The following is a 57671-nucleotide window of genomic DNA, read 5'->3' on the forward strand; positions in this document are numbered from 1 at the left end:
TGCTCATGGTCCTCTTCGCGGCGATGGTCTCGTCCACGGTCGTCTCCGTCGCCCTCCCGCAGATCGTGGGCTCGCTCAAGGGGACGCAGTCGCAGTACACCTGGGTCGTCACCGCCACGCTCCTCGCGAGTACCGCCTCGACCCCCGTCTGGGGCAAGCTCGCCGACCTGTTCGACAAGAAGCGGCTGCTCCAGGTCGCCATCGTCATCTTCGCCGCCGCCTCGCTCGCGTGCGGCCTAGTGGAGAACACCGGGCAGCTCATCGCCCTCCGCGCCGTCCAGGGCCTCGGCATGGGCGCCCTCCAGGTGCTCGTGCAGGTCATCATCGGCGCCATGGTCAGCCCCAAGGAGCGCGGCCGCTACAACGGCTACCTCGGCGGCGTCATGGCCGTCTCGACCGTCGGCGGGCCGCTGCTCGGCGGCGCCATCACCGACACCGACTGGCTCGGCTGGGAGTGGTGCTTCTTCCTCGCCGTCCCGATCTGCGTGATCGCCTTCTTCATGCTCTCGCGCACCCTGCACCTGGCCGAGACCAAGAAGCCCGACACCAAGGTCGACTACGTCGGCGCGACCCTCATCGCCGCGGGCGTCAGCCTCCTGCTCCTGTGGGTCACCTTCGTCGGCAACGACTTCGACTGGATCTCCTGGCAGAGCGCCGCGATGGTCGCCGGCTCGGTCGTCCTCCTCGGCGCGGCCACCGTGGTCGAGAGCAAGGTCCGCGAGCCCGTCGTCCCGCTGCACGTCATCAAGCGCCGCGACCCGGCCCTGGCCGTCGTCGCGAGCCTCGCGGTCGGCATGGCCATGTTCGGCGGCGCGGTCTTCCTCGGCCAGTACTTCCAGATCTCGCGCGGCTTCTCGCCGACCGAGGCGGGCCTGCTGACCATCCCGATGATGTTCGGCGTCCTGGTCGCCTCGGCCGTGGCCGGGCGCCTCGTGTCGCAGTCGGGCAAGGTCAAGCCGTACATCCTCACGGGCACGCTGGTCCTCACCGCCGGCTTCGGGATGCTCGCGACCATCGACCACACCACGTCGCTGGTGTTCATGGGCGTCGGCATGTTCCTCGTCGGCACCGGCGTCGGCATGTCCATGCAGAACCTGGTCCTGGTCGTCCAGAACTCGGTGCCGCTGCGCGAGCTCGGCGCGGCCTCGGGCGCGATCACGTTCTTCCGCTCGCTGGGCGGGACGATCGGCGTCTCGGTCCTCGGCGCGGTCCTGGCCAACCAGGTCGCCGACAAGATCGCCTCCGGCCTGGCGGCCCTCGGCATCGACGCGGGCGCGGGCGGCGGCGCCGGCGACCTCGACCTGGAGGCCATGCCCGGCCCGGTCGCCGAGGTCGTGCGGGCCGCCTACGGCGACGCCACCGGCCACCTGTTCATGATCTCGGCCTGCATCGCGGTCGCCGGGTTCCTCGCGGCCCTGTTCCTCAGCCCCGTGGAGCTGCGGGAGACCGTGGACCTGCCCGAGCAGATCGCCCTGGGCGAGGAGACCGTCCTCGGGGCGAAGTAGACCGACGAGAACGGGCCCGGGCGCTATATGCGCCCGGGCCCAGTCTCGTCGCGGTCCGGTCCTCCGCCGGAGCGGTGTCCCGGTCAGGTCCTGCCGTCGATGTCGTCGCGGGTGTCGTCCTCGACGCCCTCGCCGCCCTCGGCCGCGATGTCGTTGTTCTTCCCGCCGCCGAGCAGGCCCCGCAGCCCCGTCGCACCGAGGCCGCCCGCCTGCTCGGCCAGGTCGCCGACGCCGGTGCCGTTCGAGCCCGGGCCGTTCCACAGGCCCGCGACGTCGTCGTAGGCGCCGCGGGTCCCGGGCATGACGTCCTGCGGGCCGCCGACCCGGCCGTAGCCGGGGACGTACGGCTGCGGCAGGTACGTGGAGGAGTCGAAGTCGAACGCCTTGCCGTTGAGGACCGGGAACCGGTCGGCGAGCTTCTCGAACGGCAGGTTGATCGTCTTGAGCTGGTTGGCCATGCCGCCGGCGATCTCGTCGGCCAGTTCCGAGACCTTGCGGACCATGGCGCCGAACGCGTTGTCCGCGTTCTTGATCTTCCCCAGCACCTTCGCGACCTGCGCGAGCCCCTTGGAGACCTTCGTGCCGATCTTCGCCGACGCCTCGAAGGCGCTGGTGATCGTCATCGCGATGCCGGTGCCGATCGACCCGCCGAAGGTCCAGGCCGCGTTGGCGAGGGCCGCCAGGCCGATCATGATCGCGCGTGAGACGAAGTCGCAGATGATCTCGAGGACGATCGCCTTGAGCGTCGAGCAGAGCAGGCCGAGGACCATGTAGCACGAGGACACCGCCTGGGCGGCGGAGCCGGCCGAGGCGATCGTCTCGGCGAACCCGTTCCCGACCTCGCGGTAGGCGTCGGCCGCCTCGCCCTTCCAGTGCTCGATCTCGGCCAGCAGGTCCGGGATCGAACCGGCCGCGCCGTCGAGGCTCCCGGCGATGTTCGACCAGGTCTGGGTGAGCGCGGAGATCGCGTTCGGGTCGCCGGTGAACCACTCCAGGGGCTCGCGCAGGAAGCTCACGTGCTCGATGATGAAGCCCACCCCGGCCATGATGAGCTCTTTGAACGGGTTGAGCGCGAACGCGAGGACGTCCAGTCCGGCCACGACGCCGTCGATGGCGAAGGACATGGGGTCGAAGTCCTCGCTGCCGGCCTTCGAGAGGTCGGTGCCGACGTTGTACAGGCTCTCGACGATGCGGCCGCCGCCGACGACGCTGGGGCCCGAGTTCTCGACGACCAGGGGGTTGTCGCTCATCCGAGTTCCTCCGCGAGTTTGTCGAAATCGTCCGCCGCGGCCTGGTCCACGCCCGCGTAGCAGGCCGACACGCCCTCCAGGGCCGTCTTCAGTGCGTCGTTGAAGGCCTTCGCCGCCGCGAGCGAGTCCTTCGCGTTCGCGGTCACCACGCTCATCACCGGCCAGGCGAGGGGGCTGATGAGCAGCCCGTAGCTCTCGTTGAGGCCGGCGCCCTCGGTCTGCGCGGCCGCGTCCTGGCACTGCTCCAGGACGCCGCCGACGACGTTCGCGAAGTTGGCCCCGTGCTGGGCGACGGTCTCGGGTTCGACTTCCACGTCCGCCATGCTCAGCCTCCGTACCGCTGTCGGGCGTCGCGGTAGACGCTCATCGTCTCGGCGTCGGCGCCGAGGACCCGTTCCATGACCGCGTCCATCTGCTCGCCGGACTGCTCCGCGGCACGCCGGTAGGTGTCGAGGATCAGCGTCCGGAGCGTCTCGGCGTGCAGGTGGCGGACCTCGCGGTCGAGCTGGAGGTCTTCCAGCCCGCCGGAGACGTTGACGGTGACGGTGACCTCGCCCTCGTCGGAGACGGCGGTGGACTTCGCCTCGCTCATGGCCTGCTGGAGGTCTTGGGCCTTGTCACGCATCGCGCTGGTTCGGCGCTGGAAGTCCTGTAGGTATCCTTCCGGGTCGTCGAAGATCGACGGTCGTTGAAGTGGAGTGTCACTCATGCGTCACACTATAGGTGAGGCGTCCAACGCTTCCGCAGATGTTCATCCGGTGTTCGGTGTCACGCTATGCCGCATTCGCGGATCAGTCTGCCCGTCAAGGGGTTCGGTCTCCAGTCGGCGCCCGCGGAACGCCGGCAGCCGGCCTTCGACCAGGTGCGTCCCGAGCGCGGCCGCGAACCCGGTGGCTCGGTAGCGCGCCCGGTCGGCGCCGGTGCGCTGGACGACGCGGGCGTCGAGCCTGCCGTGGACGTACCAGCCGGGGGCGACGTCGACCGTGCCCTGCCAGGTCGCGCGTCGGCCTCCGCCGTCCCCCTCCGGATCGGGCGTCGAGCGCGGGACCGACACTTCGATCCGGTGCGCCCCCTCGGCCAGCGGTATCCACCACCGGCCCCAGTCGAGTCCGACCGCGGCGCCGTCGATCGCGACGGTCGGCGGGGGCATCCACGGGCGCCGCTCCAGCGGGCCGGGCTCGCCCGAGTACTGCATCCACAGCCAGTCGATCGCCGCGTCCGCCTCGATCCGCTGCCAGACGACCTCCCAGGTCAGGTCCAGGAGCAGGCCGCCGGTCCCGGGGTCGACCGGTCCGATGCGGTCGGCGTGGAGGGCCAGGGGCCGTGCCGGGACCGCGCCCGGGACCGGAATCCGGGCCGCCTCGGCCTGGAAGCGCAGGTGCCGTTTGGTGAGCCGCATCGAACCGAGGTGCCGCACGGCCATGACCGCGAACAGCGCGAGGGCGAGGGCGGTGAAGACGCCGTAGCCGACCGTCCGTCCGGTACCGGTGCCGAGCAGGCCCGGGGCGAGCGCCCCCAGGAGGCAGCCGGGCACGGCGAGCAGCAGCAGCGCCCCGGCGAACGCCGCGGGGAGGTACCACACGATGGTCCAGTACCGGACCGTCTCGGCGAACCGCTCGGGCGCGAGCGGCAGGCCCGCGACCGGCGTCCACGCCCGGTCGGGGTGCGCCTCCAGGGCGGTGACGCGCCCGGCGGCGACGTCGGCGGTCCACCATCCCGCGAAGCCCCCCGCCTGCACCGAGACGCGGTGCGCCCCGGGCGGCAGCCGCACCCAGACCGTCCCCACCCCCTGCGCGACGGGCCGCGCGTCGACCAGCAGCACCGGGGTGCCGGGCACGGGGTACCGCAGCACCTCGCCGGGCCCGGGGCCGCGGCCGCGGGCGCTGCCCTCGCCTTCGGCCCGCGCCGCCGAGTGGAGCGCGACCTCCAGGACGCCCTCGCCCGGCCCGATCCGGTCGGGCCGCTTCCCGGTGACCACCGGGTACGGGGACTCGGGGGAGGCCGAGACCTGGGGCTGGAACTCCCGGTTCGCCATGTCCGCTCAACTCCTCGTCGGTGCGGGCCGCTCGCCCGCCGTTCGCGTCAGGCCTGGTACTGCGGCAGGACCGAGAGCAGGCGGGCCAGCTCGTTCTTGTTCACGCCGAACATGCCGACCTTCTTCTGCGCGCCGTTCGGCAGCGCCCGCATGACCTTGGCCTGCGCCGGGTCGAAGTAGATCCGCTCGCCCTTGGGGGCACCGTAGGTGCGCACCTGGAAGCCCAGGGGCGAGAACAGGCCCAGCTCCCCGGTCGCGGTGTCGTAGCTGCAGTAGGGCCTGGAGAGCGTCAGGATGCCCATGACCAGGAAGAGCGGGCCGAGGACGAGGTAGAAGCTGACGGCGCCGACGAGGAGGGCGAGCAGGGCCAGCAGGAGGAAGAGGGCACCGAGGACGATGTACAGCACCGAGAGTCCGGTGGCGAGTCTGACGGTGACGACGTGGGGGTTCTGTTGGGCGTTCACTTGTGTTCCTAGCGGTCAGGGGGGTGATGGGCGCCAGGATAGCGCAGCGGTGCCGCCCCGGTGCCGCCCGCGGTCAGTAGTTCTGCCACTCCGACTCGACCAGTTCGAGGATGATCGGGTGCATCAGGGTCGAGGGCTCCATGGGCGTCTCGGCCCGGTCGGGCGGGAACACCTGGGCCGCTTCGATCAGCTCCGGCGTGAGCGACCGGAACGGCCCCACCGAGGTGTCCAGGCCCAGTTCGGGCGCCTCGCCGTCCGCCCGCACCAGGTGGAAGCCCCAGTCGCCGAAGCTCGGCACCGACACCCAGTACGGGGTCGGCTCGTACCCCGCGGACTCGAGGGTGGCGTTGATCGTCCAGTACGTCTTGGGCGCGAAGTACGGCGAGCCGCTCTGCACCACCATCCGGCCGGTCGCGTTCAGGTGGTCGCCGGCGAGCGTGTAGAACTCCGTCGAGTACAGCTTCGCGGTCTCGGTCGCGTCCGGGTCGGGCATGTCCACGATGATCGCGTCCCACGCGCCGGTCTGCTGCCGCAGCCACGTGAACGCGTCCTCGTTGACCACCTCGACCCGGGGGTCGTTCATCGAGTCCCCGTTGAGCGCCACGAGGTCGTCGAAGCCGCGGGCCAGGTCGGTCACCGCGCCGTCGAGGTCCACGAGCGTCACCGACGCGATGTCGGGGTAGCGCAGGATCTCCCGCACCGCGAGGCCGTCGCCGCCGCCGAGGACCAGGACGTCCTCGTGCGGGCCGTCCATGGCCGGGTGCACCAGCGCCTCGTGGTACCGGTACTCGTCCACCGACGAGAACTGGAGGTCCCCGTTGAGGTACAGGCGCAGGTCCCGCTCCCCGAACGGCGAGGCGTTCTCGGTCATCACGATCTGCTGGTACTGGCTGTCCTCGCTGTAGACGATCGGCGCCGCGTACAGGGCCTGCCGCGCGCTCGCCTCGAACCGGTCCGTGTACAGGAACGCCGCGACCAGGAGCACCGCCGTCCCGGCCGCCACGAGCGTCAGCAGCTGCTTCGCGGTCTTCGAGAGGTCCCCGCGGAACAGGATGCAGATCAGCAGCACGCCCGCCACCGCGTTCACCGCGCCCACGATCAGCGCGCCCTGGATCTGCCCGAAGAACGGCAGCAGCACGAACGGGAACGCCAGGCCGCCGATCAGCCCGCCCAGGTAGTCCGCCGCGTTCAGGTCGGCGACGGCCGCGCCCGCGGCCTGCTCCCGGATGCGCTGGAGCAGCTCCATCAGCAGCGGGATCTCGGCGCCGATGAGCAGCCCGATGGCGGCCGCGACGACCACCAGCGGCAGCGAGTACAGGTCCGTCCACGCGAACGCCGCGTACAGCAGCATCACGCTGAAGCCGCCCAGCAGCGCCAGGGCCAGCTCCACGACCGCGAACGACAGGGCCGGCCAGCGGCGCAGCGGCTTCGCCGCCAGCGCCCCCAGCCCCATCGCGAACACCATGACCGCCAGCACGATCGACGCCTGCTTGGCGGTGTTCCCGACCAGGTAGGCGCCCAGGGTGATGAGCGCCAGCTCGTACACGAGCCCGCACGCCGAGACCGCGAACGCGGTCGCGAGCAGGCCGAAGCGCGCCAGGCGGACCCGGCGCGCCGTCAACGTCTTCTGAGGGGCGGCCTCGGCCGTCAAGACGGGGCCCGCTACGACAGCGCCATCGCGATGACCCCGCCCAGGGCGAGGTGCATCGCGGCGTTGACCCACACGGCCGGCTGGAGCTCGTCGGCGGTGACGATGTCGCCGAGCTTCCCGGGCGTGAGCCAGTCGAGGACGAGGAACGCGATCGCCATCGCGCCCAGCCCGATGACGCCGAACACGAACGTCGAGACGACGCCCTTGAGGATGCCGCCGTCGGAGGCCCAGATCGCGCCGACCACGATCAGGCCCACGCCGAGCACGTTCGAGACCAGCAGGATCGCGGCGTTCTTGTTGCGCTCGGTCCAGATCAGCTCGCCGAGCTTGCCGGGGGTGAGCCAGTCGGTGACCAGGTAGCCGAGCACCATGAGGGCGATGCCGACGACGGTGTACGCGACGGCGCCGATGAGCGCGCCGGTGAAGTCGGCGTCGACGAAGTCTTGGAAGTTCATTGGGCGTGTGCCTTTCGGATTCGCGGGACTGACGCGCTACTTGCCGGAGCCGGGGCCGCCGCCGCGGAACGGCGAGGGCGGGGACGAGGACCATCCCCACAGGAGGAACACCGAGGAGTAGTGGTTGTAGCCGCTGCGGTAGTCGTGCAGCAGGATCTTCGAACCGCCGTTGTAGGGCGAGACGGCGACGATGTGCTTGGAGTACTGGAGGTAGTAGACGCCGCCGGAGGACCGCTCCTGCCTCGCCTCGGCCTCGTCGTCGATCTGGTCGGCCACGGTCGCGGGGGACAGGCTCGAGGTGTAGGCCCGGCCGCCGCCCTCGTCGAGGTTCGAGGCCCGCTGGTAGTGGCTCTGGATCGTCCCGGTGGGGTTGGAGAAGTTGGAGTTCATCAGGAACACGCCGCCGCAGCACAGGGCGACCACCACGGCGATCGCCGTCCAGTGCTTCCAGTTCAGGCCTCGCGAGGCGGGTCTCGGCGGGGGCTGGTGCTCATCGCTCATCGGTCGTCCTCGGTCGTCTTCTCGGGGGATCGGTTCAGCTTACGGATGCGACGCTGCTGGTGGTGGTCACGACCTCGCCGTACTGCGGGTAGGCGTGCACCGTCCGCCACGTCAGCGGCGCGGTCCCGGTGACCTCCAGGGCCGTCACGGCGTCCGGGTCGGCCCCGAACACCCCGACCAGCAGGTCCGGCTCCCCGGTGCGCAGCACGGCCCGGTCCCTCAGGGTACGGACCCGCCGCCGCAGTTCGGGGACGGCGAGGGTCTCGACGGTGCACTCGTAGCGGTGCCGCCAGGCGCCGACGCGCTGGCTGAACGACTCGGGCAGGTCCGGTCCCAGGCTCGACCGGTACGCGAGGGTCTCGGCGATGAGCCCGTCGGGGGTGGCGACCACGGCCTGGTGGCTGGCGCCCAGCAGCCGCAGCGACAGCCTGAGGGGGCCGGCGTCGCGGTCCATCCGGTCCAGGACCGGCATCGACGGCGCGTCGGGTCGGAAGGTGAGCGAGGCGGCCGAGACGTCGGCGAACGGCACCTCGATATGCGCTAGCAGGATCGGCTCCGGGGGATCGCAGGGGTGTTCAGGCGTCGTCGCCCTGGTGGTAGATCGTGATCTGGCCCCGGTCGAGGGTCAGGCCCTTGGCGAGCTCCCACTTGCCGCCGTCGCCAAAGCGCTCGAACGACAGCTTCTGCCCGTCGGGGCCCGCGTAGTCGTGGTAGCGGACGGTGCCGGTGGGCGCCAGTCCCGTGGTGGCCTCGCTCACGTAGTTCGCGGTGCCCTTCTCGTCCGACCGGAACGAGACGCCCTCGTGACTAAGCTCACGCGGGCCGGGCTGGAGGTCCGAGTCGGTGATCTCCTCCCACAGCACCACCTCCAGGTCGGGGTCGGCCTCGACCGAGAGCCAGCGCTTCACGCCCGTCCCGGTGTCCAGGAAATGCTCCGACCAGCGGTAGTCGCCCTCCGACAGGCGCAGGGACCCGCGCACGGCGAGGGTCTTGCCGTACAGCTCCACCAGGTCGGCGGCCTTCAGGCGCTTCGGGTCGCCGCGCAGCACGTCGGTGTCGGCGTCGGCGAACGGGTCGACCGGGCCGGGGCGGGCGGGCGCTTCGTCCTCGCGGTTGCTCCTGCGCCACAGCCACCAGCCGACGGCGACGGCGGCGGCGATCAGGAGGATGATGACCAAGGTCGTCATGTGGGTGCCTTCGCTCAAGGGGGGTGGGTGATCACGGTTTCGGTTCCGTGTCTCACTGTACCGCCGCGTCGCCGACAGTGGTGTAACCCCTGCGACGCCTGTCAACCCTAGGATCTAGCCTGGAGACGGCTCACGACGAGGTGGGCCGAACGTGCATCGGACTGGAGATCGAGACGTGTTGGCGTTCATCGGCGACGAAGAGTTCCGCGAGACCCTCCCCGACCGGGAGGAACTGCTGACCGAGGCGGCCGGCCTGGCCGGACCCGACACATCGCTGGCGAGGCTGGTCGAGCTCTACTGGAGCCTGGTGTCCGACGACGACCTCGTCGGCCGCAGCGCCCAGCAGCTCCTGGAGACCACCGCCCACCACCGTCGCATGGCCGAGACCCGCGCCCCCGGCGAAGTCGTCCTCGAACTGGACTGCCCCGAGGACGCCGACGGCCCCGACGCCGCCGCCTCCACCCGGGTCGACCTCGTCTGCGACGACTCCCCGTTCCTCGTCGACTCGCTCACCGGCCTGTTCAACCGGTACAACATCGACATCTCGGTGTTCGTCCACCCGATCGTCCCGGTCCGCCGCGACGACGACGGCACCCTCGCCGAGGCCCCCGCCGAAGGCGGCCGCGCCGAGTCCTGGATGCACATCGAGACCCAGCGGGTCGCCGACAAGGACTTCCAGGCCAAGCTCAAAGCGGAGATCCTCGAAGTCCTCTCCGACGTGAGCGTCTGCGTCGCCGACTGGCAGGCCATGCGCGGCAAGGCCCTCGAGATCGCCGACGACCTCGACGGCCAACCGCTCCCCGTCCCCCCCAAGGACATCGACGACACCGTCGAACTCCTGCGCTGGCTCGCCGACGACAAGTTCACGTTCCTCGGCTTCCGCCGGTACCGGCTCACCGGCGACGGCCCCGACCAGGCGCTCACCCCCGACGCCGACAGCGGCCTGGGCCTGCTGCGCAAGGCCCCCGCCGTCCCGCGCCCCATCAGCTCGTTCAACACCGACGCCCGCTCCCAGATCGACGCCAAGCGCCTCCTGGTCATCACCAAGTCCAACGCCCGCTCCACCGTCCACCGCACGTCCTTCATGGACTACATCGGCGTGAAGACCTTCGACGCGGACGGCGAACCCGACGGCGAACTGCGCTTCCTCGGCCTGTTCACCTCCACCGCCTACCTCTCCAGCGTCACCGAGCTGCCCGTGGTCCGCCGCAAGGTCGAGGACGTGCTCGCCCGCTCCGGCGTCACCCTCTCCTCCCACTCCGGCAAGGACCTCGTCACCGCCCTCGAGACCTACCCGCGCGACGAGCTCTTCCAGGCCCGCACCGACGACCTGTACACCACCGCCATGGGCGTGCTCCGCCTCGCCGGACGCCGCCGCCTGCGCCTGTTCGCGCGCCGCGACGTCTACGGCCGCTTCTACTCCTGCCTCGTCTACCTGCCCCGCGACCGGTACAACACCGAGAACCGCGAGAAGATCGAGGCGATCCTCCAGCGCCGCCTCCACGGCGTCGACGTCAGCTACGACGCCCGCGTCACCGAGTCGGTGCTCGCCCGCCTCCACTTCGTCGTCCGCATCGACCCCTACGCCGAGCACGACCCCGTCGACCTCGAGTCGATCCAGTCCGAACTCGCCGACGCGACCCGCTCCTGGGACGCCGACCTCGTCTTCCAGCTCGACCATCACATCGGCGAAGGCCAGGCCCGCACCCTCGCCAAGGCGTACGCCCACGCCTACCCCGCCGCGTACAAGGCCGAGCACTCGCCCATGGACGCCGCCAAGGACATCGCGAAACTGGAGATGCTCCACGACGGCGACGACATGGAACTCCAACTGTTCCGCCGCGGCGGCGACGACACCGACGTCCGGTTCAAGATCTACTCCTTCGGCCGGCCCGTGATCCTCTCCGACGCGCTCCCGGTGCTCAAAAACCTCGGCGTCCGCGTCGCCGAAGAACGCCCCTACCAGATCAAACGCGCCGACGGCACGATCCACCTCAGCGACTTCGGGATCGAACTGCCCGGCGTGGCCGCCGAATCCGTACCCCAACTGCGGGTGCGATTCGAGAACGCCTTCCGAGCCGTCTGGGGCGGTGAGGCCGAATCCGACCGGCTCAACGAACTCGTCATCGCCGCCGGACTCACCTGGCGCCAGGTCGTGGTCCTGCGCGCCCTCGCCAAATACCTCCGCCAGTGCGGTTTCGTGTTCTCGCAGGACTTCATCGCCGCCACCCTCGGCTCCTACCCCGAGATCGCCGGGAACCTGGTGCGCCTGTTCGAGGCCCGCTTCGACCCGCGCGTCGGCGCCGACCGCGAGGCCGCCGTCGCCCGCATCGACGAGACCCTCGCGGCCGGCCTCGCCGAGGTCCCCAACCTCGACGCCGACCGGATCCTGCGCGCGTTCCTCACGCTCATCCGCTCCACCCTGCGCACCTCCTACTTCCAGCGCGGCGCCGCCGGCCGCCCCAAGGAGCACGTGTCGTTCAAGTTCGACGCCCGCTCGATCGACTTCCTCCCCAAGCCCCGCCCCGTGTTCGAGGTGTTCGTCTACTCCCCGCACTTCGAGGGCGTCCACATGCGCTACGGCAAGGTCGCCCGCGGCGGCCTGCGCTGGTCGGACCGGCGCGAGGACTTCCGCACCGAGATCCTCGGCCTCGTCAAGGCCCAGGAGGTCAAGAACACCGTCATCACCCCCGTCGGCGCCAAGGGCGGCTTCGTCCTCAAACGCGTCGACTTCGCCGACCGGGCCGCGTTCCAGGCCGAAGGCGTCGCCCGCTACCGCGAGTTCATCTCCGCCCTGCTGGACATCACCGACAACCGCGACGCCGACAACACCGTGGTCCCGCCGCCCAACGTGGTCCGCCACGACGGCGACGACCCCTACCTCGTCGTCGCCGCCGACAAGGGCACCGCGACCTTCTCCGACGTCGCCAACGCCGTCGCCGCCGAGTACGGGTTCTGGCTCGGCGACGCGTTCGCCTCCGGCGGCTCGGTCGGCTACGACCACAAGAAGATGGGCATCACCGCCCGCGGCGCCTGGGAGTCGGTCAAACGCCACTTCCGCGCCGAAGGCCTGGACACGCAGGCGCAGGAGTTCACCGTCGTCGGCATCGGCGACATGTCCGGCGACGTCTTCGGCAACGGCATGCTCCTGTCCGAGCACATCCGGCTCGTGGCCGCCTTCAACCACATGCACATCTTCATCGACCCCGACCCGGTCGCCGCCACCTCCATCGCCGAGCGCCGCCGCCTGTTCGACCTGCCCCGCTCCACCTGGGCCGACTACGACCCGACCCTCATCTCCGCCGGCGGCGGCGTGTGGGAACGCTCGGCGAAGTCCATCCCCGTCTCCGACGAGGCCCGCGCCGCCCTCGGCATCGGCGCCGACGTCAAGGACCTCACCCCGCCCGAACTCATCCGCGCCATCCTCACCGCCCCGGTCGACCTGCTGTGGAACGGCGGCATCGGCACCTACGTGAAGGCGGCGTCGCAGACCGACGCCGCCGCGGGGGACAAGGCCAACGACGCCGTCCGCGTCAACGGCGAGGACCTGCGCTGCCGCGTCGTCGGCGAAGGCGGCAACCTCGGCTTCACCCAGCTGGGCCGCATCGAGTACGCCCAGTCCGGCGGGCCCGAACGGACCGGCGGGCGCTGCGACACCGACTTCATCGACAACTCCGCCGGCGTCGACACCTCCGACCACGAGGTCAACATCAAGATCCTGCTCCGCTCCGCCGCCCTGGCCGGCCGCGTCGACCCCGGCAGCCGCGACCGGCTCTTCATGGACATGGCCGACGCGGTCGCCGACGCCGTCCTGGCCGACAACTACGGCCAGAACATGGCCCTCGCGAACGCCAGGCGCCTCAACCTCCGGCTCATGCCCGTCCACATCAGACTCATGAAGCACCTGGAGAAGACCGTCGGCCTCGACCGCGAGATCGAGGGCCTCCCCAGCGACAAGCAGCTCAAGGAGCGCAGCGCCGCCGGCGCCGCGCTCACCGAACCCGAGATGTCGGTCCTGCTGTCGTACGTGAAGATCTGGGCCAAGCGCGCCGTGCTCGACTCCGACCTGCCCGACGAGGAGTGGACCGCGCCGGTCCTGCGCGAGTACTTCCCCGCGCCGCTGCGCGAACCCTACGCCGACCTCATGGCCGACCACCCGCTGCGCCGCGAGATCGTCACGACCGCGGTCGTGGGCGAGGCCGTCAACCGCTGCGGGACGACGTTCCTGTTCCGCATCGCCGACGAGACCGGCGCCGACGTCGTGGACGTCGTCCGCGCCTTCGTGATCATCCGCGACGCCTTCGGACTGCCGGGCCTGTGGCGGCGCATCGAGGCCCTCGACAACCAGGTCCCGCAGGAGGCCCAGGTCGCGAGCATGCTCGTGATCCGGCGGCTCCTCGACCGCGGCGTCCGCTGGCTCGTGCAGCACCGGCGCGGCACGCTGGACGTGGCCGCCGAGATCGAGCGGCTGCGCCCCGGCCTGGCGGTGCTCCAGCCGAAACTGCCCGAGCTGCTGACCGACTCCGAGGCGGTCGGGTTCGAGCGGTTCTGCGACCAGCTCGAGGAGCAGGGGATGCCCGCCGAGGTCGCACGGGACGCCTCCGCGCCGATCTTCGGGTTCGGCCTGGTCGACGTGGTCGAGTGCGCGCGGATCCTGGACACCCCGCTCGGCGCGACCGCCGAGGTCTACTACGGGATCGCCGCCCGCGTGCACCTGGACGAGATCCTCAACCAGATCTCGGCCCTGCCCAGGACCAACCGCTGGCAGACCCTCGCGCGCTCGGCCCTGCGGTACGACCTGTACGGCGCGATGGCCGCGCTCACCGGCAGCGTGCTCGAGGCGAAACCGGGCACGGACCCCGCCGAGGCGGTCGACTCGTGGGCCGAGCGCAACGCCGCCGAGATCGACCGCATCCACGAGGCGACGGCCGAGGCCGAGCGGTCGGACGAGAAGCTCGCGGTCCTGTCGGTCGCGCTGCGCCAGATCCGCAGCCTGGTCGAGACCGACGGGGAGTGAACCGGTCCGGGGGCAGGGGTCGAGCCGAAGGGGCTCGTTCGCAGCGCCCCCGGAGCAACCACCCTGACATAGGGGTACGACAATTCGGCGGGGCGGTCGAGGGGCCGCCCGCCGAAACCCCGGTTTCCGCACCGGCGACGGGGGTCCCCGCCCGTCCCGCGTGGATAATGTGGGCTCGGAGGAGAAAGAAGATCCAATGCCGAAGAGCCACACCCCCGGGGTGCCCAAGCTGCTGCGCGTCCTCAACGACCAGGCGGCGCTGAAGCTGCTGCTCGAGGACGGCCCCCAGACCCGAGCGCAGCTCGCCGAGCGCACCTCGATGTCCAAGGTCACCGCCTCGCAGATGATGGAGCGCCTCCAGAGCCGCGGCCTCGTCGAGGTCGTCGGCTCCAAGTCCGGCGGCCGGGGCCCCAACGCCTCGCTGTACGCGGCCGTGCCCACCTTCACCTACGTCGTCGGCGTCGAGGTCGGCCCCGTGACCACCAAGGGCGCCTGCGCCGACTTCACCGGCCGCATCGTCGGCCGCGCCGAGATCGACGTCGAGGGCTCCACCGACCCGGTCGCCGTGGTCCGCCGCGTCGTCACCGACTCCGTCGCCGACGCCGGGATCGAGATGGCGAAGGTCGAGCGGATCGTCCTCGGCACCCCCGGCGTCATCGACCCCGCCAGCGGCGAGATCGGCTTCTCCTGGAACCTCCCGGCCTGGCACCGCGGCCTGCGCACCGCCCTGAACGAGGAGTTCGCCCCGGCCGTCGAGATCGAGAACGACGTCAACCTCGCCTGCCTCGCCGAGCAGCGCTCCGGCGGCGCCGGCGGCGCCTCGGACTTCGTGTACGCCTGGTTCGGCGGCGGTCTCGGCCTCGGGGTCATCCTCAACGGGCGGCTCTACCGCGGCGCCAGCGGCGCGGCCGGAGAGATCGGCTTCCTCCCCGTGCCCGGCGGCGAACTGCCGACCGGCGGCGTCGTCACGCGCCTGTCGAAGGGCTCCTACCAGCGCGTCATCGGCGGCGACGCCGTCATCGACATCGGCGCGAAGCACGGTTTCGAGGCCGCCGAACCCGAAGACGTCGTCAACGCGGCCGTCGCGGCCGGACCCGAGGGCGCCTCCTGCCTGGACGAGGTCGCGCGCGGCATCGCCCTCGGCATCGTCGCCGTCTGCGTCCTGCTCGACCCCACCGTGGTCGTCCTCGGCGGCCCGGTCGGGTACGCGGGCGGGCTCGAACTCGCCGGGCGCGTCGCCGCCCAGACCTCCCAGCTCGCCCCCGTCAACCCGAGCGTCGTCGCGGGCGCGGTCATGGACGAACCGGTCATGCGAGGCGCGATCCTCCACGGCCTCGACGCGGTCCGCGAAAGCCTCTTCGACTGACCCGAGCGACCTCCGACACAAAACCCGGCGACGACGCCCCACTCCCGCCGAATTGTCGTACCCCTATGTCAGGGTGGTTGCTTCGGGGGCACTGAAAACGAGCCTCTTCGGCTCGGCCCCTGCCCCCGGACCGCACCAGCGTGTTCGAATGCGGCGCCGCGGCGCTGTCACACCCCTGTGCCAGGGTGGTTGCTTCGGGGGCACTGCGAACGAGCTCCTTCGGCTCGACCCCTGCCCGGGACGCCCCCGCACAGTCCCGTGAACACGCGGCCGCCCCCTCGCCCTGCGAGGGGGCGGCCGCACATGCATTCCGCTTGCGCCGCAGCGCCTCGGCTACGCCGCGTCGCGCCGCTGGAACGCCCAGGTCGCCAGCGCGCCGAACAGCACCACGATCCCGCCCAGCAGCAGACCCGCGTCGGTCGCGGTGATCACCATGACATCCGGCGTCATCTCCATGCCGCTGCTGTTCCAGTTGTACAGCTCGATCTTCCCGGAGATCCACGCCATCACCCACGTGTACAGCGAGAACCGCTCCGGATAGTCCACCGGCAGCGACATGCTCGTGATCTGCACCAGCATGTCGCCGATGATCAGGTACCCCGCGATGACCCCGCCCGCGATCGCCGTGTGCCGCCCCAGCATCGCCAGCGACGCCCCCAGCGCCGTCATCCCCAGCGTCAGCAGCCCCGTGCGGCCCAACCGCTCCAAGGTCGCCTCCCACCACACGCCGTCGAGGTCCCCGACTTCGCCGCGCACCGCCGCCGTCAGGTACAGCAGCCCGAACGCCAGCACCACGACGCCCGCGACCGCGGCCGCGCACACCGCCAGCGCCGCGCCGAGCTTCGCGCCCCACACCTTCATCCGGTGCGGATGCCACACCATCAGGTTCGACATGCCCCCGCTCGACCACTCGGCCCCGATCGCCGAGGACGCCAGCATCATCATGATCAGGCCCGCCACGATCGCGACCCCGATGAGCATGTACGAGCCCTCGTTCTCGAACGAGAAGGTGTACGTGTAGATGAAGTCCTCGGCGGTCATGCCGCCCACGTAGAACTCGCAGCGCTCCTCGTGCGACATGTCCGCGTACGCCGAGTCCTCCACGGCCCACGCGTAGTTCGCGTTCTCCTCGAAGAAGCCCTCGTCCTCGAGGCAGTCCCCGTAATCGGGGTTGTCCTCGTTCCACTGGTCGGCCTGCGCCTGGGCCTCGGCCAGCTGACCCTCGTCCGGGCCCTGGCTGGAGGTCGCCCACATGATCGCCGTCAGGCCCACCACGCCCGCGACCGCGAGAATGCCGAAGACCAGCGACAGGCGCCGGCGCGCGAGGCGCCGCAGTTCCGCTTTGAACAGGTTCACCGCTCCACACCTTCCGCCTGGACGTCGATCGCGACGCCGCCCGGGGCCGCCTGAGGCACCTCGACCGACTGCCCGATCTGGACGGTCCGGCCCGGCACCGGCGCCGTCCCCGTCAGCTCCAGGAACACCGACTCCAGGTTCTTCGTCTCCGTCACCAGCTCCGACAGGTAGATCCCCGCGTCCGCGAGGGTCTTCGTGACCCACGCGGGCTCGGGCGCGCCGGTGACCACGAGCCGGTCGCGGTCGACCGCGGCCGTCAGGTCCGGCGCGGCGCCGGTGAGCGCCTCGACGGCCTCCGGCAGCGACGCCGCGTCCGGGAACCGGACGCTCAGGCTCGCGCTCGAATGGCCCGCGATGATGTCGGCGACCTTCCCGTCGACGATCCGGCGCCCCCGGGAGACGATCGTCATCGAGTCGCACAGCTGCTGCACCTCGGAGAGCAGGTGCGAGCTGACCACCACGGTCACGCCCTGCGAGTGCGCGAGCCACTGGAGCAGCTCGCGCATGTGGTGGATCCCGGCCGGGTCCAGGCCGTTGGCGGGCTCGTCCAGGATCAGCAGCTGCGGCTGCTTCAGCAGCGCCTGCGCGACGGCCAGTCGCTGGCGCATGCCCAGCGAGTAGCCCTTCACGGCGGCCTTCGCCGCGTCCTTCAACCCGACCTGCTCGAGGACCTCCTCGACGCGGGACCGGGGGACCCCGGCGCTCTCGGCGAGCAGCTGGAGCGTCAGCCTCCCCGAGAAGTGCTTGAAGAACTGCGGGGACTCGACCACCGCGCCGATGCGGGAGACGACCTGCGGCAGGCGGCGGGGCACCTCCTCGCCGAAGATCCTCATGTCGCCGCCGTCGACGCGGATGAGGCCCAGCAGGGCCCGCAGCGTCGTGGTCTTGCCGGAGCCGTTGGGCCCCAGGAAGCCGTGCACCTGGCCCGCGGCGACCTCCATGTCGAGGCCGTCCAAGGCGTTGTGCGGCTGCCTGAAGGCCCTCGAATAGGTCTTCCGCAGCCCCGATATCTCGATGATGGGGGGCATGGACTCTTTCCAGTTCGCAGTGGGTGGACCGGGGGCCCGCCCCGGCGGGGCGGACTACCGGTCGGACGCCGCCGGCGGCGGCGCGGTTGCGCGGACGGCCCGGCGCCGCCGCGGCCGGGCAGGTCGCCCGGTGTGTCGCAGCACTGCCGCGCGGCCGCCCTCGTCCACGTGTCCGGGCCGCGTGGTTTCATTGACCCGTGGCTCAGTCTGAACGCGTCCTCGACCTGTCCGGCGTCACCGTCCGGCGCGGCGGCAACCAGCTCCTCGACGGCGTCGACTGGAGCGTCGACGCCGACCAGCGGTGGGTCGTCCTCGGCCCCAACGGGGCGGGGAAGACGACGCTGCTCAACCTAGCGGCCGCGCGCAACCACCCGACGTCCGGAGTGGTCGAGATCCTCGGCAGCCGCCTCGGCCGGATCGACGTGTTCGAGCTGCGCCCCCGCATCGGCCTGACCACCACGCAGGTCGCCGACGCGATACCGGGCGGCGAGAAGGCCTTCGACGTGGTGCGCACCGCCGCGTGGGGCATGATGGGCCGCTGGCGCGAGGAGTACGACCCGCAGGACGACGAGCGCGCCGCCTCGCTGCTGCGCTGGCTCGGTGTCGCGCAGCTGTCGGACCGGCTGTTCGGGACGCTCTCGGAGGGCGAGCGCAAGCGGGTCCTGATCGCCCGCGCGCTGATGACCGACCCGGAGCTGCTGCTGCTCGACGAGCCGGCGGCCGGGCTGGACCTGGGCGCCCGCGAGGCGCTGGTGGCGACGCTGGCCGGACTGGCCCGCGACGCGGCCGCCCCGGCAATGGTCCTGGTCACACACCACGTCGAGGAGATCCCGCCGGGCTTCACGCACGCGCTGGTCCTCTCGGGGGGCGGCGTGATCGCCGCCGGCCCGATCGGGGAGGCCCTGACCTCGGCGACCCTCTCGAAGGCCTTCGGCCTCCCGCTGACCCTCACGGCCAACGGCAACCGCTTCACCGCCACCGCGGCCTGACCCCGAAGCGACCCTGTTCGAACGACACTGTCGGACCCCCGTGTCAGGGTCGTTGACCGGGGGCACTGCGAACGGGCCTCTGCGGCTCGGCCCCTGCCCGCGTTCGCCGCCTCCCGAGGCTGCGCTCACACACGCGGCGTTCGGCACCCGGCATCCGGCTCGGTTAGGCTGGCCCGGTGAGATTCCGGTGGTGGCGCGCGACGGTCCTGACGGCCGTCGCCGCATTGGCGCTCGTCTACCTCGCCGGCCTGACCCGCCTGGGCGAGGCCGAAGCCGACCAGCTCCAAGCGGTCCCCGTCCTCGCCGCCGACCCGGCCGAGGAGCTCGCGGCGCTCCGCGCCGCCGCCCCCGTCCCCGGCGACGACCCCGCCGCGGCGCTCGAAGCGGCCCTCGCCGACCCCCAGGTCGCCGCCGCCCTCGTCGCCGCGCTCCCCGACACCGGCTCCGGCGAGCTCGGCGACGCCCTCGCCACCCTCTACGCCGCCGGCGGCGACCTCGACCCCGTCGACGTCAACGCGTTCTACACCGGCCTCGGCGAGGAGGCGACCGCCTGGCTCGCCGTCCTCTACCCCTCCGTCGTCGCCGAGATGCCCGGCGCGCCCTTCGACGCCCGCATCACCGCCAACCGGCTCATCCTCGAAGCGACCACCGCCGCCTCGACCGCCTACGACAGCCCCGGGCGCCCCTGGACCGACGACGCCGAGCGGCCCGCCCGCGCCGAGCTCGCCGCCCTCGCCGGCACCGGCCGCCAGTTCCTCTACCTCGACCCCTACAACAACAACGGCGACGGCTCCTGGATCGAGGTCGTCGGCGACCTCCACACCGCGACCGACGTCGCCGTCCTCGTCCCCGGCGGCTCCGCCGTGCTCTCCAGCGAGAACTTCCAGCTCTACTACAACCGTGCCGAGTCCTTCGTGGACGCCGCCGACGGCGAGCTCGCGGTCGTCGTCTGGGCCGCCGCGTCCTGGCCCTCGGGCTGGGTCGAGGAGTCCTGGGCCTCCTGGTCCCAGGTCGCGGCCGAGAGCCTCGCGTCCTTCACCTTCGACCTGCGCAACCAGATCGGCGCGGACACCCCGCTCACCCTCGCCGGACACTCCTACGGCGGCGCCGTCATCGGCTACGCCGAGACCTACGACCTCGAAGCCGACCAGGTCCTCCACATCGCCTCGGCCGGCATGGGCAACGACGTGTACGGCCCCGAGGACTACACCGAGCCGTGCCGCGCCCGCTACTCGATCACCGCGCCCGGCGACCCGATCTCCTACGTCCAGGGGATGCCCTACGTGCCGCTGCTGGGCCACGGCGCCGACCCCGACGACTTCCCCGGCGTCCGCAACCTCGAGACCGGTTCGCTCCCGGACACCCCCGGGGCCGTCGACGACTACGGCCGCAGCCTCGCCGGCCAGGGCATCGCGGGCAAGACCGTCGAAGGCGTCCACTCGCACTCGGAGGTCTTCTACCCCGAATCGGACGCCTGGACCAACATCCTCAAGGTCCTGCTGCACGAGGCCCCCGGGCTCGCCGACGAGCAGCCCGAGGCCTACGAGGGCTGCTGAGCGGCCCCGGTCAGTCCCGCTCCAGGAGCAGGCCCAGGTGCTTCTCCACCACCGGCAGGACCTCCTCGACGGTGACGGTGCGGCCCAGCTCGCGCGAGAGGCTCGTGACGTCCGCGTCGGTGATCGCGCACGGCGCGATCCGCTCCCAGTAGCTCATGTCCGGGTTGCAGTTGAGCGCGAAGCCGTGCATCGTGGTCGCCCAGCGCACGCGCACCCCGATCGCGCAGATCTTCCGCTCCGGCCCCTGGTCGTCGGCCGGGAGCCACACGCCCGTGCGGTCGTGCATCCGGCCCCGCGCCGAGGTCACCCCGAACTCGTGGCACACGGCGGCGACCATGTCCTCGACCCGGCGCACGTAGCCGACCACGTCGACCTTCCGGCGCATCTTCATGATCGGGTAGCCGACGATCTGGCCCGGCCCGTGCCAGGTGATCTGGCCGCCGCGGTCGACCGTGACGACCGGCGTGCCGTCCTGCGGCAGCGCCCACGTCTCGGTGCGCCGCCCGGCGGTGTACACGCTCGGATGCTCCAGGAGCAGGACGGTGTCGCCGATCTCGTCGTCGATGCGCCGCTGCTGGAGCTCCTTCTGGTAGTCCCAGGCCTCCTGGTAGTCCACCAGGCCACGCTTCTCGACGGTGATGCTCGCGGTTCCCACGGGTGCGGTCATGGATCGACCCTAATCCCACCGGGGCGCCCGCGGCCACCGGACGACGCGAGTGTCACCTTTGTTCCGGGGGCGCTTCGTTCCTGTTTTCGCCCGGTCCTTCTTTATGGGCCCGTTACTTAATTGCCGACTAGTTGCGGCCCGCCAGCGCCCCAGTGACCGCCCGTGAGCTGTCACACTACTATTCCTAAGGTACTTAAGGCCCCAATCCGATCGCCCCGCGCCAGTCGAGGGTTACACGACCACAGGGATACGTATGGAAGCAACGCCGAAGGCTCCGATGGTCACCATCTCCGGCGTCAACAAGCACTTCGGGAACCTCCACGCGCTCAAGGACATCGACCTGACCGTGGACGACGGCGAGGTCGTGGTCCTCATCGGACCCTCCGGTTCCGGGAAGTCGACCCTCTGCCGGACCATCAACCGCCTGGAGACCGTCGACTCGGGGCAGATCACCGTGAACGGCAAGCCCCTGCCGGCCGAGGGCCGCGCCCTCGCCAACCTCAGGGCCGACGTCGGCATGGTCTTCCAGCACTTCAACCTCTTCGCGCACCTGACGGTGCTCCAGAACATCACGCTCGGCCCGATCAAGGTCCGCCGCACCCCCAAGGCGAAGGCCGACGCCCGCGCCCGCCAGCTCCTGGAGCGCGTGGGCCTGTCCGACAAGGCCGACGTCTACCCGTCGCAGCTCTCGGGCGGCCAGCAGCAGCGCGTGGCGATCGCCCGCGGCCTGGCCATGGACCCCAAGCTGATGATGTTCGACGAGCCGACCTCCGCGCTCGACCCCGAGATGATCAACGAGGTCCTCGACGTCATGCAGGACCTCGCCCGCGAGGGCATGACCATGGTGGTGGTGACCCACGAGATGGGCTTCGCCCGCCGCGCCGCGAACCGGGTCGTGTTCATGGCCGACGGCCAGATCGTCGAGACCGCCGCGCCCGACGAGTTCTTCGACGACCCGAAGACCGCGCGCGCCCAGGACTTCCTGTCCAAGGTCATGACCCACTAGAGCCACCCGACACCACCGTTGGACCCCTGAGGAAGGAAACACCTATGCGTACGTTCAAGACCGGCCGCAGGGTCGCCGTGGCGGCCCTCGCCTCCGCGACCATGGCCCTGGCCGCCTGCTCCGGCGAGGCGAGCCAGGACCAGGAGGAGCAGGACGAGCTCCAGGAGTCCGTCGGCGAGTACTCGCTCGAGCAGGCCGCGGAGATCCCCGCGGGCTACATCCAGGAGATCCAGGACCGCGGCTACATCAACGTCGGCGTCAAGTTCGACCAGCCGCTCATCGGCCAGAAGAACACCGCGACCGGCGCGATCGAGGGCATGGACGCCGAGGTCGCGCGGCTGCTGACCCAGTACATCTTCGGGTCCGTGGACGAGGAGGGCGACGACGCGAACCTGAAGTTCATCGAGACGACCTCCCAGAACCGCGAGACCTACGTCAACGACGGCACCGTCGACGTCGTCATCGCGTCCTACTCGATGTACCCCGAGCGGCTCCCGAACTTCGACTTCGCGGGCCCGTACTTCGAGACCGGCCAGAACGTCATGGTCGCGGCCGACAACACCGACATCAACTCGGTGGCCGACCTCGCGGGCAAGGACGTGTGCATCGCCGAGGGCTCGGGCTCGATCGAGAACCTCGCGAACGAGAACCCCGACGCCGTCATCACGCCGCTGGCCGACTACGCGGCCTGCGCCGAGGCCCTCGAGAACGGCCAGACCGACGCGGTGAGCACCGACGAGACGATCCTCTACGGCTTCACCGTCGACAAGCCGGACGCCTTCCGCGTCCTGGACTCGTCGAACATCTTCACCGACGAGCCGTACGGCATCGCGATGCCGCTCGGCGAGACCGACGCGCGCATGTTCGTCAACGACATGATCGACGAGATCATCGCCAACGGCGACTGGGAGAAGGCGTTCGACCTGACCTTCGGTGCCGCCGGCATGGAGACGCCCGCGTTCCCGACCCCGAACCGCTACTAGACCCGCGACCGTTCGGTAGGGCGGTGGCGGCCCCGGCCGTCGCCGCCCGCCTTATGGAGGAGTCCGCTTGTTCGACAATTTCGATCTGATGGTCGCGGCCCTTGGTGCGGGCATGTGGACCACGGTGTGGGTCACCCTCACCAGCTACACGATCGCCCTCGCCATCGGCATGGTCCTCGTGGTCATGCACGTGAGCCCCGCCTTCCCGGCGCGCTGGGCCGCCAACGCCTACACGCAGCTGTTCCGCAACGTCCCGCTGCTGGCCGTCCTGTTCATCATGTACTTCGGCCTGCCCAAGATCGGGATCGTGGCCGACAACTGGGTGTGGGCGCTGCTCGGCCTCGGGATGTACACCGGCGCGTTCGTCGGGGAGACCCTGCGCTCGGGCATCAACTCGATCCCGCTGGGCCAGGCCGAGGCCGCCCGCTCGATCGGGCTGACCTTCGGCCAGTCCCTCGGCTCGGTGATCATGCCCCAGGCGGTCCGCGCCGTGATCCCCCCGCTCGGCTCGCTCCTGATCGCCCTGGTCAAGAACAGCGCGCTGGTGCTCGCGATCGGCGTCACCGAGCTGACGGCCCAGTCGCGGCGGCTCATCGAGGACAACGCCAGCCGCTTCGACCTGTGGGGCGTCATCATCGGCGTCACCGTCAGCTACCTGCTGATCGCCCTCGTCCTCAGCTACCTCGTGCGGCTCGTTGAAAAACGCACCGCCTTCGTCCGATGAGAGCAGGCGAGTCATGAGCAGACAGAACGAGAGCACGGTCCTGTTCGACGCGCTCGGCCCCAAGGGCCGGCAGCGCTCCACCGTCGCCTCCATCGTCTCCGCGGTGGTCATCCTGGGCATCCTGGCCTATGCGGCCAGCGTGCTCGCCGGGGAGGGCTTCTTCGAGCAGTCCCGCTGGGTCAACCCGCTGGACGCGCTGGTCGTCGAGACCACGTGGGTGCCGGCGATCCTCGACACCCTCCTGGCCTTCGCGCTCGGCTCGGTCCTGGCGCTGGTCCTGGGCGTCCTGGTCGGCTTCGGCCGGATCTCGCGGTTCGGGCTGACCCGCTGGGCCTCGACCGGCTACGTCCAGTTCTTCCGGGCGCTGCCGCTGATCCTGCTGATCTGGATCTCCTTCACCATCGACGGGCACTTCGGGTTCACCACCGACACGCTCGGCTGGAGCAACGAGGCGCGGCGCCTGACGTTCCTGGTGCTGGGCCTGGGCATCTACAACGGGGCGATCCTCGCCGAGATCCTCCGCGCGGGCGTGGCGGCGCTGCCGCCGGGCCAGGCCATGGCCGGCTACGCGGTGGGCCTGCGGCACGGGCAGGTCCAGCGCCTGATCGTGCTGCCCCAGGTGCTGCGGAACATGCTCCCGGCGGTGCTGGCGCAGCTGGTGATCCTCCTCAAGGACACCTCGCTGGGGTACGTGATCACCTACCCCGAGCTGCTGCACTCGGCCAACATCGTCGGCCGCGACTACAGCAACTCGTTCCTCCAGGCGCTCATCATCGCCGCGTTCATCTACTTCGCGCTGGCGTACGCCCTCTCGAAGCTGGTGGTCCTCGCGGAGCGGCGCCTGCGCAAGAAGACCGCGGCGCCCAAGGCCGCCGCGCAGCTCGAGTCGGAGGTCGCGGGCGGCCAGGCCGGCGTCGTCATCTGACCCCACCGCCCACGAGGGCCCCGTCGGCACCATGCCGATGGGGCCCTTCGCATATGAGGAACCGTCGCCTCCGGGGCCTGCTACCCTCCATTTGAAATCAACAACCATTTTCAATTGGTGGGGGACCACAGCACATGAAACTCGCCTTCGTCGGCAAGGGCGGCTCCGGCAAGACCACGATGGCCTCGCTGTTCGCGCGCCGCGCGGCCGCGCTCGGCCACCCGGTCATGGCCATCGACGCCGACATCAACCAGCACCTGGCCGCCGCGCTCGGCCTCGACCCCGAGGCCGCCGCGATGGGCCCGGTCCTCGGGGAGCACCTCGGCGACATCAAGGAGCACCTGCGCGGCGCCAACCCGCTCATCCCCTCGGCCGAGCTCATGCTCAAGACCACCCCGCCCGGCCCCGGCTCCCGCCTGCTGACCGTGGGGGAGTCCGACCCCGTCGTCGACGCGCTCTTCACCGACCACGAGGGCATCCGCTTCGCCGCCACCGGCGGCTTCGTCGACGACGACCTCGGCGTCGCCTGCTACCACTCCAAGGTCGGCGCGGTCGAACTGCTGCTCAACCACCTCGTGGACGGCCCCGAGGAGTTCGTCGTGGTCGACATGGTCGCCGGCGCCGAGGCCTTCGCCTCCGGCATGTTCACCCGCTTCGACCACACCTTCCTGGTGTGCGAGCCGACCCTGCGCTCGGTCGGCGTCTACAAGCAGTACCTCGGCTACGCCGAGGACTACGACGTGCGCATCTCCGTGATCGGCAACAAGATCGACGACGAGGACGACGTCGCGTTCCTGCGCGGCCACGTCGGCGACGCCCTCCTCGGCTGGTGCGCGCGCTCCCGGTACGTCAAGGCCGCCGAACGCGGCAGCGTCGGCCCCGTCGCCGACCTCGAACCCGAGAACCTCGCCGTCGTCGACGCCGCCCGCGAACGCGCCGTCGCCGGCGGCAAGGACTGGGCCAAGTTCACCCGCCAGGCCCACGAGTTCCACCGCAAGGCCGCACTCGCCTGGGGCAACGACCGCGCCGGCGTCGACCTCGCCGACCAGATCGTGCCCGGCTTCGTCCTCGGCGAGCACCTGCTCGGCGCCGAGGCCCGCTGACCGCCCGCCCGCCCGCGCGGCGCCGCGCGGACGGGCCTGGACGGCGGCGACCCCGGGACCCCTCTGCGTCGACTACCCGACAGCGGACGGTGACCGGACCGATCACAATGAACCGATTCGAACCGAGAGGAGAACGCATGTCCCTTGACGTCTCTGCAGACCTGCTCGCCAAAGCCGAAGCGGGGGAGGTCGGCGACGCCGACTTCATCGACTGCGTCAAGCAGTCGCTGCCGTTCGCGTGGGAGCTCATCGCGAAGGTCGTCAACGACCTGAAGAACGGGGTCGTCTCGTCGAGCGGCTCGACGCAGTTCGCCGACAACACCACCCCGCCGCCGGACGAGCAGGCGCGCGGGCAACTGCTGCGCGTCCTCGCCTCGGACTCGATGCGCGGCGCCCTCGAGCGCCACTACGGCGTGAAGCTCGCCTTCCAGAACTGCCACCGGATCGCGGCGTTCCCGGTGTCGGAGGTCGACTCCGACACCTACCGCAAGTTCATCTCCCCGCGCGGGCAGCTGCTCAACCAGTCGCCGGAGCTGCGCGACTGCTGACCGCGCCCTCCACAGGGACCGGCGGAGGCCGGCGGGACACCCTCCCGCCGGCCTCCGGCGCGCCGGGAGGGGGCGGGGCGGACGGGCCGCGGGGCCTCAGGCGGGCCGGCGGGTGATGAGGAAGTCCCGCACCAGCTCCTCGCCCTGCTTCACCAGGGGGCGCAGGATCTTCAGCCGCGACAGCGCCACCACCCGGGCGGCCAGGGGCGCGGTGCGCCGGGCCAGCTCCCGCGACTGCTCCTGGCCGGGGGAGGCGTCGTACACCCAGTACAGGACCACGACCATCTGGTGCAGCCACAGCATCTCCGGCAGGATGTCCGCCATGTCGGCCGGCACCTTGGTCTTCGAACCCTCCAGGACCTCCCGGTAGAGGGCGATGTCCCGGTCGCGACTCTCGGACGAGTCCTCCGAGAACGGGCTCAGCGGGCTCGACGGGTCGGCGGCGTTGCGGAAGAACTGGCCCGCGAACGCGTGGTAGGGCCCGGCGATGTCGAGCCAGGCCAGCAGGGCCGCCTCGATCCGCTCCGCGAGGGTCTCCCGGCCCTGGAGCATCCGGGGGGCCAGCTCGGCGTGGCGGAGGGTCGCCTGCTCGTAGAAGCCCTGGATCAGGTGCTCTTTGGACTTGAAGTAGTAGTACGCGTTGCCCACGGACACCCCGGCCTCGGCGGCGATCGCCCGCATCGTGGTCTTGTCGTAGCCGCGCTCGGCGAACATCGCGAGCGCCACGTCGATGATGCGCTGCCGCGTCCGCTCGCCCTTGCTCGAAGGGCGGGCGGACGCGTCGGGTTCGGCCTCAGGTGCGCTCACGCAGGCGATCCTACTTGGGTCAGGCGCCGTTCGGGTACGGTCGCTGCGGCGGGTGCGGCGGTTCGAGGGCGGCGAGCGCCCGGGCGTCCACATGGCCGCGCTTGCGGAAGCCGTTGAGCACGATCACGTTGAGCACGTGGAGGAGTCCGAGCACCAGCAGCACGGCGCCGATCTTGACGGCCACGGTCTCGAAGACGCCGCGGGCGTCGCCGATCGGCGCCCCGGTCCGCAGCCACAGGGCCACGAACCCGAAGTTGAGCAGGTAGAACCCGACCTGGAGGAGCTTGTTGACGGCGTGGGCGAGCTGCTCGTCCCCGGCGAAGACGTCCTTGATGAAGTGGTAGCCGTTGGCGCCCAGGGTGCGGGCGACCCAGACGGTGAGCGGTACGGCGACGAGGAGGTAGGCGATGTAGGCGACGACCGTCATGTCCATGACAGCGCTCCGTTCTGACGGGGGTGTGCAATGAGTTGAACATGTTCAACTTCGATTCACGCTACTCCACATTCTTGAACAGGTTCAAGTCTGGGGCGGATGTATCGCGCACGACACAGCCTCCTTCCCGAGCGCCTCCGCCGCGACGGCCTCCGGCGCGGCGCCTGCGCGCTCGGCCGCCTCTCGGGGCTGCCGGCAGGCGACATCGGCAACGCCCGCGGTGATCGACTTCGCGGCTTCGGCCATGGCGGGGACGCTGCTCGCCGACCGCGAAACGAACGCGGGGCCGCACGCCGCCTCCGGTAGTCTTGCCGCGTGACTGTTGCGGTGCGTGTGATCCCCTGCCTGGACGTGGACGCCGGGCGGGTCGTCAAGGGCGTCAACTTCGAGAACCTGCGCGACGCGGGCGACCCGGTCGAGCTGGCCGCCGCCTACGACGCGGCCGGGGCCGACGAGCTGACGTTCCTCGACGTCACCGCCTCCTCCGACGACCGCGGCACCATGATGGACGTGGTCGCCCGCACCGCCGAGCAGGTCTTCATCCCGCTCACCGTCGGCGGCGGGGTCCGCACCCCCGCCGACGTCGACCGGCTGCTGCGCGCGGGCGCCGACAAGGTCGGGGTCAACACGGCCGCGATCAGCCGGCCCGAGGTGATCGCGGAGATCGCCGACCGGTTCGGCAACCAGGTGCTGGTGCTCTCGGCGGACGTCGCCTCCGGCGCGGCCACCGACTCGGGCTGGGAGGTCACGACGCACGGCGGGCGCCGCCGCACCGGCATCGACGCGGTCGAGTGGTGCGCGAGGGCCGCCGGGCTCGGGGCGGGGGAGATCCTGCTCAACTCGATCGACGCCGACGGCACCAAGGGCGGCTTCGACCTGCCGCTCATCGCGGCGGTGCGCGCCGCCGTGGACGTGCCCCTCATCGCCTCGGGCGGCGCGGGCAAGGCCGCCGACTTCCCGCCCGCGGTCGAGGCGGGCGCGGACGCGCTGCTGGCGGCCTCGATCTTCCACTTCGGCGACGTCGCCATCGGCGAGGTCAAGCGGGAGCTGAAGGACGCGGGCCACCCGGTCCGCTGATGCGCGGGCGCCGTTCGCGCAGCGCTGAACGCGAACGGAGCGTCCGGGCAAATCGGACATCAGCGGGTCCCCCGGTCTCAACCCTGCCCCACGGGTGCGACAGCGCCCGCTCCTCGGGGCCGCTTCGCCGCCCGCGTGTTCGGGCACCACCGCTGCCGCCGCCCGCGCGTTCCGATGAGGCCGCCGCTGCGGGGGCCGGCTCCCGTCGCGAGAGGGGGTCTGCGCCTTCGGGGAGGCGGGGACGGGCGTGCCGCCGCGAACCCGATCCGGAATACGGTTGGCGACCGCCTGCGGCGCGAGGCATGATTGCTAGCGGTCGCTTGCCGACCGGCTAGCCAGTGCCGCCAGGAGCCTGGCGAGCACACCCACCGACCGGAGACCCAATGACGCTGCCCACCGGCGCCTCCCTCGACGACCAGCCCGCCGACGACCGCATCCTCCGCGCGGGACTGCGCAACCTCGCCGACATGATCCGGCTGCGGCCGGGGCCCTTCGCCATCGGCGCCGCCGGCGCCATGATCAACACCGGCATGACCCTCTTCCTCTCCTACGTGACCGGCTGGGTCGTCGCCGGCATCGCCGTTCCCGCCTACGAGAACGGCGAGGTCGCCCTCGGATCCGTCCTCCTCGGCGTCGCCGCCCTCCTCGGCATCTCCATCGTCCGCTTCTCCTCCATGTGCGCCCGCCGCATCGGCGCCGGCGTCATGCAGTTCGGCGTCCAGGCCCACTGGCGCCGCCGCATCACCCGCCGCTACCTCGCCCTCCCCGTCTCCTGGCACCAGCGCCACCCCACCGGGACCCTGCTGTCCAACGCGAACGCCGACGTCGAGGCCGCCGCCCGCCCCCTCGCCCCGCTCCCCTTCGCCTGCGGCACCCTCTTCATGGTCGCCGTCGCCATGGTCGCGTTCGTCGCCATCGACTGGGCCGTCGCCCTGGTCGCCCTCGGCATGTTCCCCGCCCTCTTCGCCCTCAACGCCGTCTTCGCCACCAAGATGGCCCCCCGCGCCAAACGCGCCCAGGAACTGCGCGCCGAGGTCTCCGCCGTCGGCCACGAGTCCTTCGACGGCGCCCTCGTCGTCAAGGCCATGGGCCGCGAAGCCGCCGAGACCGAGCGGTTCAGCGCCTCCGCCGACGAACTGCGCGACGCCATGATCGGCGTCGGGCGCCTCCGCGCCGCCTTCGAGCCCGCCATCGCCGGCCTCCCCGAGATCGGCGTCCTCATCGCCCTCCTCGTCGGCCTCGCCCGCTTCGAGGCCGGCGCGATCGACCTCGAGCAGCTCGTCACCGTCTCCTTCATGTTCTCCGTGCTCGCCTTCCCCGTCCGCGCCATCGGCTGGGTCCTCGGCGACCTCCCCGGCTCCGTCGTCGGCCGCCGCCGCGTCGACCACGTCCTCGCCGCCACCGGCGACATGACCTACGGCGACAAGGAGCTCCCCGCCTCCCAGGCCCCCGCCCGGCTCGAGTTCGACGCCGTCGCCTACGCCTACCCCGACGGCCACGAGGCCCTCGGCGAGGTCACCTTCGCCGTCGAGCCCGGCACCACCGTCGCCCTCGTCGGCGCCACCGGCTCCGGCAAGTCCACCCTCGCCCACCTCGCCGCCCGCCTCATCGACCCCTCCCGCGGCGCGATCCGCGTCGACGGCGAGGACCTGCGCGGCCTCACCCACGCCAGCCTCGCCCGCACCACCGCCCTGGTCCAGCAGATCCCGTTCGTCTTCGACGACACCGTCCGCGCCAACCTCGCCCTCGACCGCGAGGGCGTCGACGACGACCGCCTCTGGGACGCCCTCGCCGCGGCCGGCGCCGAGAAGTTCACCGCCTCCCTCGAGGACGGCCTCGACACCGAGGTCGGCGAGAGGGGCACGACCCTCTCCGGCGGCCAGCGCCAGCGCCTCACCCTCGCCCGCGCCCTCGCCGGGCGCCCGCGCCTGCTCGTCCTCGACGACGCCACCAGCGCCGTCGACCCGAAGGTCGAGTCCCAGATCCTCTCGGGCCTCAAGGACTCCTCCGAGGCCGCGAGCGTCCTCGTCGTCGCCTACCGCCGGGCCACCATCGCGCTCGCCGACGAGGTCGTCTTCCTCGAAGGCGGCCGCATCACCGCCCGCGGCCCCCACGCGGAGCTGCTGCGCACCCACCAGCCCTACGCCGAACTCGTCACCGCCTACGAGCGGGCCGAGGCCGAGCGCGAATTCGATGAGGAGAACGCGGCGTGAACGAGCCGGAAGACACCCAGCCGGGACCGCTCCAGACCGTCAAGCGCGGCCTCCAGCTCTCCCCGGAGCTGCGCCGCGGCCTGGCCTTCACCGTGTTCCTCGCGGCCGTCACGGCCCTGGGGCGCCTCGTGGTCCCCATCGGCGCCCAGCAGATCCTCGACCGGGGCCTCCTCGGCGAGGGCGGCCCCGACCTGTCCTACGTCCTGGTGGTGGCCGCGCTCGGCGTCGCGGCCCTCATCGTCACCACGGCCGCGAACTACCTCATGAACCGGCGCCTGTTCGTCGTCTCCGAGCACGCCCTCGCCTCCCTGCGGCGGCGCACGTTCCGCCACATCCACGACCTGTCCATGCTGCACCAGCAGTCCGAGCGGCGCGGGTCGCTGACGGCGCGCGTGACGACCGACATCGACCAGGTGAGCCAGTTCCTCCAGCAGGGCGGCATGGTCCTGGTGACCTCGACGGCGCAGATCATCGTCGCCACCGTGGTCATGGTGGTCTACTCGTGGCAGCTGGCGCTCGCGGTGTGGATCGTGTTCATCCCCGTGACGTGGCTGATCAAATGGCTCCAGAAGCACCTGGCGGCCGCCTACACGAACGTGCGCCGCAGCGTCTCCAAGATGCTCTCGGCGGTCTCGGAGGCGGTGGTCGGCGCGGGCACCGTGCGCGCCTACGGGGTCGGCGCCCGCACCAGCGAGCGCCTGGACGCCTCGATCGAGGAGCACCGCCGCGACCAGACGCGGGCGATCAGCCGCTCGGCGTTCTCGTTCGGCGCCGGCGAGCTGGTGTACCTGGGGGTCAACGCGGTCGTGGTCGTCCTCGGCGCGTTCCTGGTCGCGGACGGGTCGATGACGGTGGGCGGCCTGACGGCGTTCCTGTTCCTCGTCGTGCTGTTCACGCAGCCCGTGGTCATCGGCACCGAGACGCTCAACGAGGCGCAGAACGCGGTCTCGGGCTGGCGCCGGGTCCTCGACGTCATCGACACCGAGCCCGACGTGGCCGACCCGGTCGACGGCCGCCCGCTCCCCGAAGGGCCCCTCGGGGTCCGCTTCGAGGGCGTGCGCTTCGCCTACCCCGGCGGCGAGGAGGTCCTGCACGGCATCGACGTCGCGATCCGGCCGCACGCCAAGGTCGCCGTGGTCGGCGAGACCGGCTCGGGCAAGACCACGTTCGCGAAGCTCCTGACGCGCCTGATGGACCCCACCTCCGGCCGGATCGTGCTGGGCGGGGCGCCGCTGACCGAGGTGACGTTCGCGTCGCTGCGCGGGCGGGTGACGATGGTCCCGCAGGAGGGCTTCCTGTTCAACGGGACCCTCGCGAGCAACGTGCGCTTCGCGCGGCCGGAGCTGACGGACGCGGAGATCTACGTGGCGTTCGCCGAACTCGGCCTCCAGGACTGGGTCGAGACCCTCCCGAACGGCCTGGAGTCGGAGCTGGGCGAGGGCGGCGCGAACCTCTCGGTCGGCGAGCGCCAGCTCGTGTCGCTGGTGCGCGCCTACGTCGCCGACCCGGACCTGCTGGTCCTGGACGAGGCGACGAGCGCGGTGGACCCGGCGACCGAGCTGCGGCTGTCGGCGGCGCTGGACGCGGTGACGCGCGGGCGCACGACGGTGATCATCGCGCACCGCCTGTCGACGGCCGAGACCTCCGACGAGGTCCTGGTGTTCGACGCGGGGGACCTGGTCCAGCAGGGCCCGCACGCGGTCCTGGCGGCCGAGGAGGGCTCGGTCTACGCGGGGCTCCACGGCTCGTGGGTGGAGCAGACCCGCTCGTCGTAGCGGTCCGGGGCCGCCGCCCGGAGCGGTTCCGGGCGGCGGCCGGCAGGTCGGTGAGGGGCCATGAGGCGCCGGGGATCATGACCGGGCGCGCCCGATCGGCGCGGGCGGGGCGCTGCGTCTAGTAGGGGTTGGACACGTAGCGGTCCTGGGTGTAGACCGTGAAGTTGTTGCCGTTGACGAACGTGTTGCCCGAGAGCACGAAGTACACGTTCTGGTGGCCGGTGAAGGTGTGCTGGCCGGTCACGGTCTGGCTGCGGCCGTAGCAGGGGGCGGTGCCCGACGGGCCGGTCGGGTCCGTGTAGTGCGTGGTCACGGTGGTGCCGTACAGGTTGCCGGGGGTGTAGGCGTTGACGGCCACCCGCAGGCTGGGCGGGGTGTAGCTGGACTGGCGGCAGACGGTGATGGAGTACTGGAACGTGTCGCCGCCGGTGTCGAACTGGACCCACCCGGTGGCGTACCCGAGCTGGTGGCCGTTGCCGGTGACCTGGATGGTCACGGGGTACTGGGCGCCCCACGCGGCGTGCGCGGGGGCTCCCGCGAAGACCGCGGGGGCGGTGAGGGCCGCCATCGCGGCGAGCGCGAGGAGCAGGCGTCTCAGGAGGTTCATTCGCATCGCGAATCCCTTCGTCGTCGGATATCGAATGACGTCGATGCAGTGCATCGGGGACAACGTAGCAATGCGGTTACGCTGAGGCATCGGCTGAACGGCTGATTTACCGGGCAAGCACCGCTTGCGCCGCAACGACTGTTATCGAATCGAGGCCATTGTCGACGGAGGACCGGCCCTCAGGGGAGGCGCCGGGCCCGGCCGGATCCGAAGGGCCGCAGCGGCGACCGCTGCGGCCCTTCGCGCGTCCCGGATTCAGGCCCTGGACCGGCGGCGGGTCCAGGCGAGGGCGGCCGCGCCGGCGGCCAGCGCGGCGAGTCCCGCCCCGCCCGCCGCGGCGAGCGGGGCGCCCGTGACCGGCAGCACCGGCAGGCCGAGCGGGCCCTCGCCGTCGGAGGGGGCGTCGCCGGACGCGTCGTCGGCGACCGGCGCGGCCGCGTCCAAGGGGTCCTCGCCCGGTTCGTCCGCAGGGTCCTCGCCCGGCTCCGGCTCGGGGATCGCCAGCTTCGCGAACCAGGTCTGGTACACCGGGAGCCCGCTGAGGGCGCTGAACTCGAAGGTGAGGCCGGCCAGGGGCGCGGTGGGCCGGAACCAGGCGGCGTCGCCGTTGTCGTCCGCGCCGGCCCCGGTGATCGTGACCGAAGCGGACTCGATGCGCGAGGTCGGCGAGTCGGGGCCGGTGCCGCCGGAGCAGGCGCCCGGCCGGGGCGAGACGGTGCAGTAGTTGAAGACGCCCTCGAAGCCGAGGCCCGCGGCGGGCACGGGGTTCCCCTCGGCGTCGGCGGCCCGCACCGTGACGGTGTCGGCGTCGAGGTCGCCGAGGGCGAAGCCCCAGCCGCTCGACGGCGTGGGCGAGGCGAACGCGTACGTCGTGGTCGAGGGGTTGCCCGGCGCGTCGGTGTCGGGCCGGATGAGCGGGTAGCCCTGGTCGCGGCTGGAGCCGAAGACCTCCCCGAAGGGCGTGTCCTCGCCGAGCCAGGTGTTCCCGCCCGAGCGCAGGCCCGAGTCGGCGCGGGCGTCGCTGGTGAACACCGCCTCGGGGAAGTTCCCCGGGAGGGTCATCGTGCCGGTGTAGTCGCGGCTCCCGCCCTCGAAGGTCCAGCTCGCGTAACCGGCCTCGTCCTCCTGGGCCTGCGCGGGGGCGGCGGTCGTCAGCAGCGCGGCGCTCACCGCGCCGACGAGCAGCAGGCGGCCTGTCGTTGAGTTCACGTTCGGAGATCCTTCTGGCGTCGCACGTTCGGGCGGGACCACAGGATCTTATGGCGGGAAACCTTGCGGACAGGGCATCGCGGAGGGCGTGTCCCTCCGTCCTCAGGGGACGAGCAGGAGCTTCCCGGTGGTCCTGCGGTCCTCCAGGGCCTGGTGGGCCTCGGGGGCCTCCTCGAGGCGGAAGGCCTCGCCGACGCGGACGAGGAGGTTGTCGTCCTCGATCATCTGGAAGACCTCGGCGGCGCGGTGCAGGTACTCCTCGCGGGTCGCGGTGAAGTCCACCAGCGTGGGCCGCGTGAGCACCAGCGACCCGCCCTGGTGGAGCGCCTGCGGGTCCACCGGCGGGACCGGGCCGCTCGCCTGCCCGAACAGGGCCATCACGCCGCGGCGCCGCAGGGCCCCGAGCCCCTCGTCGAAGGTGGCCTTGCCGACGCCGTCGTAGACCGCCGCGACGCCCTCGCCGCCGGTGAGCTCGCGGGCCCTGGCCCCGAAGCCCTCGTAGCGCATGACGTGGTCGGCGCCGTTCTGCCGGGCCAGCTCGGCCTTCGCGTCGGTCGAGACGGTGGCGATGACCTTGCCGCCCTTGACCTTCACCATCTGGGTGAGCAGCAGGCCCATGCCGCCGGCGGCGGCGTGCACGATCACGGTGTCGCCCTCCTGCACGTCGTAGACGCTGTTGCACAGGTAGTGCGCCGTCAGGCCCTGGAGCATGACCGCCGCGGCGGTCTCGACCGCCACCTTCTCGGGGACGGCCACGAACTGGTCGGCGTCCCCGACCACGAGGTCCGCGTAGGAGCCCGGGACGCTCTTCCAGGCGACCTCGTCGCCGACGGCGAACTCGGTGACGCCGGCGCCGACGGCCGCGACGTACCCGCCGCCCTCCAGGCCCGGCGTGAACGGCAGCGGCAGCCCGTAGGCGCCGGTGCGGTGGTAGACGTCGATGAAGTTGACGCCCGCCGCGGCCACCTTGACGGCGATCTGACCGGGCCGCGGGCCCGGGTCCTCGCCCTCCAGCAGCCGCATCACGCCCGGCCCGCCGGTCTGCTCGACCACGATCGCCTTCATGGGGATTCCTTCCGCCGCAGGTTCACCCCATAATTTAGCGGCCTCGTCGTCGGTGCCGTTGCGGCGTCCCGTCCCCAGCCACGGGCGCATCCGCCCGCGGCCCCACGGGTTCCTCGGCCCGGTGCGGGTCTCGACCTCCTCGCCCACGAGCCGGCGTATCGCCTCCCGGAAGCCCTTGTGCCGCAGCTGGTACCGCAGTTGACTGCCCCCGGGGTCCTCTCTGAGCTCCTTCATGAGCGCGACGCACAGCAGGAGCATCACGAACATGAACGGCAGCGCCACGATGATCGTGGCGTTCTTGAGCCCCTCCAGGCCGCCGCTGAGCAGGAGCACCGCCGCGACCGCGCCGATCGTCAGGCCCCAGAACACGACGAGCGGCTTCTTCGGCGTCAGCGAACCCGAGCTCGACAGCGACCCGAGCACGAGCGACGCCGAGTCGGCGCTGGTCACGAAGTAGTTCGCGACCAGCAGCATCGATATGCCCGACACCACCGCGTACAGCGGCAGCGACTCCAGCAGCGCGAACATCGCGTACTCCTCGCCCTTGGCCACGGCGTCGCCGTAGTCGGCGTCGGTGTTGGCCTGGTTCCAGATCGCGGTCCCGCCCATGACCGCGAACCAGACGGTCGAGGCCGTCGACGGCACCAGCAGCACGCCGGTGATGAACTGGCGCACCGACCGGCCCCGCGAGATGCGGGCGATGAACGTCCCCACGAACGGCGCCCACGACAGCCACCACGCCCAGTAGAAGATCGTCCAGGCCGCCATCCAGTCCTCGCCGCCGAACGCCCCGGTGACGCTGGAGAGCCGCATCAGGCCGGACAGGTACGAGCCGACCGAGGACGGCCAGGCGTCGAGCAGGAACAGCGTCGGCCCCGCGAAGAACACGAACGCCATGATCACCGCCGCCAGCACCACGTTCGCCGTCGACAGCCACTTGACCCCGCGGTGGACGCCCGAGAAGGCCGAGGCCACGAACGCCGCGGTCAGCGCGGCGATCACGATGAGCTCCAGTTGCGTCGACCCGGGCACTCCGGCGACGAGATCGAGGCCGACCGCGACCTGGAGGGCGCCGAACCCGAGGCTCGCCGCGGTGCCGAACACCGTCGCGAAGATGCCCATCAGGTCGATCGCCCGGCCCGCGCCCGGGCCCCAGCGGCGCCCCTCGGTCAGCGGCAGGAACGCGTCGCTGAGGTTGTTGCCGCGGCGCTTGCGGAAGGTCGAGTACGCCAGCGCCAGCCCCGCGACGGCGTAGATGGCCCACGGGTGCAGCACCCAGTGGAAATAGGTGTAGATCAGTGCACCGCGCTGCCGGTCCTGCTCGAAGAACGTCGAGTCCGGCTCCAGCTCGAGCGGAGGGGGGACCGTGAAGTAGTGCGAGAGCGGTTCGGCCACGCCGAAGAACATCAGGCCGATGCCCATGCCCGCCGCGAACATCATGGCGATCCACGGGAGCGTCCCGAACTCCGGCTCCTCGTCGCTGTTGCCGAGCCGGATGTTGCCGAAGCGGCTCACCGCGATGTAGACCGCCAGGACCAGGAAGACGTTCCCGGCGATGATGAACAGCCACCCGAAGTTGCCGATCACCCAGTCCAGGGCCGCCGTGGAGGCGGTCTCGAAGTCGTCGGGGAAGACCGCGCCCAGGACGATCACCGCCAGGACGACCGCGGCGGCGATGCCGAAGGTCGTCTTGTCGACCGGGAGGGTCTCGGGCCTGGGCTCGGACTCGCCGGACGCCGGAGGGGCGGGATCCTCGGGGGGCTCCCCCGGTCCGGCCGTGTCTGTCTCGGACATTCCTCGCTCCATCCCCGTCCGGTCGGCGTCGACGCTGCGGCCATTTTAGGGGATCATCGGCGCATACACGTATAAAACGTTCACCCGACGGTACACCAGCAGCGCGATCGCCCCGATCGCCCGCGCCTCGGCCAGCCGCAGCGGCCGCCCCGGCCCCTGCGGGAACGCCGCCTCGTACACGAACCGCGCCCCGCCCCGGTCCCCGAGCAGGAACGGCGCCACCGCCACGTGCACCTCGTCCACCAAGTCGGCCGAGAGGAACGCCGTGTGCACCGTCCCGCCGCCCTCCACCAGCAGCCGCGCCACCCCGCGCCCGGCCAGGTCGGCCAGCGCCGCCGCCAGGTCCACCTCGCGCTCCGCGGTCGCCACCACCTCCGCCGCCTCCGGGCCCAGCGGGCACGCCCGCGCCCCGGCCGCGCTCGTGTACACCACCACCCGGCCGCCCACGTCCTCGGCGCCGCGGTCGAACAGCCGCGCGGACGGGTCCAGCTCGCCCGACGGGGAGAACACCGCCCGCAGCGGCGACGCGGGCCGGCCCGCCGACACCCGCTCGGCCCGCCGCTCCGGCGAGCGCACCAGCAGCCGCGGGTCGTCGGCGCGCACCGTCCCCGCGCCCACCGCGATCGCGTCCACCCCCGCGCGCACCGCGTCCACCCGGTCGAAATCGGCCGCGTTCGACAGGACGAGGCGCTCCTCCGCGACGTCGTCGAGGAAGCCGTCGAGGCTCATCGCGGCCGAAACGATCACATAAGGGCGCTCCATGCCCCCGAGAATCCCACGATTCACACCGCGGCGGGCCCGGGTGGCGGCCCCGTCCGGGGGGCGATCACAATCGGTAAGCGTGGGAGACCGACAGACCGGCGACGACACGGACCCCGGGTCCGGGGCGGACGCGCCCGTCGCGTTCAACGCGGACGGACTCGTGCCCGTGATCGCCCAGCAGCACGACACGGGCGAAGTCCTCATGCTCGCGTGGATGGACGCCGAGGCCCTGCGCCGCACCGTCGCCACCCGCAAGGCCACCTACTGGTCGCGCAGCCGCGGCGAGTACTGGGTCAAGGGCGAGACCTCCGGCCACCACCAGGCGGTCGTCTCGGTCGCGGTCGACTGCGACGGCGACACCGTCCTGCTCCAGGTCGACCAGACCGGCCCCGCGTGCCACACCGGCACCCGCACCTGCTTCACCGGAAGGTCCATCGCATGACCGCCGAAGCGACACCCGGCCACCCGCGCGCCGCCGAACGCACCCGCGTCCTCCTCGCCGGCTTCGCCGCCGCGGCCCTCGCCGCGCTCGCCGCCTCCCGCGAGTGGACCGCCGCCGAGACCGGCCACGCCGCCGCCGCGGCCCAGACCGGCACCGACCTCGCCTCCTGGGGCCTGCCCTGCGCCCTCGCCGGCGGCGCCGCGTTCCTCGCGATGCTCGCCACCGGCAACCGCGCCCGCCGCGCCCTCGGCGCCGTCGCCGCCCTCGCGGGCCTCGCCGCCGCCCTCGCCGGCGCCCTCCACCTCGACGCCGGGGCGTGGCCCTGGACGCTCGCCGCCGCCGGGCTCGCCCTCGCCGCCGCAGGGGCCGCGACCTGCGCCCGCGCCGGCCGCTGGCCCGACTCGGCGTCCCGCTACGACGCCGCCCCCGCGGACGGCCCCGCCATAGCAGAAGACCCGGTGTCGCTCTGGAACGCCCTCGACTCCGGCCAGGACCCCTCGTCGCCTAATATCACGGCATCGGCGCAGGAGAAGGGACGATCTTAGGTGAACGTGCTGGAGCAGATCATCACCGAAGTCCGCGCCGATCTCGAACGGCGCCAGACCGAGACCCCCATCGAGCGGATGCGCGAGCTCGCGCAGGCCGCCAAGGCCCCCCTCGACGGCTACGCGGCCCTCGCCGGCGGCGGCGTCAGCGTCATCGCCGAGGTCAAGCGCGCCTCCCCGTCCAAGGGCGCGCTCGCCGACATCCCCGACCCGGCCGTCCTCGCCGCCGAGTACGCCTCCGGCGGCGCCAGCGTCATCTCCGTCCTCACCGAGGCCAACTACTTCAAAGGCAGCCTCGACGACCTCGACGCCGTCCGCGCCAAGGTCCAGATCCCGGTCCTGCGCAAGGACTTCGTCGTCTCCCCCTACCAGGTCCTCGAAGCGCGCGCCCACGGCGCCGACCTGGTCCTCCTCATCGTCGCCGCCCTCGACCAGGACACCCTCGTCTCGCTCCACGAGCGCATCGAGGGCCTGGGCATGACCGCGCTCGTCGAGGTCCACACCGAGTACGAGGCCGACCGGGCCCTCCGCGCCGGCGCGAAAGTCATTGGCGTCAACGCCCGCGACCTGACTACGCTCGAAGTGGACCGCTCGGTGTTCGAGCGCATCGCCCCCGGCCTGCCCCGCGACGTCGTCAAGGTCGCCGAGTCGGGCGTGCGGGGCACCCGCGACCTCATCCGCTACGCCAGCGCCGGCGCCGACGCCGTGCTCGTCGGCGAGGGCGTCGTCAAGCAGAAGAGCCCGCGCGACGCCGTCGCCGAGCTGGTCACCGCCGGGTCCCACCCGGCCACGCCGCGTCCGATCTAGCGGTCGGCGCGGGACAACAAGCCGATCCGGCCCGCGACGCGCGCCGAGCGAGTCGAGAAGGGGAGCGACAACCGTGCCTAATCCAGATCCCGGCGGACACTGGGGCGAATTCGGGGGCCGCTTCGTCCCCGAGGCGCTCATCGCCGCGCTCGACGAGCTCGAGCGCGCCCACACCGAGGCCCTCGCCGACCCCGACTTCACCGCCGAGCTCGACGCGCTCGGCCGCGAGTACGGCAACCTGCCCTCGCCGCTGTACCTCGCCGAGCGCCTCTCCCAGGAGGCCGGCGTCGAGGTCTGGCTCAAACGCGAGGACCTCAACCACACCGGCGCGCACAAGATCCGCAACGTCCTCGGCCAGGCCCTGCTCACCAAGCGCATGGGCAAGCGCCGGATCATCGCCGAGACCGGCGCGGGCCAGCACGGCGTCGCCTCCGCCACCGCCGCCGCCTACTTCGGCCTCGAGTGCACCGTCTACATGGGCGAGGAGGACACCCGCCGCCAGGCGCTCAACGTCGCCCGCATGCGCCTGCTCGGCGCCGAGGTCGTCCCCGTGACCACCGGCTCGCGCACCCTCAAGGACGCGATGAACGAGGCCCTGCGCGAATGGGTCGCCACCGTCGACACCACCCACTACCTCATCGGCTCGGTCGGCGGCCCGCACCCGTTCCCGCAGCTCGTGCGCGACTACTGCCGCGGCATCGGCGACGAGGCCCGCGCCCAGTTCCTCGAGCGCACCGGGGCCCTCCCGGACGTCGTCGCCGCGTGCGTCGGCGGCGGCTCCAACGCCATGGGCATCTTCACCGCGTTCCTCGACGACGAGGACGTCAGGCTGTACGGCTTCGAGGCCGGCGGCGACGGCTACGACACCGGCCGCCACGCCGCCACCATCACCGCCGGGCAGATCGGCGTCCTCCACGGCGCCCGCACCTTCGTCCTCCAGGACGAGGACGGCCAGACCATCGAGTCCCACTCGATCTCGGCCGGCCTCGACTACCCCGGCGTCGGCCCCGAGCACGCCCACCTCGCCGCCACCGGCCGCGCCGCCTACGAACCGGTCGACGACGCCGAGGCCATGGCCGCCCTCGAGAAGCTCGCCCGCACCGAGGGCATCATCTGCGCCATCGAGTCCGCGCACGGCCTCGCCGGGGCGCTGCGCCTGGCCAAGTCCCTCCAGCCCGGCTCGCGCGTCCTGGTCAACCTGTCCGGGCGCGGCGACAAGGACATGGGCAACGTCGTCGAGTACTACGGCTTCGACGCCCCTGCGGACAAGGGAGACCACTAGATGCGCACCGCCGAAGCGTTCGCGAAGACCGGGGCCGAGGGCCGCGCGGCCCTCGTCGGCTACCTCCCGGCCGGGTTCCCGACCCTCGCCGACTCCATCAAGGCCGTCGACATCATGATCGACCACGGCGCCGACCTCATCGAACTGGGCCTGCCCTACTCCGACCCGGTCATGGACGGCCCCGCCATCCAGAAGGCCGCCGACCGCGCGCTCGCCGCCGGGTTCCGCACCCGGCAGGTCTTCGAGGTCACCGAGGCCGTCGCCGGGCGCGTCCCGATCCTCGTCATGACCTACTGGAACCTCGTCGAACGCTACGGGGTCGACCGCTTCGCGGCCGACTTCGCCGCCGCGGGCGGGGCCGGGCTCATCACCCCCGACCTCATCCCCGACGAGGCCGCGGAGTGGATCGCCGCCTCCGACGCGCACGACCTCGACCGGGTCTTCCTGGTCGCCCCCTCCTCCACCGAGGAGCGCATCGCCTCCACCGTCGCCGCCTGCCGCGGCTTCGTGTACGCCCAGTCCGTCATGGGCGTCACCGGCGCCCGCGCCGCCACCTCCGCCGCCGCCCCCGAACTGGTGCGCCGCACCAGGGCCCACACGGACCTGCCGATCGGCGTCGGCCTCGGCGTCCGCTCGGGCGACCAGGCCGCCGAGATCGGCGCCTACGGCGACGCGGTCATCGTCGGCTCCGCGATCGTGAACTGCTACCTCGACGCCGAGGACGTCCCGACCGGCCACCAGCGCCTCGCCGAGCTCACCGCCGACCTCGCCGCGGGCGTCCGCCGCTGACACCGGACCCAGACCGCGGGCCCCGCTCCACTCGGGACCCGCGGTCCCGCTCCGTCCCTCCGCCGCCGCGCCCCGCCCCGCTCGGGCCCGCGCCCCGCCCGGCTTCCCCACCCGATAGGTTTATTCGTCGTGGACCTCGCTTACATTCCCAGCCCCGAGGATGCCGTCTGGCACCTGGGCCCCGTCCCGATCCGCGCCTACGCGCTGTGCCTCCTCGCCGGCATCGTCGCGGCCTGCTGGATCGCCGAGGCGCGCATGCGCTCCCGGGGCGCCCCCAAGTGGGCCGTGCTCGACCTCGCCGTGTGGGCGGTGCCGTTCGGCATCGTCGGCGCCCGCCTCTACCACGTCTTCACCAGCCCCGACGCCTACTTCGGCGAGAACGGCGACCCCTGGCGGATCCTCGAGGTGTGGAACGGCGGCCTCGGCATCCCCGGCGCCGTCGCCCTGGGCGCCGTCGGCGTGTGGCTCGGCTGCCGCCAGCTGAAGCTGCCGTTCGGGATGGTCGCCGACGCGATCGTCCCCGGCATCCCCGTCGCGCAGGCCATCGGCCGCCTCGGCAACTGGTTCAACCAGGAGCTGTACGGCAAGCCCCTGGACGCGTGGTGGGCCGTCGCCATCGACGAGGCCCACCGCGTCTCCGGCTACCGCGAGTTCGCCACGTTCCACCCCACGTTCCTGTACGAGGCGGTGTGGAACCTCGGCGTCGCCCTCGTCGTCCTCCTCGCCGACCGCAAGGCGAAGTTCGGCGCCGGCCGCGCCGTCGCCCTCTACGTCGCCCTCTACGGCATCGGCCGGTTCTGGATCGAGGGCCTGCGCATCGACCCCGCCGAGGCCTTCGCCGGCCTGCGCCTCAACCAGTGGACGAGCGTCATCATCGTCGTCCTCGCCGTCGTCTACCTCCTGCGCGCCCGCGGCACCCGCCAGGTCTTCGTCCTCGAGGGCGGCGAGCGCGTCGCCGTCGACTGGGACTCCGCGCCCGCCCGCGACGCCGGCTACGTCGACGGCGCCCTCCCCAAGGGCGTCGAGCTCGCCGAGACCGAACCCGACACCGAACCCGACGCCGAGCACGCCCGGCCCGAGGAGGACGGCGTCGCCGACGAGCCCTCCGACGGGGCCGACGCGGGCAAGCCCCGCAGCGACAGCTGACCGCCACCGCTTCCCCCCGGGCAGGTGCAGATGCATAACCGTAGAGCCGTAGTCGTGGGCGCCGGCGTCGCCGGGCTCGCCAGCGCGATCGTGCTGTCGAAGCTCGGCTGGCGGGTGGCGCTCCTGGAGCGGCGCGAACGCCTCAAGGGCGACGACCTCGGCATGGTCCTGTGGGCCTCGGGGGTGCGCGCCCTGCGCGCCCTCGGCGTCGACGCCACCCTCGACGCCGCCGGCACCCCCGTGGACCACTTCGAGATCCGAAACGAGGAGCGGCTGTCGAGCTCGTTCTCGGCGGCCCGCCTCGGCGCCGACGACGGCACCCCGTCCGTGATGGTCCACAACGCGATGCTCTACGAGGCGCTCGTGTCCCGCCTGGGCGACGGCGTCGAGGTCTACCCCGCGACCCAGGTCGACCGGATCGACCTGGTCGACCTGGCCGCCGGGGACGCCTCCCGCCGCTGGGACGCCGAACTGGTCGTCGCCGCCGACGGCGTCGACTCCCCGACCCGCCCGCTCATCGCCCCCGGCGCGCCCACCGTGGACGCCGGGGTCGTCGTCTTCCGCGGCATCATCCCCGCCCACCGCGCCCCCGAGCGCGTCGCCGACGCCGTGGAGATCTACGGCCCCGACCGCCGGCGCTTCGGCTACGGCGACCTCGGCCACGCCGGGGCCTGCTGGTGGGCGACCGTGCCCGGCGGGATGCGCCCCGAGTCCCCGCAGATCCAGCACGAGCTCATCAACCGCTGGTTCGCCGACTGGCCCCCGCCCGTGGGCAAGTTCATCGCCGCCACCCGCCCCTCGGAGCTGACCCAGCAGCCCGTCCGGTACGTGTGGCCGCTGCCGCACCAGCTCCACCAGCCCGTCGGCCGCGGCGGCCTGGTCCTCATGGGCGACGCCGCCCACGGCGTCGCGCCGATCCTCGCGCAGGGCGGGAGCCTCGCCCTCGAGGACGCCGTCACCCTCGGCTGGGCCCTGCGGCGCACCCCCGAGTCGGTCCCCGAGGCGCTCGCCTCCTACGACCGGGCCCGCGCGCCCCGCATCAAACGCGTCGCGCGCATCTCGCGCCGCGTCCACACCATCGCCTCCGGCGGGCGCGGGGTCACCAAGAGCCTCCTGCGGGCCGTCCCCGACTCGTGGGTCCAGAACCAGGCCGCGTCCCTGTCCGACTGGCAGCCGCCCCGCTGAACCGCCCTACCGGGCCCTCCGGGGACCCGGTCCCCGGGAACCCGGGGCGACCCGGGCCGCCCGCCGTTCGAACGGCGCGGTGTCGGACCCCGCGGGCACCATTGCGAACCGGGGGCCCGACCCGAGGCCCCCGCGGACTGCCGCGGTGCCCGCCGTCAGCGGCCGCCGCTGGCGCCGGCCGCGTCCGCCGGATACCATCTCGCCCCATGCAGATCCGCGACGCCCGCGACGCCGACTGGCCCGCCATGTGGGCCTTCATGCGACCGATCATCGAAGCCGCCGAGACCTACCCGTGGCCGCCCGACACCACCGAGGCGTGGACCCGCGCCTACTGGATGGAGCGCCCCGCGCCCGCCTCGCGGCTCGTCGCCGAGCTCGAGGGCCGCGTCGCCGGGACCGTCGAGATCCACCCGAACCTGCCCGGCCAGGGCGCCCACGTCGCCAACGCCGGCTTCATGGTCGACCCCGCGTTCGGGGGCCGCGGCGTCGGACGGGCCCTCGGCGAGGCCGCCCTCGCCCGCGCCAAGGCCGACGGCTTCCACGCCATGCAGTTCAACGCCGTCGTCGCCACCAACACGCGCGCCGTCAGGCTCTGGCACGCCCTCGGCATGCGCACCCTCGCGCTCATCCCCGGCGGCTTCCGCCACCCGAGCGAAGGCCCGGTCGACATGCACCTCATGTTCCGGGAGCTGTGAACCTCGCCGCGCCTGTGTAGCATCGGGACCGCTATGAACGAACTGCGCGAGTCCATCCTCGCCGTGGGCCTGGCCGACCCCGAAGCGGCCGTCTCCGTCCACGCGCTCCTCGGCTCCGACCCCGTCCTCCTGGGCCAGGCCGGCGACCTGCCCCGCACCCGCGCCGCGGTCCCCGGCTGGGTCAAGGCCAACTTCCTCCACCCCGACGGCCCCTTCCTGGAGCGCTTCGCCGGCGGCGTCGCCGCCGCGCTCGGCGAGGAGCCCGACGAACGCGTCGACAAGGTCCTCGCCACCGCCACCACCCGGCCCCGCACCCGCTACGACCTGCGCGCCCAGACCGGCCTGCCCGAGGCCGAACTGGACGCCCTCCTGCCGGACCTCGCCGACGCCGGGCTCCTGCGCGCCGACCCCAACCCCCTCGAGCCCGACGCGCCCTTCTGGACCGTCGACGACCGGTTCGCGCGGTTCCACTACGCGATGATCCACCAGCACCTGCCGCGCTGGCGGCGCGGCTACATCACCGACAAGCTGTGGCACCTCACCAAGGCCCGCTTCGACCGGTACGTCTGCCGCCCCGAGTTCAACCGCCTCGCCCGCGAATGGGCCCTCAACGACCCGGCCGCCGCCGCGACCACCCGCATCGCCGTCCCCGACCCGCGCTTCCGGCAGCTGCGCTCCCTCGAGATCGCCGCCTGGGACGAGCAGGGCGCACCGGTCGCCCTCGGCACCGTCCGCTGGCGCTTCCAGATGGTCGAACGCCAGCTCAAGCGCCTGCGCTACGTCAAGCGGCTCCTCGGCGACCCGCCCGCGCGGCTGTACTGCGTCGCCCCCCGCGTCGACGCGGCCATCGCCGACGACCCCGACCCGGACCTGTTCGTCGTCGGCCCCGCGCAGCTCCTGCGCCGCGGCGCCGACGAACCGCAGGAGCCCCGCGAACCGGCGGCGACCGCATCCGAACCGCCGCCCGAGCCGGCGCCCGAATCCGCACCCGAGGGTGACTTACGACCTATTTCCCGGCTGGTGGGCGCCCGAACCGTGCGGGTAGGCTGAGTGCCTGTTTCCCCGTACCCGAAATCCTGAGGAGAGACGATGGCGGCAAGCGTGGACGCGGTGGTGGCGGGAGCCGGCGGCTTCATCGGCGGGCACCTGGTGGCGAGCCTCCTCGCCGAGGGCAAGACCGTGCGCGCCGTCGACGTGAAGCCCCTCGACGAGTGGTACCAGGTCCACGGCGGGACCGAGAACCTCCAGCGCGACCTCGCCGACCTCGCCAACTGCCGCGAAGCGGTCGGCGACGGCGCCGCCGAGGTCTACAACCTCGCCTGCAACATGGGCGGCATGGGCTTCATCGAGAACAACAAGGCCCTGTGCATGCTCTCGGTCCTGCCCTCCACGCACATGCTCATGGCCGCGAAGGACGCCGAGGTCGGCCGCTTCTTCTACTCCTCCTCGGCGTGCGTCTACGCCGGCTACAAGCAGACCGAGGCGAACATCGCCCCGCTCAAGGAGGAGGACGCCTACCCCGCCGACGCCGAGGACGGCTACGGCTGGGAGAAGCTGTTCTCCGAGCGCATGTGCCGCCACTTCCGCGAGGACTTCGGGCTCCAGACCCGCATCGCCCGCTACCACAACATCTACGGCCCCGAGGGCACCTGGGACGGCGGCCGCGAGAAGGCCCCCGCCGCCACCTGCCGCAAGATCGCCCTCGCCGCCCTCAAGGGCGAGAAGGAGGTCGAGATCTGGGGCGACGGCGAGCAGACCCGCTCCTTCACCTACATCGACGACTGCGTCCAGGGCACCAAGATGTTCACCCGCGGCGACGTCACCGAGCCGCTCAACCTCGGCTCCTCCGAGCTGACGACCATCAACAACCTGTACTACCTGGTCGCCGACATCGCCGGGATCGACATCGAGCTCAAGCACATCGACGGCCCCCTGGGCGTGCGCGGCCGCAACTCGGACAACACGCTCATCCAGAAGTACTACGGCTGGGAGCCCTCGATCTCGCTGCGCGACGGCATGGCGAAGACCTACGAGTGGGTCTACGACCAGGTCAAGGCCACCCTCTAACCGGTACAGGCAGCCTCTGATGGCCGACCCCAGGCTCCGCCGCGTCGACGTCCTCGGCGTCGGCGTCTCCACGATCAACCAGGCGATGGCGCTCGCCGAGGTCACCCGCTGGGTCGACGCGGGCGAGCGCCGCTACGTGTGCGTCACCGGCGTGCACGGCGTCATGGAGTCGCAGCGCGACCCCGAGCTCCTCGCGATCCACAACGCCTCCGGGCTGACCACCCCCGACGGCATGCCGATGGTGTGGGCCGGGCAGAAGGCCGGGGCCGAGTGGATGGACCGCGTCTACGGCCCCGACCTCATGCTCAACGTCCTGCGCCGGGCGGCCGAACGCGGCTGGTCCTCGTTCCTCTACGGCGGCAAGGACGGCGTGCCCGAGCTGCTCGCCGAGAAGCTCGCCGAGCGCATCCCGGGCGTGAAGATCGCCGGGACGTACTCGCCGCCGTTCCGCCCCCTCACCGAGGAGGAGGACGCCGCGATCGTCAAGCGCATCAACGACTCCGGCGCCCAACTGGTGTGGGTGGGCCTGTCGACGCCCAAGCAGGAGCGGTGGATGGCCGCGCACCGCGACCGGCTCGACGCCCCCGCGCTGTTCGGCGTCGGCGCCGCCTTCGACTTCCACGCCGGGCTCGTCCCGCAGGCCCCGCCGTGGATGCAGCGCAACGGCCTCGAATGGCTCTACCGGCTCACCAAGGAGCCCAGGCGGCTGTGGCGCCGCTACTTCCAGAACAACCCGGCGTACCTGCGCCAGATCCGCAAGCGCCCCCCGTTCCTGCGCGACTAGCGGTTCCGTCCACACCCCTTCAACGGCACCACCGCCCGGCCCGCCTCGCGTCCGAGGCGGGCCGCGCGGCCGTGCCGGACCCGTGAGGCCGGATGGCGACCGGGGGCCCGCCGATGTCCGATTCGCCGGGACCCTCCGCTCGCATTCGCGGCCGGACCCCCGCGCCGACCGGCCCCGACGCCCTCCCTGCGTACCGATACGTGGGATCACCGCTAGGCTGTGCCGCATGGTCGACATTCCCAAAGAGAGCGCCGAGACGCGGCGCCACCCCCGCATCGCCGTCGTGTGGTCCGTCCTGTCGGCCGAGATCGAGCGCTTCGCCGCCGGCACCGGCGCCACCATGCGCATCCTCGACGTCGGCGGCGGCTCCGGCGGGTTCGCCGTCCCCCTGGCCGAACTCGGCCACGACGTCACCGTGGTCGAGCCCAGCGCCAACGCCCTCGCCTCCCTGCGCCAGCGGGCGGCCGACGCGGGCGTCACCGACCGGGTCGAGGCCGTGCAGGCCGACGCCGACGAACTCCTCGACGTCGCCGACCCCGGCAGCGCCGACCTGGTGCTGTGCCACTCCGTGCTCGAGATGGTCGACTACCCCGACACGGCCCTCGACATGCTCGCGAAGGTCTGCGCGCCCGGCGGCGCCGTGAGCATCCTCGTCGCCAACCGCATCGCCGCCGTCCTCGGCAAGGCCCTCTCCGGCCAGTTCGGGACCGCCCTGGACCTCCTCGTCCACGTCGACGGCGTCAACGAGGGCCGCGACACCATCAAGCGCCGCTTCGAGACCGCGACCCTCACCGCCCTCGTCGGCGGCTCCGGCCTGGTCACCGAGCAGGTCCACGGCGTCGGCGTCGTCAGCGACCTCGTCCCGTCCCCGGCCGCCCAGGCCGAGACCGGCACCGGCGAGGCCCTGCGCGAGTTCGAGCTCGCCACCGCCTCCCGCGTCCCCTTCCGGGACATGGCCACCCACATCCACCTCCTGGCCCGCAGGCCCATGCGCTGACCGGCCGCCTACGCCCAGGCGCGTAGACGCGACTACGCCCCCGCGTCTACGCCGCCCGGGGCCGCCGGACCGTAGCCTGGAGCCGTGACCACGCCGACCGCCGCCCGGACCAGGCTCCCGGCCCTCGCCTTCGACCTCGGGCTCGCCCTCCTGCTCGGGCTGCTCACGTGCGGCATGACCGTCGGCGCCGACCCGCACCACGACCCCGGCCGGACCGCGTTCGCCCTCATCGGGCTCGCCGCCGCGTTCCTCGCCGTGCGCCGCCGCCGGCCCGAGATCGCCCTCGCGGGCACCACCGCGGTCCTCTACCTGTACCTCTACCTCGGCCTCCCCGAAGGCCCCGTCTACCTGCTCCCGGCCGTCGCCGTCTTCTTCCACGCCTTCGCCAGGCCCCTCAAGACCGCGCTCATCGCCCTCGCGGTCCTGTTCGCCGCCACCACCGCCTACCACGCCCTCGTCCTCGGCGACCCCGCCGACCTCCTGGTCAGCGCCAGCTTCACCCTCGTCTGGCTCGGCGTCCCCGCCGCCGGGGGCCGCATCGCCCGCGAGGCCCGCCACGCCCGCGACCGCGCCCGCGAGGCCGAACGCGAACGCCACCGCGCCGACGAGCGCGTCCAGATGGCCCGCGAGATCCACGACGTGGTCGGCCACAGCCTCGCCGTGGTCAGCATGAACGCCGGCGTCGCCCTCCACGTGCTCGCCAAGCGGCCCGACGTCCCGCCCGAGGCCGTCGAGAACCTCCAGGCGATCCGCGACGCCTCGAACCGCGCCCTCCAGGACCTGCGCGCCACCCTCGCGCCCCTGCGCCGGGGCCACCAGCTCGAACTGCGCCCGACCGGCGCCATCGCCGACATACCGTCCCTCGTGGACGGCGTCCGCAAAGGCGGGCTCGCCGTCGAGTGCACCGTCTCGGGCGACCCCGGCGCCGTGCCCGCCGGCATCGCCGCCACCGTCTACCGCGTCGTCCAGGAGTCGCTGACCAACGTCATCCGCCACGCCGAGGCCACCGGGGCCCGCGTCCGGATCGACTGCCGGCCCGACCGCGTCGCCGTCAGCGTCGAGGACGACGGCCGCGGCGGCCCCGTCGACCCCGACCGGATGGGCCAGGGCATCACCGGGATGATGGAGCGGGTCCGCGCCGCCGGCGGCGCCTTCAGCGCCGCCCCCGCACCCGGCGGCGGGTTCGCCGTCGAAGCCGACCTTCCCTACGGCCGCCAGAAGGAACGCGCATGATCGACCTCGTCATCGCCGACGACCAGAGCCTCATCAGGATGGCCCTGCGCAACCTCTTCAAGAACGAGGACGACATCCGCCTCGTCGCCGAGGCCGAGGACGGCACCGCCGCCTGGGAGCTCATCCGGCGCCTCAGGCCCGACGTCGCCCTCCTCGACATCCGCATGCCCGGCATCGACGGCCTCGAACTGCTGCGCCGCATCGCCCGCGACGCCGACCTGGCCGCCACCCGCGTCGTCATGATCACGACCTTCGAGATCGACGAGTACATCTTCGACGCGCTCTCCAGCGGCGCCGCCGGGTTCGTCATGAAGGACGCGCCCCCCGAGGACCTGCTGCGGGCGGTGCGCCTCGCCGCCGCCGGCGACTCGCTCCTGAGCCCCGACGTCACCCGCAAGGTGATCGCCGCCTACGCCGAGCGCGGCACCGGCCCCGGCCGACCGCACCCGCGCCTCGCCGACCTGACCGAACGCGAACTGGAGATCCTCCGATGGGTCGCGACCGGCCTGCCGAACGGCGAGATCGGCGAGCGCCTGTTCATCAGCCCCGCCACCGTCCGCACCCACGTGGGCAGGCTCCTGTCGAAACTCGCCGCCCGCGACCGGGCCGGCCTGGTCGCCATCGCCTACCGCTCGGGACTCGACGTCCCCGAAGTCTGACGACCCGCACCTCGTGCCGCATCGGCCCGTGCCGTGGCCGAACCGACACGGGACCGGCTAGCCTCGGGCCATGCCTTCGAGCCCGCACCTGGCCGCGCTCCCGCCCGCCTACGACACCGGCACCCTCGCCGATGTCATGCCCACCGCCCTTGCGGCCCTAGGCGTCAGGCCACCGCACGGCGGCACCGTCCTGCGCGGGGCCGAACTCGACGGCGTCCGCCGCGTCGCCGTCCTCCTCCTCGACGGCTTCGGCTACCACCTCCTGGGCCAGGCCGCCCAGGCCAGCGCCACCATCGGCGCCCTCCACCACGGCGAGCTCGGCACCCTCACCCCCATCACCGCCACCGTGCCCTCCTCGACCCCGATCAGCCTCGCCTCCCTGGCCTGCGGCGCCCCGCCCGGCGTCCACGGCATCATCGGCTTCACCGTCCGCGTCCCCGACACCGGCGACCTGGTCACCCACATCCGCTGGGAGGGCGCCCCCGACCCCGAGACGTGGCAGCCCGAGCCCACCGCGTTCGAGGCGGCCGCGGCCGACGGCGTCGCCTGCACCGTCGTCACCAGCGGCGCCTTCCGCCGCACCGGCCTGACCCGCGCGATCTACCGCGGCGCCGACTGGCTCCCGGCCGCCAGCCCCCGCGAGGTCGCCGAAGGCGCGGTCGCCGCGCTCGCGCGCGGCGACCGCAGCCTCGTCTACGCCTACCTGCCGGACGTCGACACCGCCGGGCACTTCCACGGGATCGGCTCCCCCGAATGGCTCGAGGCCGTCGCCGAGGTCGCCGAGGCCATCGACGGCATCCTCACGGGCCTGCCGAAGGACGCGGCCCTCATGGTCACCGCCGACCACGGCATGGTGAACGTCACCGACCGCCTGCACGTGGACCAGCGGCCCGACCTCGCGCAGGGCGTCGAGGCGATCGCGGGGGACGGGCGGATGCGGTACCTGTACGCGGCGCCGGGCGCCCTGGAGGACGTGCGGCAGGCGTGGACCGAGGCCGTCGGCGGCCGGGCCGAGCTCATCGACCGCGATGAGGCGGTCGACCGCGGCTGGTTCGGCCCGAAGGTCGCCGAGTCGAGCCGCGAGCGCATCGGCGACCTGGTGGTGGCCTGCAAGGGCACGTTCGCGATCGTCGGCGTCGAAGGGGAGCCGCCGCACGTGGCCAGGCTCATCGGCCAGCACGGCGGGCTCACGGCCGCCGAGATGGCCGTCCCGCTCTGGTCCTACCGCCGGTAGGGCCGGACCGGCGGCGCCTGCGCGGCGACCGGGCGGCAGGCGCGCAGCACCGAGGCCCCCGGGACCGCTGGGGAAAGGCCCCCGATCTCCATGGTGCCCGAGGGGTGCGACAAAACCGCCGACACCGTTCGAGTGAGCCCGATCGCAGGCGATTCCGGGCGCCCGCCGCGGCCCCTCCGTGTCGGACCCTCCCGTTAGGCTTCTGGCGTGGCCAGCGAGCACGACCGCTACATCGGTCCTGATTTGCCCGATGAAGACCTCCATGTCCTCCATGTGGACATGGACGCGTTCTTCGCATCCGTGGAGATCGCCCGGAACCCCGCGCTGCGCGGCAAGCCCGTGATCGTCGCCGGACTCGGGCCCCGCGGCGTCGTCGCCGCGGCCTCCTACGAGGCCCGCAGGTACGGCGTCCACTCGGCCCTGCCCACCGCCGTCGCCCGCCGCCGCTGCCCGCACGGGGTGTACATCACCCCCACGGTCTCCTACCGGGAGGTCTCGCGCGAGGTCATGGCGATCTTCCGCGAGTTCACCCCGCACGTCCAGCCCATCTCGGTCGACGAGGCGTTCCTCGACGTCGCGGGCGCCCGCCGCCTCATCGGCTCGCCCGTCCAGATCGCCACGGCCATCCGCGAACGCGTCCGCGCCGAGCACGGCATCACCTGCACCGTCGGCATCGCCTCCACCAAATTCCTCGCGAAACTCGCCTCCGAGGCCTCCAAACCCGACGGCCTCGGCGTCGTCCCCGTCGCCACCGAGCTCGAGTTCCTCCACCCGCTCCCCGTCCGCGCCGTCTGGGGCATCGGCGAGAAGACCGCCGAGAAGCTCACCCGCCTGGGACTGCGCACCGTCGGCGACCTCGCCCGCCTCGACGTCGACAGCCTCGCCGCCTCGGTCGGCACCGCCGGCGCCGAGCACCTGTACGCGCTCGCGCGGAACATCGACCCGCGGCCGGTCCGGCCCGAGCGGGTCGAGAAGTCCATCAGCGGCGAGACCACGTTCGACCGGGACGCCCCCGACGGGGCGGTGTGGGGGCCGGTGCTCCTGGAGCTGTCGCGCAAGGTCGCCTCGCGGGCCCGCGCGGCCGGCTGGGCCGGCCGCGGCGTCACCGTGAAGATCCGGTTCGGCGACTTCCGCACGATCACGCGCTCGCGCCGCCTCACCGCCCCCACCGACGTGGGACATGAGATCTACGCCGCCGCAAGGGACCTCGCGGACGCGGCCGCGACCGCGCCGGTGCGGCTCATCGGCGTGCGGCTCGACCACCTCGTGGAGGCCGCCGCGGCGGGCCGGCAGGTCGCGCTCGGCGAACCCGAGCACGGGTGGCGCGACATCGAGACGGTGATGGACCGGGCGAGCGAGAAGTTCGGCAAAGGGGCCGTGCGCTCGGCCGGCCGGCTCGAGCGCCGTGACTCGCGTGTAGACACCCGCGGATCGGGGAACACCGAGCGTTGAGCGCACCCGCGCTCGGGAGTTTCCGCCAGTAGAGCCGACAGGGCCAGAACGGACCGATTCAAGGACGAACTGCCTTCCGCCTCGGGCGAAAGCCTCGTAGACTTGGATGCGAACCACTGAGGCCGCCGTCTGGCAGGGGCCTCGCAGACCTAGCGCAGGAGGAGTGTCGTGCCGCTCTCCGACCACGAACAACGCCTGTTCGAGCAAATCGAGCAGTCCTTGTCCGAAGACCCGCAGTTCGCCTCTGCCGTGCGCGCCCAGGACCCGGCGCACGTGACCCGGAGGCGGCTGATCCTGGCCGGCATCGTCACGGTCATCGGCATCGGGGCCGTCATCGGCACCGTGATCGCCGGCGGCGAGGTCGCCCAGTGGGGCGCCCCGATCGGCGCCGTGTTCATGTTCGGCGGCCTGATCCTGGGCCTGTGGGCCCAGCGCCGCGGCACGAATGTGAAGCTGAAGGCGGTCGACGGCAAGGCGACCCGCACCACGGGAGGCCCCTCGAAGAGCGCCAAGCCCGGCGGCTTCACCTCCCGCATGGAGGAGCGGTGGCGCCGGCGCCGTGACAACGGCGACATCTTCTGACCCTGGACCGCACCCCTCACCTGCGACACCGAGACCGACGGGCCGCGCCGCAAGGCGGGCCCGTTTCGCGTGCCCGGGGGAGCGGGGAGCGACCGGAGGGCAGGGGCGGGCGCTTGGAGGCGGCGTTCGCAGCGCCCCCGTTCAACCAGGGTGCCCCGGGGATCCGACATTTCCGCGTTTCGTCGCTTCAGCGGCCGCGCAGTGCCGCGCGCCGCGCGGCCTTGCCCGCGTTCGCGCTCGTCGGCATCGGCCCCTTCGGGATCGCCATGCCGATGCCCAGCGCGTCCAGGCGCTTGGCGATGTGGTTGGCGGCCTTCGAGTCGATGTTCTTCGGCAGCTTCATGAGGCGCTTGCGCACCTCCGTCACCGAGAAGTCGTCGTTCGCGGTCTCGCCGACCAGGAACGTGTACACCGGGGTCGACCCGACCACCCGCGAGATCCGCTTCTTCTCCTGCCCGAGGAGCTTGCGGACCTTGCCGCCGCCCTCGCCCAGGAGCACCACCCCGGCCTTGCCGACCGCGCGGTGGACCATCTGCGTCTCCGACAGGGCCGCCACGCCCGGCGTGACCTGCCATCCGCGGATGCCGTCGATGAGCGCGTACGCCGCGCCCGGCTTCCCGACGGCCTCCTTGTTCACCACCTTGCTGGTGCGCATGTTGAGCACGATCAGACCCGCCAGCAATGCCACGAACAGGGCGCTGATGTACCACAGCAGCGAGAACCGGGCGAACACGACCAGGGCGGTCACGATCACGAACGGCAGCAGGATGGCGGCGGCCTCGAGAGGCAGGAACAGCTTGTCCCGCTGGTTCGTGAACTTGATGGCCATGCCGATGGTCTTCAGGCGTGACCCGAACGTCTCTTTCTCCTGCTGCTTTGCCATGAGTTCGATTCTAGTGTGCGTTCCGCGCCCTCAAGCGGGGGCTGCGGCACGCGCCTCGACCGCCTGCCGGTACAGGCGCCCGGCCCGGTACGAGGAGCGCACGAGCGGGCCGCTCATGACCCCCGCGAAGCCGATCTCCTCGGCCTCGGCCGACAGCTCCACGAACTCCTCGGGCTTGACCCACCGGTCGACAGGGTGGTGGCGCTTGGTCGGGCGCAGGTACTGGGTGATGGTGATGAGCTCGCACCCGGCCGCGTGCAGGTCCTTCAGGGCCTGCGAGATCTCCTCGCGGGTCTCGCCCATGCCGAGGATCAGGTTCGACTTGGTGACCAGGCCGTCCTCGCGGGCCTTGGTGATCACCTCGAGGGACCGCTCGTAGCGGAACGCGGGCCGGATCCGCTTGAAGATGCGCGGCACGGTCTCGACGTTGTGCGCGAGCACCTCGGGGCGGGACGAGAAGACCTCGGCGAGCTGCTCGGGGACCGCGTTGAAGTCCGGGATGAGCAGCTCGACGCCGCAGCCGGGGATCGCCTCGTGGATCCGGCGGACGGTCTCGGCGTAGAGCCACGCGCCGCCGTCGTCCAGGTCGTCGCGGGCGACGCCGGTGACGGTGGCGTACTTCAGGCCCATGGTCTTGACCGACTCGGCGACCTTCATCGGCTCCAGCTTGTCGAGCGGTCCGGGCTTGCCGGTGTCGATCTGGCAGAAGTCGCACCGTCGCGTGCACTGGGAGCCGCCGATGAGGAACGTCGCCTCGCGGTCCTCCCAGCACTCGTAGATGTTCGGGCATCCGGCTTCTTGGCAGACCGTGTGCAGGCCCTCGCTCTTGACCAGGCCCCGCAGTTCGGTGTACTCGGGGCCGGTCTTGGCCTTGACCTTGATCCAGGAGGGTTTCTTCTCGATCGGGGTCTGGGCGTTGCGCACTTCGAGGCGCAGCATCCGGCGTCCTTCAGGCTGTACGGAAGTCACCGGCCCAGCCTACGCCGCGAGGCCGCGGCGCGGCAGGTGTCGCTCGGCACAGCCGCGCCGCGGAGCAGACGTAGGATGACGATCCCGCTGGTCTAATGGGCGCAGCTCTAATGGGCGCAGCGCACGAGCAGGGGAGCAGCAGTGGAACTCATTCACCGTGGCAAGGTCCGCGACGTCTACGCCGACGGGGACGACCTGGTCCTGGTCGCCTCCAACCGCGTCAGCGTCTTCGACGTCGTGCTGCCCACCGAGATCCCCGAGAAGGGCGCCCTGCTCACCGCGCTCAGCCTGTGGTGGTTCGAGCGGCTCGCCGACCTCGTCCCCAACCACGTCGTCTCCGCCGAGGACGTGCCCGCCGAGTTCGCCGGCCGCGCCGTGCGCGTGCGCCGCCTCGACATGGTCCCGGTCGAGGCCGTCGTCCGCGGCTACCTCACCGGCTCGGGCCTCGCCGACTACCGGGCCACCGGCGCCGTCTGCGGCATCGCCCTCCCCGAGGGCCTCGAGGACGGCTCGCGCCTGCCCGAGCCGATCTTCACCCCGACCACGAAGGCCGCCGTCGGCGACCACGACGAGCCCATCGAGTTCGCGCAGGTCGTCGCGACCGTCGGCCCCGACCTCGCCGAGCGGGTCCGCGACCTGACCATGGCCGTCTACCGCCGCGGCGCCGAGATCGCGCTCGAACGCGGCATCATCATCGCCGACACCAAGCTCGAGTTCGGCGTCGACTCCGGCGGCGTGCTGCGCCTCGCCGACGAGGTCCTCACCTCGGACTCCTCGCGCTTCTGGGACGCCGAGGGCTGGAAGCCCGGCCAGACCCAGCCGTCGTTCGACAAGCAGTTCGTGCGCGACTGGGCCAAGTCCACCGGCTGGAGGCCCGACGGCGCCGCCGCGGCGCCCGAGATCCCCGCACCGATCGTCGACGCCACCCGCGCCCGCTACATCGAGGCCTACGAGCTGCTCACCGGCCGCAGCTGGTGACGCCCCGGCGCCCGCGGCCCCAGCCGCTCCCGCGCGGGCGGCGACCCGGTCCGGCCGGGCCCGCGTGCGCGGCACCGGCCGGTCCCTCGCCGGCGACGAGCCCTCCCCGTCCCGCCGAACGGCCGCACCGATCCGGCGAGCGCGCCGCCCGCCGGGTCACCGCTTGCCGCTCACCCGCGGGACCCACATCCGCACCGCCCAGCCGCCCTCCGGCGTCGGCCCCGCGCTGAACCGCCCGCCCAGCAGCTCCGCGCGCTGCCGCAGCCCCAGCAGGCCGTGCCGCGAACCCGGCAGCTCCAGCACCGGCCGCGACCCGGCCTCGTTCTCGATGGCGACGCTCGCCCCCTGGCCCCGGTTGGTCACCGACACCGTCACCGGCGCCTCCGGGGCGTGCTTGCGGGCGTTCGTGAGCGCCTCCTGCACGGTCCGGTAGATCGCCCGCTGGGCCGCCGGGTCGAGCCCCACGATCCGCTCCACCCGCAGCTCGACGTCGATCCCGCTGCCCGAGACCAGCCCGTCCAGCTGCTCCAGGGTCGGCTGCGGCGTCAACTCGGTCTCGCGCGTGCCCGAGGCCCGCAGCACCTGCACCATGTGCCGCAGCTCCTCCAGCGTGGTCACGCTCAGGCGCCGGATGGTCGAGGCGGCCGTGCGGCTCTCCTCGTCCTTCGCCTGGACCTGCAACGCCCCGGCCTGCACCGCGATGAGGCTGACCTGGTGGGCGACCACGTCGTGCATCTCCCGCGCCAGCTGGGCCCGCTCGGCGGACAGGGCCTGCTGGGTCAGCAGCACCTGCTCGTGCTCCCGGGCCTCCTCGATCTCCGCGATCCGGTCGGTCAGGTCCTGCCGGGCCCGCTGGCTGTAGCCGAAGATCGCGGGGACCGCCG

General features: G+C 72.2%; 55 protein-coding genes (2 of these 55 cut by a window edge). 32 read left to right on the top strand and 23 right to left on the bottom strand.

The features are described from left to right. A protein-coding gene (locus tag LO763_RS13190; RefSeq protein ID WP_439650293.1) for an MDR family MFS transporter crosses the window boundary here: on the top strand, positions 1-1505 show its 3' portion. 37 nt of this gene lie to the left of the window's left edge; the window shows 1505 of its 1542 coding nt (coding positions 38-1542); its start codon lies beyond the left edge, outside the window; its stop codon occupies positions 1503-1505. An 83-nt stretch (positions 1506-1588) separates the two neighbouring features. On the opposite strand, the gene LO763_RS13195 is transcribed toward LO763_RS13190, so the two are convergent. From LO763_RS13195 to LO763_RS13240, 10 genes are all read right to left on the bottom strand, one after another. Continuing rightward, on the bottom strand, positions 1589-2755 hold the full coding sequence (locus LO763_RS13195; protein ID WP_230602801.1) for a WXG100 family type VII secretion target: 1167 nt from the start codon (positions 2753-2755) through the stop codon (positions 1589-1591). Beyond that, positions 2752-3078, bottom strand: a complete 327-nt coding sequence (locus tag LO763_RS13200) for a type VII secretion target (protein ID WP_230602803.1) — start codon at positions 3076-3078, stop codon at positions 2752-2754. Before LO763_RS13200 ends, LO763_RS13195 begins: the two co-directional genes overlap by 4 nt. A gap of 2 nt (positions 3079-3080) precedes the next feature. After that, complete coding sequence (locus LO763_RS13205; RefSeq protein WP_230602805.1) at positions 3081-3464, bottom strand: YbaB/EbfC family nucleoid-associated protein; 384 nt, start codon at positions 3462-3464, stop codon at positions 3081-3083. Between the two features lie 42 nt (positions 3465-3506). Then, positions 3507-4790: a hypothetical protein gene (locus LO763_RS13210; RefSeq protein WP_230602807.1), complete on the bottom strand. Its 1284-nt coding sequence runs from the start codon at positions 4788-4790 to the stop codon at positions 3507-3509. 47 nt (positions 4791-4837) lie between these two features. After that, positions 4838-5254 carry a hypothetical protein gene (locus LO763_RS13215; RefSeq protein WP_230602809.1) on the bottom strand — a complete coding sequence of 139 codons (417 nt, stop codon included), beginning with the start codon at positions 5252-5254 and terminating at the stop codon, positions 4838-4840. A gap of 73 nt (positions 5255-5327) precedes the next feature. Then, entirely contained in the window at positions 5328-6905 is a 1578-nt protein-coding gene (locus LO763_RS13220; RefSeq protein ID WP_230602811.1) for a polyamine aminopropyltransferase, read from the bottom strand. Between the two features lie 11 nt (positions 6906-6916). After that, a complete protein-coding gene (locus tag LO763_RS13225; protein WP_230602817.1) occupies positions 6917-7360 on the bottom strand; it encodes a DUF350 domain-containing protein in 444 nt (147 codons plus the stop codon). 36 nt (positions 7361-7396) lie between these two features. Then, the gene (locus tag LO763_RS13230; protein ID WP_230602820.1) at positions 7397-7861 is read right to left on the bottom strand and encodes a DUF4247 domain-containing protein; all 465 of its coding nucleotides are present in this window, start codon (positions 7859-7861) and stop codon (positions 7397-7399) included. Positions 7862-7895: 34 nt separating this feature from the next. Next, positions 7896-8390 carry a DUF2617 family protein gene (locus LO763_RS13235; protein ID WP_230602822.1) on the bottom strand — a complete coding sequence of 165 codons (495 nt, stop codon included), beginning with the start codon at positions 8388-8390 and terminating at the stop codon, positions 7896-7898. A 46-nt stretch (positions 8391-8436) separates the two neighbouring features. Beyond that, entirely contained in the window at positions 8437-9048 is a 612-nt protein-coding gene (locus tag LO763_RS13240; protein ID WP_230602824.1) for a DUF4178 domain-containing protein, read from the bottom strand. 175 nt (positions 9049-9223) lie between these two features. Here LO763_RS13240 and LO763_RS13245 point away from each other — a divergent pair, with 175 nt between their 5' ends. Together LO763_RS13245 and LO763_RS13250 are read left to right on the top strand one after the other, a co-directional pair. Then, entirely contained in the window at positions 9224-14065 is a 4842-nt protein-coding gene (locus LO763_RS13245) for an NAD-glutamate dehydrogenase (RefSeq protein ID WP_230602826.1), read from the top strand. A gap of 196 nt (positions 14066-14261) precedes the next feature. Then, on the top strand, positions 14262-15431 hold the full coding sequence (locus tag LO763_RS13250) for an ROK family transcriptional regulator (protein ID WP_230602828.1): 1170 nt from the start codon (positions 14262-14264) through the stop codon (positions 15429-15431). A 333-nt stretch (positions 15432-15764) separates the two neighbouring features. On the opposite strand, the gene LO763_RS13255 is transcribed toward LO763_RS13250, so the two are convergent. Together LO763_RS13255 and LO763_RS13260 are read right to left on the bottom strand one after the other, a co-directional pair. After that, positions 15765-16787 (bottom strand): ABC transporter permease subunit, encoded by a 1023-nt coding sequence (locus tag LO763_RS13255; RefSeq protein ID WP_230602829.1) that lies wholly within the window; start codon positions 16785-16787, stop codon positions 15765-15767. Beyond that, complete coding sequence (locus LO763_RS13260; RefSeq protein ID WP_230602838.1) at positions 16784-17815, bottom strand: ABC transporter ATP-binding protein; 1032 nt, start codon at positions 17813-17815, stop codon at positions 16784-16786. Before LO763_RS13260 ends, LO763_RS13255 begins: the two co-directional genes overlap by 4 nt. A gap of 197 nt (positions 17816-18012) precedes the next feature. On the opposite strand from LO763_RS13260, the gene LO763_RS13265 reads away from it, so the two are divergent. Further along, a complete protein-coding gene (locus tag LO763_RS13265) occupies positions 18013-18804 on the top strand; it encodes an ABC transporter ATP-binding protein (RefSeq protein WP_230602840.1) in 792 nt (263 codons plus the stop codon). Positions 18805-18980: 176 nt separating this feature from the next. After that, on the top strand, positions 18981-20360 hold the full coding sequence (locus LO763_RS13270) for an alpha/beta hydrolase (RefSeq protein ID WP_230602842.1): 1380 nt from the start codon (positions 18981-18983) through the stop codon (positions 20358-20360). 10 nt (positions 20361-20370) lie between these two features. Here the strand turns inward: LO763_RS13270 and lipB are convergent, their stop codons facing one another. After that, complete coding sequence (lipB, locus tag LO763_RS13275; protein WP_230602844.1) at positions 20371-21027, bottom strand: lipoyl(octanoyl) transferase LipB; 657 nt, start codon at positions 21025-21027, stop codon at positions 20371-20373. A gap of 253 nt (positions 21028-21280) precedes the next feature. On the opposite strand from lipB, the gene LO763_RS13280 reads away from it, so the two are divergent. The 6 genes from LO763_RS13280 (at position 21281) to LO763_RS13305 (ending at position 26316) form a co-directional block, all read left to right on the top strand. After that, on the top strand, positions 21281-22033 hold the full coding sequence (locus LO763_RS13280; RefSeq protein WP_304608821.1) for an amino acid ABC transporter ATP-binding protein: 753 nt from the start codon (positions 21281-21283) through the stop codon (positions 22031-22033). Positions 22034-22077: 44 nt separating this feature from the next. After that, entirely contained in the window at positions 22078-23016 is a 939-nt protein-coding gene (locus LO763_RS13285; RefSeq protein ID WP_230602846.1) for a glutamate ABC transporter substrate-binding protein, read from the top strand. 67 nt (positions 23017-23083) lie between these two features. Then, positions 23084-23740, top strand: coding sequence for an amino acid ABC transporter permease (locus tag LO763_RS13290; protein ID WP_230602847.1), 657 nt, complete (start codon positions 23084-23086; stop codon positions 23738-23740). A gap of 13 nt (positions 23741-23753) precedes the next feature. Next, positions 23754-24665, top strand: a complete 912-nt coding sequence (locus tag LO763_RS13295; protein WP_230602849.1) for an amino acid ABC transporter permease — start codon at positions 23754-23756, stop codon at positions 24663-24665. Between the two features lie 134 nt (positions 24666-24799). Next, entirely contained in the window at positions 24800-25768 is a 969-nt protein-coding gene (locus LO763_RS13300; protein ID WP_230602851.1) for an ATP-binding protein, read from the top strand. 137 nt (positions 25769-25905) lie between these two features. Next, complete coding sequence (locus LO763_RS13305; RefSeq protein WP_230602852.1) at positions 25906-26316, top strand: SCO5389 family protein; 411 nt, start codon at positions 25906-25908, stop codon at positions 26314-26316. A gap of 96 nt (positions 26317-26412) precedes the next feature. On the opposite strand, the gene LO763_RS13310 is transcribed toward LO763_RS13305, so the two are convergent. From LO763_RS13310 to LO763_RS13320, 3 genes are all read right to left on the bottom strand, one after another. Next, a complete protein-coding gene (locus LO763_RS13310; RefSeq protein WP_230602854.1) occupies positions 26413-27123 on the bottom strand; it encodes a TetR/AcrR family transcriptional regulator in 711 nt (236 codons plus the stop codon). A 19-nt stretch (positions 27124-27142) separates the two neighbouring features. Then, positions 27143-27556: a hypothetical protein gene (locus LO763_RS13315; RefSeq protein WP_230602856.1), complete on the bottom strand. Its 414-nt coding sequence runs from the start codon at positions 27554-27556 to the stop codon at positions 27143-27145. Between the two features lie 84 nt (positions 27557-27640). Next, positions 27641-27802 (bottom strand): hypothetical protein, encoded by a 162-nt coding sequence (locus LO763_RS13320; protein WP_230602858.1) that lies wholly within the window; start codon positions 27800-27802, stop codon positions 27641-27643. Positions 27803-27871: 69 nt separating this feature from the next. Here LO763_RS13320 and hisF point away from each other — a divergent pair, with 69 nt between their 5' ends. The 3 genes from hisF to LO763_RS13335 all read left to right on the top strand — a co-directional run bounded on the left by hisF (position 27872) and on the right by LO763_RS13335 (position 32621). Then, positions 27872-28633 carry an imidazole glycerol phosphate synthase subunit HisF gene (gene hisF, locus LO763_RS13325; protein WP_230602861.1) on the top strand — a complete coding sequence of 254 codons (762 nt, stop codon included), beginning with the start codon at positions 27872-27874 and terminating at the stop codon, positions 28631-28633. Positions 28634-29016: 383 nt separating this feature from the next. Further along, positions 29017-30846, top strand: a complete 1830-nt coding sequence (locus tag LO763_RS13330; RefSeq protein ID WP_230602863.1) for an ABC transporter ATP-binding protein — start codon at positions 29017-29019, stop codon at positions 30844-30846. Further along, positions 30843-32621: an ABC transporter ATP-binding protein gene (locus tag LO763_RS13335; protein WP_230602866.1), complete on the top strand. Its 1779-nt coding sequence runs from the start codon at positions 30843-30845 to the stop codon at positions 32619-32621. Before LO763_RS13330 ends, LO763_RS13335 begins: the two co-directional genes overlap by 4 nt. Before the next feature lie 118 nt (positions 32622-32739). Here the strand turns inward: LO763_RS13335 and LO763_RS13340 are convergent, their stop codons facing one another. The 4 genes from LO763_RS13340 to LO763_RS13355 all read right to left on the bottom strand — a co-directional run bounded on the left by LO763_RS13340 (position 32740) and on the right by LO763_RS13355 (position 38058). Beyond that, on the bottom strand, positions 32740-33228 hold the full coding sequence (locus LO763_RS13340; RefSeq protein WP_230602868.1) for a hypothetical protein: 489 nt from the start codon (positions 33226-33228) through the stop codon (positions 32740-32742). A 255-nt stretch (positions 33229-33483) separates the two neighbouring features. Continuing rightward, on the bottom strand, positions 33484-34437 hold the full coding sequence (locus LO763_RS13345; protein WP_230602870.1) for a hypothetical protein: 954 nt from the start codon (positions 34435-34437) through the stop codon (positions 33484-33486). A 102-nt stretch (positions 34438-34539) separates the two neighbouring features. After that, entirely contained in the window at positions 34540-37296 is a 2757-nt protein-coding gene (locus LO763_RS13350; RefSeq protein WP_230602872.1) for a BCCT family transporter, read from the bottom strand. A gap of 45 nt (positions 37297-37341) precedes the next feature. Next, on the bottom strand, positions 37342-38058 hold the full coding sequence (locus tag LO763_RS13355; RefSeq protein ID WP_230602874.1) for a RibD family protein: 717 nt from the start codon (positions 38056-38058) through the stop codon (positions 37342-37344). 79 nt (positions 38059-38137) lie between these two features. Here LO763_RS13355 and hisI point away from each other — a divergent pair, with 79 nt between their 5' ends. The 17 genes from hisI to LO763_RS13440 all read left to right on the top strand — a co-directional run bounded on the left by hisI (position 38138) and on the right by LO763_RS13440 (position 53957). After that, positions 38138-38500, top strand: a complete 363-nt coding sequence (gene hisI / locus LO763_RS13360) for a phosphoribosyl-AMP cyclohydrolase (RefSeq protein WP_230602879.1) — start codon at positions 38138-38140, stop codon at positions 38498-38500. Beyond that, positions 38497-39045 (top strand): Trp biosynthesis-associated membrane protein, encoded by a 549-nt coding sequence (locus tag LO763_RS13365; protein ID WP_230602881.1) that lies wholly within the window; start codon positions 38497-38499, stop codon positions 39043-39045. Before hisI ends, LO763_RS13365 begins: the two co-directional genes overlap by 4 nt. 6 nt (positions 39046-39051) lie before the next feature. Then, a complete protein-coding gene (gene trpC, locus LO763_RS13370) occupies positions 39052-39852 on the top strand; it encodes an indole-3-glycerol phosphate synthase TrpC (protein WP_369431987.1) in 801 nt (266 codons plus the stop codon). Between the two features lie 73 nt (positions 39853-39925). Beyond that, positions 39926-41134: a tryptophan synthase subunit beta gene (gene trpB / locus LO763_RS13375; protein WP_230602885.1), complete on the top strand. Its 1209-nt coding sequence runs from the start codon at positions 39926-39928 to the stop codon at positions 41132-41134. Continuing rightward, entirely contained in the window at positions 41135-41923 is a 789-nt protein-coding gene (gene trpA, locus LO763_RS13380) for a tryptophan synthase subunit alpha (RefSeq protein WP_230602888.1), read from the top strand. A 129-nt stretch (positions 41924-42052) separates the two neighbouring features. Next, positions 42053-43069, top strand: coding sequence for a prolipoprotein diacylglyceryl transferase (gene lgt / locus LO763_RS13385; protein WP_230602894.1), 1017 nt, complete (start codon positions 42053-42055; stop codon positions 43067-43069). Between the two features lie 30 nt (positions 43070-43099). After that, the gene (locus LO763_RS13390; RefSeq protein WP_255672367.1) at positions 43100-44254 is read left to right on the top strand and encodes an FAD-dependent oxidoreductase; all 1155 of its coding nucleotides are present in this window, start codon (positions 43100-43102) and stop codon (positions 44252-44254) included. Between the two features lie 206 nt (positions 44255-44460). Continuing rightward, positions 44461-44949: a GNAT family N-acetyltransferase gene (locus LO763_RS13395; protein WP_230602897.1), complete on the top strand. Its 489-nt coding sequence runs from the start codon at positions 44461-44463 to the stop codon at positions 44947-44949. Positions 44950-44982: 33 nt separating this feature from the next. Further along, positions 44983-45999: a hypothetical protein gene (locus tag LO763_RS13400; protein ID WP_230602899.1), complete on the top strand. Its 1017-nt coding sequence runs from the start codon at positions 44983-44985 to the stop codon at positions 45997-45999. A 39-nt stretch (positions 46000-46038) separates the two neighbouring features. Next, entirely contained in the window at positions 46039-47016 is a 978-nt protein-coding gene (locus tag LO763_RS13405) for an NAD-dependent epimerase/dehydratase family protein (RefSeq protein ID WP_230602902.1), read from the top strand. A gap of 19 nt (positions 47017-47035) precedes the next feature. Next, entirely contained in the window at positions 47036-47800 is a 765-nt protein-coding gene (locus LO763_RS13410) for a WecB/TagA/CpsF family glycosyltransferase (protein ID WP_230602904.1), read from the top strand. A 226-nt stretch (positions 47801-48026) separates the two neighbouring features. Further along, positions 48027-48797 (top strand): methyltransferase domain-containing protein, encoded by a 771-nt coding sequence (locus tag LO763_RS13415; RefSeq protein WP_230602906.1) that lies wholly within the window; start codon positions 48027-48029, stop codon positions 48795-48797. A gap of 84 nt (positions 48798-48881) precedes the next feature. Beyond that, a complete protein-coding gene (locus LO763_RS29835) occupies positions 48882-50030 on the top strand; it encodes a sensor histidine kinase (RefSeq protein ID WP_230602908.1) in 1149 nt (382 codons plus the stop codon). Further along, positions 50027-50689 carry a response regulator gene (locus LO763_RS13425; RefSeq protein WP_230602910.1) on the top strand — a complete coding sequence of 221 codons (663 nt, stop codon included), beginning with the start codon at positions 50027-50029 and terminating at the stop codon, positions 50687-50689. The genes LO763_RS29835 and LO763_RS13425 overlap by 4 nt, the downstream gene beginning before the upstream one ends. Positions 50690-50759: 70 nt before the next feature. Then, entirely contained in the window at positions 50760-51923 is a 1164-nt protein-coding gene (locus LO763_RS13430; protein WP_230602912.1) for an alkaline phosphatase family protein, read from the top strand. 207 nt (positions 51924-52130) lie between these two features. Beyond that, entirely contained in the window at positions 52131-53375 is a 1245-nt protein-coding gene (gene dinB, locus LO763_RS13435) for a DNA polymerase IV (protein WP_230602918.1), read from the top strand. A 168-nt stretch (positions 53376-53543) separates the two neighbouring features. Further along, entirely contained in the window at positions 53544-53957 is a 414-nt protein-coding gene (locus LO763_RS13440) for an SCO2097 family morphological protein (RefSeq protein WP_230602920.1), read from the top strand. A gap of 187 nt (positions 53958-54144) precedes the next feature. Here LO763_RS13440 and LO763_RS13445 read toward each other — a convergent pair whose 3' ends face one another. Beyond that, entirely contained in the window at positions 54145-54840 is a 696-nt protein-coding gene (locus LO763_RS13445; RefSeq protein WP_230602922.1) for a DUF4191 family protein, read from the bottom strand. 30 nt (positions 54841-54870) lie between these two features. Next, positions 54871-55779, bottom strand: coding sequence for a lipoyl synthase (gene lipA / locus LO763_RS13450; protein WP_255672428.1), 909 nt, complete (start codon positions 55777-55779; stop codon positions 54871-54873). A 171-nt stretch (positions 55780-55950) separates the two neighbouring features. On the opposite strand from lipA, the gene LO763_RS13455 reads away from it, so the two are divergent. Next, positions 55951-56787 (top strand): phosphoribosylaminoimidazolesuccinocarboxamide synthase, encoded by an 837-nt coding sequence (locus LO763_RS13455; protein WP_230602926.1) that lies wholly within the window; start codon positions 55951-55953, stop codon positions 56785-56787. 156 nt (positions 56788-56943) lie between these two features. Here LO763_RS13455 and LO763_RS29840 read toward each other — a convergent pair whose 3' ends face one another. After that, positions 56944-57671, bottom strand: the 3' portion of a protein-coding gene (locus tag LO763_RS29840; protein WP_230602928.1) for a sensor histidine kinase. Its footprint extends 451 nt past the window's final position; 728 of the gene's 1179 nt are visible here — the last part of the coding sequence; its start codon lies off the right edge, out of view; its stop codon occupies positions 56944-56946.

Source organism: Glycomyces amatae (assembly GCF_020991375.1).
In the GTDB taxonomy this organism is placed as follows: Bacteria; Actinomycetota; Actinomycetes; order Mycobacteriales; family Micromonosporaceae; genus Glycomyces; species Glycomyces amatae.

What these genes read in the sequence shown, in the direction of transcription:
- LO763_RS13195 (WP_230602801.1), bottom strand. Translation starts at nt 2,755, where the DNA reads ATGAGCGACAACCCCCTGGTCGTCGAGAACTCGGGCCCCAGCGTCGTC.
- LO763_RS13200 (WP_230602803.1), bottom strand. Translation starts at nt 3,078, where the DNA reads ATGGCGGACGTGGAAGTCGAACCCGAGACCGTCGCCCAGCACGGGGCC.
- LO763_RS13205 (WP_230602805.1), bottom strand. Translation starts at nt 3,464, where the DNA reads ATGAGTGACACTCCACTTCAACGACCGTCGATCTTCGACGACCCGGAA.
- LO763_RS13210 (WP_230602807.1), bottom strand. Translation starts at nt 4,790, where the DNA reads ATGGCGAACCGGGAGTTCCAGCCCCAGGTCTCGGCCTCCCCCGAGTCC.
- LO763_RS13225 (WP_230602817.1), bottom strand. Translation starts at nt 7,360, where the DNA reads ATGAACTTCCAAGACTTCGTCGACGCCGACTTCACCGGCGCGCTCATC.
- LO763_RS13230 (WP_230602820.1), bottom strand. Translation starts at nt 7,861, where the DNA reads ATGAGCGATGAGCACCAGCCCCCGCCGAGACCCGCCTCGCGAGGCCTG.
- LO763_RS13240 (WP_230602824.1), bottom strand. Translation starts at nt 9,048, where the DNA reads ATGACGACCTTGGTCATCATCCTCCTGATCGCCGCCGCCGTCGCCGTC.
- LO763_RS13250 (WP_230602828.1), top strand. Translation starts at nt 14,262, where the DNA reads ATGCCGAAGAGCCACACCCCCGGGGTGCCCAAGCTGCTGCGCGTCCTC.
- LO763_RS13260 (WP_230602838.1), bottom strand. Translation starts at nt 17,815, where the DNA reads ATGCCCCCCATCATCGAGATATCGGGGCTGCGGAAGACCTATTCGAGG.
- lipB (WP_230602844.1), bottom strand. Translation starts at nt 21,027, where the DNA reads ATGACCGCACCCGTGGGAACCGCGAGCATCACCGTCGAGAAGCGTGGC.
- LO763_RS13280 (WP_304608821.1), top strand. Translation starts at nt 21,281, where the DNA reads ATGGAAGCAACGCCGAAGGCTCCGATGGTCACCATCTCCGGCGTCAAC.
- LO763_RS13285 (WP_230602846.1), top strand. Translation starts at nt 22,078, where the DNA reads ATGCGTACGTTCAAGACCGGCCGCAGGGTCGCCGTGGCGGCCCTCGCC.
- LO763_RS13295 (WP_230602849.1), top strand. Translation starts at nt 23,754, where the DNA reads ATGAGCAGACAGAACGAGAGCACGGTCCTGTTCGACGCGCTCGGCCCC.
- LO763_RS13300 (WP_230602851.1), top strand. Translation starts at nt 24,800, where the DNA reads ATGAAACTCGCCTTCGTCGGCAAGGGCGGCTCCGGCAAGACCACGATG.
- LO763_RS13305 (WP_230602852.1), top strand. Translation starts at nt 25,906, where the DNA reads ATGTCCCTTGACGTCTCTGCAGACCTGCTCGCCAAAGCCGAAGCGGGG.
- LO763_RS13315 (WP_230602856.1), bottom strand. Translation starts at nt 27,556, where the DNA reads ATGGACATGACGGTCGTCGCCTACATCGCCTACCTCCTCGTCGCCGTA.
- LO763_RS13320 (WP_230602858.1), bottom strand. Translation starts at nt 27,802, where the DNA reads ATGGCCGAAGCCGCGAAGTCGATCACCGCGGGCGTTGCCGATGTCGCC.
- LO763_RS13330 (WP_230602863.1), top strand. Translation starts at nt 29,017, where the DNA reads ATGACGCTGCCCACCGGCGCCTCCCTCGACGACCAGCCCGCCGACGAC.
- LO763_RS13340 (WP_230602868.1), bottom strand. Translation starts at nt 33,228, where the DNA reads ATGAACCTCCTGAGACGCCTGCTCCTCGCGCTCGCCGCGATGGCGGCC.
- LO763_RS13350 (WP_230602872.1), bottom strand. Translation starts at nt 37,296, where the DNA reads ATGTCCGAGACAGACACGGCCGGACCGGGGGAGCCCCCCGAGGATCCC.
- LO763_RS13355 (WP_230602874.1), bottom strand. Translation starts at nt 38,058, where the DNA reads ATGGAGCGCCCTTATGTGATCGTTTCGGCCGCGATGAGCCTCGACGGC.
- LO763_RS13365 (WP_230602881.1), top strand. Translation starts at nt 38,497, where the DNA reads ATGACCGCCGAAGCGACACCCGGCCACCCGCGCGCCGCCGAACGCACC.
- trpA (WP_230602888.1), top strand. Translation starts at nt 41,135, where the DNA reads ATGCGCACCGCCGAAGCGTTCGCGAAGACCGGGGCCGAGGGCCGCGCG.
- LO763_RS13390 (WP_255672367.1), top strand. Translation starts at nt 43,100, where the DNA reads ATGCATAACCGTAGAGCCGTAGTCGTGGGCGCCGGCGTCGCCGGGCTC.
- LO763_RS13395 (WP_230602897.1), top strand. Translation starts at nt 44,461, where the DNA reads ATGCAGATCCGCGACGCCCGCGACGCCGACTGGCCCGCCATGTGGGCC.
- LO763_RS13400 (WP_230602899.1), top strand. Translation starts at nt 44,983, where the DNA reads ATGAACGAACTGCGCGAGTCCATCCTCGCCGTGGGCCTGGCCGACCCC.
- LO763_RS13405 (WP_230602902.1), top strand. Translation starts at nt 46,039, where the DNA reads ATGGCGGCAAGCGTGGACGCGGTGGTGGCGGGAGCCGGCGGCTTCATC.
- LO763_RS13410 (WP_230602904.1), top strand. Translation starts at nt 47,036, where the DNA reads ATGGCCGACCCCAGGCTCCGCCGCGTCGACGTCCTCGGCGTCGGCGTC.
- LO763_RS13415 (WP_230602906.1), top strand. Translation starts at nt 48,027, where the DNA reads ATGGTCGACATTCCCAAAGAGAGCGCCGAGACGCGGCGCCACCCCCGC.
- LO763_RS13425 (WP_230602910.1), top strand. Translation starts at nt 50,027, where the DNA reads ATGATCGACCTCGTCATCGCCGACGACCAGAGCCTCATCAGGATGGCC.
- LO763_RS13430 (WP_230602912.1), top strand. Translation starts at nt 50,760, where the DNA reads ATGCCTTCGAGCCCGCACCTGGCCGCGCTCCCGCCCGCCTACGACACC.
- LO763_RS13445 (WP_230602922.1), bottom strand. Translation starts at nt 54,840, where the DNA reads ATGGCAAAGCAGCAGGAGAAAGAGACGTTCGGGTCACGCCTGAAGACC.
- lipA (WP_255672428.1), bottom strand. Translation starts at nt 55,779, where the DNA reads ATGCTGCGCCTCGAAGTGCGCAACGCCCAGACCCCGATCGAGAAGAAA.